General features: G+C 39.8%; 62 protein-coding genes, 1 pseudogene and 2 other annotated features (1 of these 65 running past the window's edge). Of the genes and pseudogenes, 46 read left to right on the top strand and 17 right to left on the bottom strand.

The window, feature by feature from the left end:
- From LQ203_RS09730 to LQ203_RS09710, 5 genes and pseudogenes are all read left to right on the top strand, one after another.
- On the top strand, positions 1 to 70 hold the final stretch of the coding sequence (locus LQ203_RS09730; RefSeq protein WP_230157535.1) for a LysR family transcriptional regulator. Its footprint begins 815 nt before the window's first position; only the last 70 of its 885 coding nucleotides appear in the window; its start codon lies beyond the left edge, outside the window; it ends in the stop codon at positions 68 to 70.
- 125 nt (positions 71 to 195) lie between these two features.
- Positions 196 to 906 carry a 2,3,4,5-tetrahydropyridine-2,6-dicarboxylate N-acetyltransferase gene (gene dapD, locus LQ203_RS09725; RefSeq protein ID WP_230157532.1) on the top strand — a complete coding sequence of 237 codons (711 nt, stop codon included), beginning with the start codon at positions 196 to 198 and terminating at the stop codon, positions 904 to 906.
- A gap of 74 nt (positions 907 to 980) precedes the next feature.
- A complete protein-coding gene (locus tag LQ203_RS09720; protein WP_230157866.1) occupies positions 981 to 2,105 on the top strand; it encodes an N-acetyldiaminopimelate deacetylase in 1,125 nt (374 codons plus the stop codon).
- A gap of 67 nt (positions 2,106 to 2,172) precedes the next feature.
- Positions 2,173 to 2,832, top strand: a complete 660-nt coding sequence (locus tag LQ203_RS09715; RefSeq protein ID WP_230157530.1) for a TrkA family potassium uptake protein — start codon at positions 2,173 to 2,175, stop codon at positions 2,830 to 2,832.
- Between the two features lie 315 nt (positions 2,833 to 3,147).
- A pseudogene (locus tag LQ203_RS09710) lies at positions 3,148 to 3,330 on the top strand (hypothetical protein); the annotation flags it as partial.
- Here LQ203_RS09710 and rnjA read toward each other — a convergent pair.
- Both rnjA and LQ203_RS09700 read right to left on the bottom strand, forming a co-directional pair.
- Positions 3,304 to 4,974, bottom strand: coding sequence for a ribonuclease J1 (gene rnjA, locus LQ203_RS09705; RefSeq protein ID WP_230157528.1), 1,671 nt, complete (start codon positions 4,972 to 4,974; stop codon positions 3,304 to 3,306). The pseudogene LQ203_RS09710 and the gene rnjA overlap by 27 nt on opposite strands.
- A 3-nt stretch (positions 4,975 to 4,977) precedes the next feature.
- Complete coding sequence (locus tag LQ203_RS09700; protein WP_230157526.1) at positions 4,978 to 5,187, bottom strand: DNA-dependent RNA polymerase auxiliary subunit epsilon family protein; 210 nt, start codon at positions 5,185 to 5,187, stop codon at positions 4,978 to 4,980.
- Positions 5,188 to 6,140: 953 nt separating this feature from the next.
- Between LQ203_RS09700 and LQ203_RS09695 the strand changes: the two genes are divergently transcribed.
- Positions 6,141 to 6,908 carry a Cof-type HAD-IIB family hydrolase gene (locus LQ203_RS09695; RefSeq protein WP_230157524.1) on the top strand — a complete coding sequence of 256 codons (768 nt, stop codon included), beginning with the start codon at positions 6,141 to 6,143 and terminating at the stop codon, positions 6,906 to 6,908.
- A 50-nt stretch (positions 6,909 to 6,958) separates the two neighbouring features.
- Here the strand turns inward: LQ203_RS09695 and def are convergent, their stop codons facing one another.
- Positions 6,959 to 7,513, bottom strand: coding sequence for a peptide deformylase (gene def, locus LQ203_RS09690; protein WP_230157521.1), 555 nt, complete (start codon positions 7,511 to 7,513; stop codon positions 6,959 to 6,961).
- Between the two features lie 239 nt (positions 7,514 to 7,752).
- Entirely contained in the window at positions 7,753 to 7,914 is a 162-nt protein-coding gene (locus tag LQ203_RS27495) for a YjcZ family sporulation protein (protein ID WP_290370557.1), read from the bottom strand.
- 216 nt (positions 7,915 to 8,130) lie between these two features.
- Here LQ203_RS27495 and LQ203_RS09680 point away from each other — a divergent pair, with 216 nt between their 5' ends.
- The 7 genes from LQ203_RS09680 to LQ203_RS09650 all read left to right on the top strand — a co-directional run bounded on the left by LQ203_RS09680 (position 8,131) and on the right by LQ203_RS09650 (position 15,824).
- A complete protein-coding gene (locus LQ203_RS09680) occupies positions 8,131 to 8,793 on the top strand; it encodes a YkyA family protein (RefSeq protein ID WP_230157519.1) in 663 nt (220 codons plus the stop codon).
- A 642-nt stretch (positions 8,794 to 9,435) separates the two neighbouring features.
- Complete coding sequence (pdhA, locus tag LQ203_RS09675) at positions 9,436 to 10,551, top strand: pyruvate dehydrogenase (acetyl-transferring) E1 component subunit alpha (RefSeq protein WP_230157517.1); 1,116 nt, start codon at positions 9,436 to 9,438, stop codon at positions 10,549 to 10,551.
- Between the two features lie 3 nt (positions 10,552 to 10,554).
- Positions 10,555 to 11,532, top strand: coding sequence for an alpha-ketoacid dehydrogenase subunit beta (locus LQ203_RS09670; RefSeq protein ID WP_061462266.1), 978 nt, complete (start codon positions 10,555 to 10,557; stop codon positions 11,530 to 11,532).
- Positions 11,533 to 11,653: 121 nt separating this feature from the next.
- A complete protein-coding gene (locus LQ203_RS09665) occupies positions 11,654 to 13,012 on the top strand; it encodes a dihydrolipoamide acetyltransferase family protein (RefSeq protein ID WP_230157515.1) in 1,359 nt (452 codons plus the stop codon).
- A 3-nt stretch (positions 13,013 to 13,015) separates the two neighbouring features.
- The gene (gene lpdA / locus LQ203_RS09660; protein WP_230157513.1) at positions 13,016 to 14,428 is read left to right on the top strand and encodes a dihydrolipoyl dehydrogenase; all 1,413 of its coding nucleotides are present in this window, start codon (positions 13,016 to 13,018) and stop codon (positions 14,426 to 14,428) included.
- 265 nt (positions 14,429 to 14,693) lie between these two features.
- Positions 14,694 to 14,951 carry a hypothetical protein gene (locus LQ203_RS09655; protein ID WP_356714203.1) on the top strand — a complete coding sequence of 86 codons (258 nt, stop codon included), beginning with the start codon at positions 14,694 to 14,696 and terminating at the stop codon, positions 14,949 to 14,951.
- 45 nt (positions 14,952 to 14,996) lie between these two features.
- On the top strand, positions 14,997 to 15,824 hold the full coding sequence (locus LQ203_RS09650) for a polysaccharide deacetylase family protein (RefSeq protein WP_230157509.1): 828 nt from the start codon (positions 14,997 to 14,999) through the stop codon (positions 15,822 to 15,824).
- Positions 15,825 to 15,851: 27 nt separating this feature from the next.
- Here LQ203_RS09650 and LQ203_RS09645 read toward each other — a convergent pair whose 3' ends face one another.
- The gene (locus tag LQ203_RS09645; RefSeq protein ID WP_230157508.1) at positions 15,852 to 16,286 is read right to left on the bottom strand and encodes a DUF1885 family protein; all 435 of its coding nucleotides are present in this window, start codon (positions 16,284 to 16,286) and stop codon (positions 15,852 to 15,854) included.
- A 375-nt stretch (positions 16,287 to 16,661) separates the two neighbouring features.
- Here LQ203_RS09645 and LQ203_RS09640 point away from each other — a divergent pair, with 375 nt between their 5' ends.
- Entirely contained in the window at positions 16,662 to 16,787 is a 126-nt protein-coding gene (locus tag LQ203_RS09640; RefSeq protein ID WP_072272684.1) for a GapA-binding peptide SR1P, read from the top strand.
- Between the two features lie 176 nt (positions 16,788 to 16,963).
- Here LQ203_RS09640 and LQ203_RS09635 read toward each other — a convergent pair whose 3' ends face one another.
- Positions 16,964 to 18,421 (bottom strand): aminotransferase class I/II-fold pyridoxal phosphate-dependent enzyme, encoded by a 1,458-nt coding sequence (locus tag LQ203_RS09635; protein ID WP_230157507.1) that lies wholly within the window; start codon positions 18,419 to 18,421, stop codon positions 16,964 to 16,966.
- Between the two features lie 425 nt (positions 18,422 to 18,846).
- Here LQ203_RS09635 and LQ203_RS09630 point away from each other — a divergent pair, with 425 nt between their 5' ends.
- From LQ203_RS09630 to trpA, 9 genes are all read left to right on the top strand, one after another.
- Positions 18,847 to 19,806: a nitronate monooxygenase family protein gene (locus LQ203_RS09630; protein ID WP_230157506.1), complete on the top strand. Its 960-nt coding sequence runs from the start codon at positions 18,847 to 18,849 to the stop codon at positions 19,804 to 19,806.
- A 55-nt stretch (positions 19,807 to 19,861) separates the two neighbouring features.
- Positions 19,862 to 20,134 carry a UPF0223 family protein gene (locus LQ203_RS09625; protein WP_230157505.1) on the top strand — a complete coding sequence of 91 codons (273 nt, stop codon included), beginning with the start codon at positions 19,862 to 19,864 and terminating at the stop codon, positions 20,132 to 20,134.
- 73 nt (positions 20,135 to 20,207) lie between these two features.
- Positions 20,208 to 20,444: a binding site (T-box leader), on the top strand.
- A 37-nt stretch (positions 20,445 to 20,481) separates the two neighbouring features.
- Positions 20,482 to 20,719 (top strand) — a binding site (T-box leader).
- Between the two features lie 147 nt (positions 20,720 to 20,866).
- Complete coding sequence (gene trpE / locus LQ203_RS09620; RefSeq protein ID WP_230157504.1) at positions 20,867 to 22,261, top strand: anthranilate synthase component I; 1,395 nt, start codon at positions 20,867 to 20,869, stop codon at positions 22,259 to 22,261.
- Positions 22,258 to 22,863 (top strand): aminodeoxychorismate/anthranilate synthase component II, encoded by a 606-nt coding sequence (locus LQ203_RS09615; protein WP_230157503.1) that lies wholly within the window; start codon positions 22,258 to 22,260, stop codon positions 22,861 to 22,863. Before trpE ends, LQ203_RS09615 begins: the two co-directional genes overlap by 4 nt.
- A gap of 28 nt (positions 22,864 to 22,891) precedes the next feature.
- Positions 22,892 to 23,914, top strand: coding sequence for an anthranilate phosphoribosyltransferase (gene trpD / locus LQ203_RS09610; RefSeq protein WP_230157501.1), 1,023 nt, complete (start codon positions 22,892 to 22,894; stop codon positions 23,912 to 23,914).
- The gene (gene trpC / locus LQ203_RS09605) at positions 23,915 to 24,691 is read left to right on the top strand and encodes an indole-3-glycerol phosphate synthase TrpC (protein ID WP_230157500.1); all 777 of its coding nucleotides are present in this window, start codon (positions 23,915 to 23,917) and stop codon (positions 24,689 to 24,691) included.
- Positions 24,692 to 24,701: 10 nt separating this feature from the next.
- Complete coding sequence (locus tag LQ203_RS09600; protein ID WP_230157499.1) at positions 24,702 to 25,316, top strand: phosphoribosylanthranilate isomerase; 615 nt, start codon at positions 24,702 to 24,704, stop codon at positions 25,314 to 25,316.
- A 4-nt stretch (positions 25,317 to 25,320) separates the two neighbouring features.
- On the top strand, positions 25,321 to 26,526 hold the full coding sequence (gene trpB / locus LQ203_RS09595) for a tryptophan synthase subunit beta (protein WP_230157498.1): 1,206 nt from the start codon (positions 25,321 to 25,323) through the stop codon (positions 26,524 to 26,526).
- On the top strand, positions 26,519 to 27,298 hold the full coding sequence (trpA, locus tag LQ203_RS09590; RefSeq protein ID WP_230157497.1) for a tryptophan synthase subunit alpha: 780 nt from the start codon (positions 26,519 to 26,521) through the stop codon (positions 27,296 to 27,298). Before trpB ends, trpA begins: the two co-directional genes overlap by 8 nt.
- A 598-nt stretch (positions 27,299 to 27,896) precedes the next feature.
- Here trpA and LQ203_RS09585 read toward each other — a convergent pair.
- Entirely contained in the window at positions 27,897 to 28,517 is a 621-nt protein-coding gene (locus tag LQ203_RS09585; RefSeq protein ID WP_230157496.1) for a DUF1054 domain-containing protein, read from the bottom strand.
- 200 nt (positions 28,518 to 28,717) lie between these two features.
- Between LQ203_RS09585 and LQ203_RS09580 the strand changes: the two genes are divergently transcribed.
- Together LQ203_RS09580 and LQ203_RS09575 are read left to right on the top strand one after the other, a co-directional pair.
- On the top strand, positions 28,718 to 28,915 hold the full coding sequence (locus tag LQ203_RS09580; protein WP_034314018.1) for a hypothetical protein: 198 nt from the start codon (positions 28,718 to 28,720) through the stop codon (positions 28,913 to 28,915).
- 411 nt (positions 28,916 to 29,326) lie between these two features.
- Positions 29,327 to 30,130, top strand: a complete 804-nt coding sequence (locus LQ203_RS09575) for an inositol monophosphatase family protein (protein ID WP_230157495.1) — start codon at positions 29,327 to 29,329, stop codon at positions 30,128 to 30,130.
- Positions 30,131 to 30,269: 139 nt separating this feature from the next.
- Here the strand turns inward: LQ203_RS09575 and LQ203_RS09570 are convergent, their stop codons facing one another.
- Positions 30,270 to 30,452 (bottom strand): YlaF family protein, encoded by a 183-nt coding sequence (locus LQ203_RS09570; RefSeq protein ID WP_230157494.1) that lies wholly within the window; start codon positions 30,450 to 30,452, stop codon positions 30,270 to 30,272.
- A gap of 124 nt (positions 30,453 to 30,576) precedes the next feature.
- On the opposite strand from LQ203_RS09570, the gene typA reads away from it, so the two are divergent.
- From typA to LQ203_RS09555, 3 genes are read left to right on the top strand one after another with little or no spacing between them, the layout of a single operon-like run.
- Complete coding sequence (gene typA / locus LQ203_RS09565; protein WP_230157492.1) at positions 30,577 to 32,424, top strand: translational GTPase TypA; 1,848 nt, start codon at positions 30,577 to 30,579, stop codon at positions 32,422 to 32,424.
- Positions 32,425 to 32,446: 22 nt separating this feature from the next.
- Positions 32,447 to 32,755, top strand: coding sequence for a YlaH-like family protein (locus LQ203_RS09560; RefSeq protein ID WP_230157490.1), 309 nt, complete (start codon positions 32,447 to 32,449; stop codon positions 32,753 to 32,755).
- Between the two features lie 4 nt (positions 32,756 to 32,759).
- The gene (locus LQ203_RS09555; RefSeq protein WP_230157865.1) at positions 32,760 to 33,044 is read left to right on the top strand and encodes a hypothetical protein; all 285 of its coding nucleotides are present in this window, start codon (positions 32,760 to 32,762) and stop codon (positions 33,042 to 33,044) included.
- 36 nt (positions 33,045 to 33,080) lie between these two features.
- On the opposite strand, the gene LQ203_RS09550 is transcribed toward LQ203_RS09555, so the two are convergent.
- From LQ203_RS09550 to LQ203_RS09540, 3 genes are all read right to left on the bottom strand, one after another.
- Positions 33,081 to 33,560 carry a hypothetical protein gene (locus tag LQ203_RS09550; protein WP_230157488.1) on the bottom strand — a complete coding sequence of 160 codons (480 nt, stop codon included), beginning with the start codon at positions 33,558 to 33,560 and terminating at the stop codon, positions 33,081 to 33,083.
- Positions 33,496 to 33,696, bottom strand: coding sequence for a YlaI family protein (locus tag LQ203_RS09545; RefSeq protein WP_230157486.1), 201 nt, complete (start codon positions 33,694 to 33,696; stop codon positions 33,496 to 33,498). Before LQ203_RS09545 ends, LQ203_RS09550 begins: the two co-directional genes overlap by 65 nt.
- A 159-nt stretch (positions 33,697 to 33,855) precedes the next feature.
- A complete protein-coding gene (locus tag LQ203_RS09540; RefSeq protein WP_230157484.1) occupies positions 33,856 to 34,455 on the bottom strand; it encodes a YhcN/YlaJ family sporulation lipoprotein in 600 nt (199 codons plus the stop codon).
- A 264-nt stretch (positions 34,456 to 34,719) separates the two neighbouring features.
- On the opposite strand from LQ203_RS09540, the gene LQ203_RS09535 reads away from it, so the two are divergent.
- The gene (locus tag LQ203_RS09535; protein WP_230157482.1) at positions 34,720 to 36,051 is read left to right on the top strand and encodes a PhoH family protein; all 1,332 of its coding nucleotides are present in this window, start codon (positions 34,720 to 34,722) and stop codon (positions 36,049 to 36,051) included.
- Between the two features lie 66 nt (positions 36,052 to 36,117).
- Here LQ203_RS09535 and LQ203_RS09530 read toward each other — a convergent pair whose 3' ends face one another.
- Entirely contained in the window at positions 36,118 to 36,630 is a 513-nt protein-coding gene (locus LQ203_RS09530) for a peptidyl-prolyl cis-trans isomerase (RefSeq protein WP_356714194.1), read from the bottom strand.
- 213 nt (positions 36,631 to 36,843) lie between these two features.
- Here LQ203_RS09530 and LQ203_RS09525 point away from each other — a divergent pair, with 213 nt between their 5' ends.
- Together LQ203_RS09525 and pyc are read left to right on the top strand one after the other, a co-directional pair.
- The gene (locus LQ203_RS09525; RefSeq protein WP_034313996.1) at positions 36,844 to 37,125 is read left to right on the top strand and encodes a YlaN family protein; all 282 of its coding nucleotides are present in this window, start codon (positions 36,844 to 36,846) and stop codon (positions 37,123 to 37,125) included.
- Positions 37,126 to 37,747: 622 nt separating this feature from the next.
- On the top strand, positions 37,748 to 41,185 hold the full coding sequence (pyc, locus tag LQ203_RS09520) for a pyruvate carboxylase (protein WP_230157479.1): 3,438 nt from the start codon (positions 37,748 to 37,750) through the stop codon (positions 41,183 to 41,185).
- A 200-nt stretch (positions 41,186 to 41,385) separates the two neighbouring features.
- Here the strand turns inward: pyc and LQ203_RS09515 are convergent, their stop codons facing one another.
- Positions 41,386 to 42,372: a heme A synthase gene (locus LQ203_RS09515; RefSeq protein ID WP_230157478.1), complete on the bottom strand. Its 987-nt coding sequence runs from the start codon at positions 42,370 to 42,372 to the stop codon at positions 41,386 to 41,388.
- A gap of 604 nt (positions 42,373 to 42,976) precedes the next feature.
- Between LQ203_RS09515 and cyoE the strand changes: the two genes are divergently transcribed.
- The 7 genes from cyoE to LQ203_RS09480 all read left to right on the top strand — a co-directional run bounded on the left by cyoE (position 42,977) and on the right by LQ203_RS09480 (position 49,857).
- Positions 42,977 to 43,915: a heme o synthase gene (gene cyoE / locus LQ203_RS09510; protein WP_230157477.1), complete on the top strand. Its 939-nt coding sequence runs from the start codon at positions 42,977 to 42,979 to the stop codon at positions 43,913 to 43,915.
- Positions 43,916 to 44,167: 252 nt separating this feature from the next.
- A complete protein-coding gene (coxB, locus tag LQ203_RS09505; RefSeq protein WP_230157476.1) occupies positions 44,168 to 45,250 on the top strand; it encodes a cytochrome c oxidase subunit II in 1,083 nt (360 codons plus the stop codon).
- A gap of 24 nt (positions 45,251 to 45,274) precedes the next feature.
- Positions 45,275 to 47,146: a cytochrome c oxidase subunit I gene (gene ctaD, locus LQ203_RS09500; protein ID WP_230157475.1), complete on the top strand. Its 1,872-nt coding sequence runs from the start codon at positions 45,275 to 45,277 to the stop codon at positions 47,144 to 47,146.
- A complete protein-coding gene (locus tag LQ203_RS09495; RefSeq protein WP_230157474.1) occupies positions 47,146 to 47,775 on the top strand; it encodes a cytochrome (ubi)quinol oxidase subunit III in 630 nt (209 codons plus the stop codon). The genes ctaD and LQ203_RS09495 overlap by 1 nt, the downstream gene beginning before the upstream one ends.
- 3 nt (positions 47,776 to 47,778) lie before the next feature.
- On the top strand, positions 47,779 to 48,114 hold the full coding sequence (gene ctaF / locus LQ203_RS09490) for a cytochrome c oxidase subunit IVB (RefSeq protein ID WP_230157472.1): 336 nt from the start codon (positions 47,779 to 47,781) through the stop codon (positions 48,112 to 48,114).
- Between the two features lie 143 nt (positions 48,115 to 48,257).
- The gene (gene ctaG / locus LQ203_RS09485) at positions 48,258 to 49,169 is read left to right on the top strand and encodes a cytochrome c oxidase assembly factor CtaG (RefSeq protein WP_356714264.1); all 912 of its coding nucleotides are present in this window, start codon (positions 48,258 to 48,260) and stop codon (positions 49,167 to 49,169) included.
- Positions 49,170 to 49,395: 226 nt separating this feature from the next.
- Positions 49,396 to 49,857, top strand: coding sequence for a DUF420 domain-containing protein (locus LQ203_RS09480; RefSeq protein WP_230157469.1), 462 nt, complete (start codon positions 49,396 to 49,398; stop codon positions 49,855 to 49,857).
- Positions 49,858 to 49,964: 107 nt separating this feature from the next.
- Here LQ203_RS09480 and LQ203_RS09475 read toward each other — a convergent pair whose 3' ends face one another.
- Positions 49,965 to 50,327: a YugN family protein gene (locus LQ203_RS09475; RefSeq protein WP_230157467.1), complete on the bottom strand. Its 363-nt coding sequence runs from the start codon at positions 50,325 to 50,327 to the stop codon at positions 49,965 to 49,967.
- Positions 50,328 to 50,672: 345 nt separating this feature from the next.
- Between LQ203_RS09475 and LQ203_RS09470 the strand changes: the two genes are divergently transcribed.
- The 5 genes from LQ203_RS09470 (at position 50,673) to LQ203_RS09450 (ending at position 53,760) form a co-directional block, all read left to right on the top strand.
- Positions 50,673 to 51,707 (top strand): CAP domain-containing protein, encoded by a 1,035-nt coding sequence (locus tag LQ203_RS09470; protein ID WP_230157465.1) that lies wholly within the window; start codon positions 50,673 to 50,675, stop codon positions 51,705 to 51,707.
- Between the two features lie 370 nt (positions 51,708 to 52,077).
- Positions 52,078 to 52,509 (top strand): YlbD family protein, encoded by a 432-nt coding sequence (locus LQ203_RS09465; protein WP_230157463.1) that lies wholly within the window; start codon positions 52,078 to 52,080, stop codon positions 52,507 to 52,509.
- 12 nt (positions 52,510 to 52,521) lie between these two features.
- Positions 52,522 to 52,764 (top strand): YlbE-like family protein, encoded by a 243-nt coding sequence (locus tag LQ203_RS09460; RefSeq protein ID WP_230157461.1) that lies wholly within the window; start codon positions 52,522 to 52,524, stop codon positions 52,762 to 52,764.
- Between the two features lie 60 nt (positions 52,765 to 52,824).
- Positions 52,825 to 53,250: a hypothetical protein gene (locus LQ203_RS09455; protein ID WP_230157459.1), complete on the top strand. Its 426-nt coding sequence runs from the start codon at positions 52,825 to 52,827 to the stop codon at positions 53,248 to 53,250.
- Positions 53,251 to 53,310: 60 nt separating this feature from the next.
- Positions 53,311 to 53,760 (top strand): YlbF family regulator, encoded by a 450-nt coding sequence (locus tag LQ203_RS09450; RefSeq protein WP_230157863.1) that lies wholly within the window; start codon positions 53,311 to 53,313, stop codon positions 53,758 to 53,760.
- A 214-nt stretch (positions 53,761 to 53,974) separates the two neighbouring features.
- On the opposite strand, the gene LQ203_RS09445 is transcribed toward LQ203_RS09450, so the two are convergent.
- Complete coding sequence (locus tag LQ203_RS09445; protein WP_230157457.1) at positions 53,975 to 54,298, bottom strand: hypothetical protein; 324 nt, start codon at positions 54,296 to 54,298, stop codon at positions 53,975 to 53,977.
- Positions 54,299 to 54,432: 134 nt separating this feature from the next.
- On the opposite strand from LQ203_RS09445, the gene LQ203_RS09440 reads away from it, so the two are divergent.
- The gene (locus LQ203_RS09440; protein WP_230157456.1) at positions 54,433 to 54,708 is read left to right on the top strand and encodes a YlbG family protein; all 276 of its coding nucleotides are present in this window, start codon (positions 54,433 to 54,435) and stop codon (positions 54,706 to 54,708) included.
- 44 nt (positions 54,709 to 54,752) lie between these two features.
- Here the strand turns inward: LQ203_RS09440 and LQ203_RS09435 are convergent, their stop codons facing one another.
- Positions 54,753 to 55,142 carry a methylthioribose kinase gene (locus tag LQ203_RS09435; RefSeq protein ID WP_230157454.1) on the bottom strand — a complete coding sequence of 130 codons (390 nt, stop codon included), beginning with the start codon at positions 55,140 to 55,142 and terminating at the stop codon, positions 54,753 to 54,755.
- Between the two features lie 458 nt (positions 55,143 to 55,600).
- Between LQ203_RS09435 and rsmD the strand changes: the two genes are divergently transcribed.
- Together rsmD and coaD are read left to right on the top strand one after the other, a co-directional pair.
- Positions 55,601 to 56,176, top strand: a complete 576-nt coding sequence (rsmD, locus tag LQ203_RS09430) for a 16S rRNA (guanine(966)-N(2))-methyltransferase RsmD (RefSeq protein ID WP_230157860.1) — start codon at positions 55,601 to 55,603, stop codon at positions 56,174 to 56,176.
- On the top strand, positions 56,177 to 56,668 hold the full coding sequence (gene coaD / locus LQ203_RS09425) for a pantetheine-phosphate adenylyltransferase (protein ID WP_230157451.1): 492 nt from the start codon (positions 56,177 to 56,179) through the stop codon (positions 56,666 to 56,668).
- Between the two features lie 41 nt (positions 56,669 to 56,709).
- On the opposite strand, the gene LQ203_RS09420 is transcribed toward coaD, so the two are convergent.
- Positions 56,710 to 57,671, bottom strand: a 962-nt coding sequence (locus LQ203_RS09420; RefSeq protein WP_230157449.1) for a sporulation integral membrane protein YlbJ, incomplete at its 5' end; no start/stop codon positions are given.

Here is a 57,671-nt window from a genome sequence, read left to right as displayed (position 1 = left end):
CCAGTTAAAACAAGTCCAAGCATTCACTGAAGTGGTGAAAGAACACATTCGCGACCAAGGAATGTTATAGGTCCGATGAAGCCAATGTCAATAGGGCAGAATAATATATTGTCGTGACATTCAGCTTGTCTTGCAGGCAGTTGTCTGTTAAATTTAAAACGAGTAATGATACATATTTAGGAGGTTTTACCCGGAATGAATAAAATGGATGCAAACGAGATTATTGCTTTTATCTCAAATAGTAAGAAATCGACACCAGTAAAGGTATATGTCAAAGGTGATTTAGAAGGCATGGATTTTGGTCCGGCTTCTAAAACTTTCATTACAGGGAATACAGGTGTGGTATTCGGTGAATGGTCTGATGTCGAAGAGGCAATCAAGGCTGCGGGAACTAAAATCGAGGATTATGTAGTAGAAAACGATCGCCGTAACTCTGCCATTCCTTTATTGGACCTAAAAGGCATCAAAGCTCGTATCGAGCCTGGCGCTATAATCCGTGACCAAGTATCGATTGGTGACAACGCAGTGATCATGATGGGTGCATCAATCAATATTGGCTCTGTCATTGGTGAAGGTACAATGATTGACATGAATGCAATACTTGGCGGACGTGCAACAGTAGGTAAAAACTGTCACGTAGGTGCTGGTGCAGTTTTAGCAGGTGTTATCGAACCTCCTTCCGCACAACCGGTCATCTTGGAAGACGATGTTTTGATCGGAGCTAATGCGGTCGTACTTGAAGGAGTGAAAATCGGTCAAGGTTCAGTTGTAGCGGCCGGTGCCGTTGTAACAAAAGATGTTCCTCCATTCTCTGTGGCTGCTGGTATCCCGGCAAAGGTCATTAAACAAATTGATGAAAAAACCAAGTCAAAAACAGAGATCATGCAAGAACTTCGTCAACTTTAATTCTTACGTGAATATTGTCAAAAGCGTGGATAATCTTATCCACGCTTTCTGTATAGGGAGGGAATAATGTGAAAATAAATCCATTTGCCGAGATCCGGCGTGATTTGCATCAAATTCCGGAGATAGGATTTAAGGAATTCAAGACTCAGCAATATCTATTGAATTACATAACGAATTTAGCCTCGGAGCGTATCGAGATAGAAACTTGGCGAACAGGGATATTCGTGAAAGTGAAGGGAAGGAACCCGCGGAAAACAATTGGCTACCGAGCTGATATAGATGGTCTGCCGATTAAAGAGGAAACCGGATTGCCTTTTGCATCCACCCATGAAGAATATATGCATGCCTGCGGTCATGATTTTCATATGAGCATCGGTCTGGGGTTATTAACCTATTTCACCGAGAACCCGATCGATGATGACTTATTATTCATTTTCCAGCCGGCCGAAGAAGGACCTGGCGGAGCTGAACCGATGCTGAAATCGGATACCATGAAAAAATGGAAACCGGATATGATTCTCGCCTTGCATATTGCTCCAGAGTATCCAGTTGGAACGATCGCCGTTAAAGAAGGGCTTTTATTTGCCAATACATCTGAATTATTCATCGATTTGAAAGGTAAAGGGGGGCATGCAGCTTACCCACATGAAACAAAGGATATGGTCATTGCTGCCTGTTCGCTTGTCGGGCAGCTCCAAACCATCGTTTCCCGGAATGTCAATCCACTTGATTCAGCTGTCATTACAGTTGGGAAGATTACTGGAGGAACCGTTCAAAATATTATTGCCGAGACAGCGAGGTTAGAGGGCACAGTACGCACGCTTAATCCAGAATCGATGGTAAAGGTCAAGTCGAGAATAAAAGCGCTTGTCGACGGCATACAAGTTGGCTATGAATGCCTGGCAGAAATCGACTATGGTGCGATGTACCACCAGGTGTATAATGAAGAACGGTTGACCCAGGAATTCATGGAGTTTACGGAGAAGTCATCTTCCGTTCATCTGCATCGCTGCACTGAAGCGATGACAGGTGAAGATTTTGGATATATGTTAAAGGAGATTCCGGGTTTCATGTTTTGGCTAGGTGTTTCATCAGAATATGGTTTGCACCATGCTAAGTTATGTCCGGATGAAGATGCCATTGAACTTGCGATTAATCATTTAACTAACTATATAACGTTTAAAGGAAACGAAGCTTAAATGTTTTTCCTTACTGGAATTTGAATAATGCTAAAAGGAAAGAACGAATGATGTTGGAGGGCTTGTTGTGAAAAAAGAATTTGCAGTGATTGGACTCGGCCGTTTTGGCGGCAGTATAGTCAGAACGTTAGCTGAAGAAGGATTAGGAGTTCTGGCTATCGATGCAGATGAAGATCGTGTCAATGAATTCGCCAGAATTGCTTCACATACCGTAGTAGGGGATACCACTGATGAAAATGTGCTGAGAAACATAGGAATTCGTAATTTCGATCACGTCATTGTTGCAATCGGTGAGAATATTCAGGCGAGTATTTTGACAACGCTTATACTTAAAGAATTGGGTGTCGGAAATGTTACGGTAAAAGCGCAGAATGATTATCATGAGAAGGTGCTTCGTAAAATCGGAGCTGATTTTGTCGTGCATCCCGAAAGAGACATGGGGAGAAGGATTGCGCATAAAATGGGCTCCAACAATATTCTTGATTATTTGGAGCTTTCTGATGAACATTCCATCGTTGAAATTGTCGCAAGCCAAAAGATGAATGGCAATTCTATATTTGATCTGGATATCCGCGCCCACTACGGGCTGAATATCGTCGCGATTAAAAGAGGGAATGAAATCAATGTTTCTCCTCAGGCAAACGATTTAATTCATAAAGGCGATATTTTAATCGTCATTGGAGCAGATTCCGACATCAATCGTTTCGAAAAAAAGATTGTAGGATAAGTAAGTGTCCTGCTAAAATCGAGCAGCGCTCACTTTAAAGGAAAATAAAAAGTCCAGCTATATGATGGCTGGGCTTATAGTCTGTAGACAAGCTCGATAATAATTGAGTTTGTCTACAGTTTTTTTTAGGTTGTATGACTTAAACGTTGATTTCCCCTTCAGGCACTCGCTTTCCACGGGCGGTCCGCCCTCGGCGCCTTTGCTCCTGAGGTGTCTCCCTTGGACGCGAATTCCCGCAGGAGTCTCGTGTACCCTCCGTTCCAATCAATGGTTTATTCATTTAGTACGTTCGTGAAAAATAATGAGCGTTTCAATCGTGTATTCGCAGATGCAAAAGAAAAGCATGGTATGCGTTGGATTAGTTTATTGGGACTTGAAAAATTGTCGATGCAGGCTATTCTCTATAACTGGTTCAAATCCAATATAAAATCAAAAAGGTTTCGGAATGAGATCATTCCGAAACCTTTTTTTTTATTGAACTTCCATGATGATCGGTAGGATCATTGGACGGCGTTTAGTTTTTTCATATAAGAATGGAGACAAAGTATCTGTAATTTCATTTTTAATTTCAGACCATTGTGTAGTTTTGCGATCCATCACTTTATTCAAATGCTTTGTGATCAAGGATTGAGCATCGCTAATTAGGTCTCCTGATTCCCTCATATAAACAAATCCACGTGAGATGATGTCAGGACCAGATGCAATTTTGAATTCCTTCATATTTATGCTGACAACGACAACGACAAGGCCTTCTTCAGAAAGAATCCGACGATCGCGTAAAACGATGTTACCGATATCCCCGATGCCGCTTCCATCGATATAAACCGAACCCGAAGGAATTTTACCAGCGATTTGTGCTGTGTTTTCACTTAAGGAAAGTACTTCACCATTATCCATGATAAAGCAATTTTCCTCAGGAACACCGCAATCGACTGCGTGTCGGGCATGAAGTTTTTGCATACGGTATTCTCCATGGATTGGCATGAAGAATTTTGGCTTGATCAAACGAAGCATTAGTTTTTGTTCTTGCTGACCGCCATGCCCAGATGTATGAATATCACTCAGTGGACCTGAAATGACGTCTGCTCCAGCGCGATACAATTGATTAATCGTTCTGGAAACACTGATTGTGTTACCAGGAATAGGTGAAGAAGAAAATACGACTGTATCACCAGGAATGATTTGAATTTGACGGTGAGTGCCATTTGCAATCCGCGAAAGAGCTGCCATTGGTTCACCTTGGCTGCCAGTACAAAGGATGGTTACTTTGTTCGCAGGCATACGATTTAATTGCTGTACATCAATGAATGTATCTTTTGGCGCTGTGATATAACCAAGGTCTTGGCCAATTGATATGGCAGAATCCATGCTACGCCCAAAAACAGCTATTTTACGTCCATTAGCTACGGCTGCTTCCACCACTTGTTGCAGACGATGGATGTTCGATGCGAATGTGGCAAAAATAATCCGGCCGTCCACCTTGCGGAAAATATCTTGAATGGTATCGCCGACACGGCTTTCTGACATAGTGAAATTCTGCACTTCACTATTTGTGCTATCCGAGAGTAAGCACAATACGCCTTCTTTTCCGATTTCAGCCATCTTGGTCAAGTTGGCTGGCTCGCCCACTGGAGTAAAATCAAATTTAAAATCACCAGTATGAACAATTTGTCCTGGTGGCGTTTTTACAACAATTCCATATGAATCGGGAATACTGTGAGTTGTACGGAAGAAAGAGACGGAAGTCTTCCGGAACTTAATCACTTCATCTTCACTGATCTCAATCATCGTCGTCTGGCGTAAAAGGCCGTGTTCTTCCAATTTATTACGAAGCAATCCAAGTGCTAGCTTTCCGCCGTATACTGGAACATTCACTTTTCTAAGTAAATAAGGAATCCCGCCAATATGGTCTTCATGGCCATGAGTGATGAAAACACCTTTAATTTTATCTACATTTTTCTCTAAATAGCTGTAGTCTGGAATCACATAATCAATACCTAGAAGTTCATCTTCCGGAAATTTAATTCCAGCATCAATGACGATGATCTCATCTTGAAACTGAACAGCATATGTGTTCTTACCGATTTCGCCTAAACCGCCCAGGGCGAATACAGCTGTTTGATCATTTTTTACAAATTTCATAAATTATAGCTCCAATACTTTGTAATCTTCATTTTGTTTTTCATATTCTAAATATGCTCCTGTTACAGGTAGTACAATTTCGACATTATAAGGTTCTTTTATTAATTTTAAACGGACGTCACGAACGGATTCACCTTCGACGAACATTGTTTTAGTATTCTCCCTGATGGGAACCTCTGCTATGGTTACTTGATAGTATACCTTAAAAACCATTTTAATCTCTCCTCACTTGTTTGCATTGCTTTTTTCATTATATATAAAAACAACAATTTTTTCATGTTTTTCAACATCATGTAAAAATAAACCCAGCTCCGCCATAAAAACGGAAGGGGTTTTGATGAACTCAATATACCAATGTCTTAAGTATATAAAAAATAGATGGCAATTTCGGGTATCAATCCAATTGCAGCTTCCTCTATCCTCTATCCTATCCGTTTTTACTATGTGTAAAACTTAAATCGACAAAGAAAGTTTCTAATTACTCGTTTTCGTTCGAAAATCAGTTTATCTCACTTTACCTTAATTAAACAAAATCATTTTTTTCGCAAACGATTTCTTTCATAATTAATATAGTACCACTGGGTACAGCGTTTCATGGAATGACAACGGCTCATATTCTAAATAGAAATATGTATTCACTTAGCCATTTACAAAGCCAAGGTAGAAAGAATGCTTAGCAAGAACTTTACAACAAGGAAGAAGCCCTCCGCAAGTTTTTGAAGGGCTGTCCGAAAAAAACTCGCATACGGATGACGGCCATGGCAGGATATGAATGGCAAATCATGCGATAGATTTTTTTCTTAAAAGATCTTTCCATTGTTTAACAAGCTTTTTACGAAGCTTTTTTAACATGGCGATCACGCTCCCTTAGTTATTATTGTATAGGATTATTCAATAATGTAAATATGTCTTTACAAGTACTTGGTCCATTTTTGAAAAAAAAGGCTCATTATTACTGGTAATGTGATTTTAGAGGCGAGAAGGAGGGGGAGGCATTAAATGAAGTCAAGGGTTACTACTATATAAGAGTAGTATATGCTCATTCGTGAATAAAAAACTAAACTTCGAGTGGAATTCGGTGGAGTTACTTGACTTATCTTGATGACAATTATTAAATGAGTACATATTAAAAAGGAAAAAATGAATGAATTGGAAGTGAATCGTTAGTGAAAATCGTATTTTTTGATATTGACGGAACATTGCTTGATCATGAAAAAAAGTTACCTGCCTCAACGAAAAAAGCAGTTAAGCAGCTACAGGATAACGGGGTTTTTGTAGCGATTGCCACTGGAAGGGCTCCGTTCATGTTCGAGTCTTTGAGGGCCGAGCTTGGCATAGATACATTCGTAAGTTTCAACGGACAATATGTTGTTTTTGAAGGAAAAGTCGTTTACAAAAATCCTTTGAACAAACTTGAGATAAAACGTCTTCATGAACATGCTGAAAATAATCAAATACCGATCGTTTTCATGAATGAGGAGACAATGAAATCCAGTGTGCCCCATCATAATCGAATCGAAGATGCATTAAGCAGTCTGAAGTTCCCCCACCCAGAACAAATGGCTGATTTTTATGAGGACCATGATATATACCAAGCCTTATTATTCTGCTCGGAAGATGAAGAAGGGAATTTTGTTGGGAACTATGATGACTTTCATTTTATTAGATGGCATACGTACTCTACGGATGTACTTCCATTCGGAGGTTCAAAAGCAGAAGGCATTAAAATATTAATGGAGAAAGTTGGGTTCGCTCTCGAGGACGTTTACGCCTTCGGAGATGGGTTGAATGATATTGAAATGTTAAAAGTAGCGGGATACGGCGTGGCAATGGGGAATGCCGGTCAACTATTGAAGCAAGAGGCAGACTTTGTTACGAAAGATGTCGATGACGATGGCATCCTTTTTGGATTGAAGGAACTTGAACTGATTTAAAAATAAAAACTCCCGTCAAACAATAGACGGGAGTTTTTAGATTATTACGCTCACCTTACTACCGCGATGGAATTTTCCGGAACGGTATAGGGGTCATCTTGATTGATATGATCATAAAACATGATTCCATTAAGATGATCGATTTCATGTTGAAAACAAATGGCTGCGGTGCCTTTGAGGCGGAGTTGAACCGACTTTCCTTCCAGGTCCGTTCCCACTACCGTTATTCGAGCATAACGTGGCACATAGCCAGAAACGGGCCGATTAACGGAAAGACAACCTTCTCCGGTTGTTAAGTATGCTTTTTCCACTGAATGACTGATGAGTTTAGGATTAAAAAGAGCATAGCTATACAGTTGATCATCTTTTTCTTTCAAATGAACCGCAATCATCCTTTTTGACACATTAACTTGTGGTGCAGCCAAGCCAATTCCTGCTCTTAACCCGTATATGGCAGCAATATCATGCAATTGGCTGTTTTGGACATATTCCATCAAGCTGGCTAAAATTCGCTTATCTTCATCTGATGCCGGAAGTGGGACTTCCAACGCGACTTTCCTTAAAATAGGATCGTCTTCCTTAACAAAATCATCCATAGTAAGCATAATTTTTCACCCCATAAAAATTATTATTATATGTATAGGGTTATTTTAACAAAAAATATGATGAAAGTTAATGGACTGGTCTAATTAATCAGAATGGGATAGGGATGGAATCAGTTGATCATTCCCTATCCCAGCCATTATTTTATTATCTTGTTGTACTTTATAAAAAAATACATCATTTTTTGTGAATCAGGGTAAATAGATATCATATTCGGGTATAGGTAATAAAAATTACCTGTTTAGCATAAGCAAGCTCCGACAATGATGAGCAGAATGAAAAGGACAATGATTATGGCGAAGCCGCTACCAAAGCCACAGCCTCCACCACCTTGTTCACCATAACCATAGCTGGGTGCAACGGAAACCGGATAACAACAATCCTGGGTGTAACCTCCATACATAATTTCATACCTCCGTTTTTGTATTGAAAATTTGTTGACCACTCTGATTTGAAACGGTCCCTACAGCCTATGCAGTATGATATAAAGGGTGTAGGCTTACGCCCAGTAATGAAAAATTCCTGTTCGGAATATGTTTTAGTACGAGTGTCTGCAGCTTAAACAGAAATTTTGAGAAATATAAATCTTAGAAGAACGATCAGAAGGAGAGAGCAGTCTATGTTGAAGCGTTTTGGTCCATATGTTATTTTACTTCTTTCTTTAGCGGTCATAACCGGTTGTTTTAATGGTTCACCTGAAGAGAAAATCCACAAGATCTTAGAGAAAACGGCAGAAAAGGAAGGTGACTTCAACGAGCATCAAGTGCCACTCAATGAATTGGAGAAAAAGGAAAAAGAACAGTATGAGAAAATCATTAAACTTGGAATGGATGAATACCAACAAATCATCGAGCTTTCAGATGAAGCGACCAAGAATATCGACGAACGCGAGGAAATAATTGAAAAGGAACAAAGTAGTATGCAATCGTCAAAAGAACAGTTCAATAAGATAGATGGACAAATTGGAAAAATAGAGGATGAAGAGATAAAAAAAGAAGCGACTGAAATGAAAAAAGTCATGAGTGAACGGTACAGCACGTACGACGACTTATACGATGCCTATCAACAAAGTCTGGCCTATGATCGTGAATTATATGAACTGTTTAAAAAAGAGGATTTGAAAATGGATGAATTACAAGGTCAAATCGAGAAAATTAATAACTCTTATACAAAAGTTTTGAAAGCGAATGACCAATTTAATTCATTAACGGAAAAAGCCAATCAAAAAAAGGAACGTTTTTATGATAGTTCTGGCATAGAAATGGCTGATTCAACGAAATAATAACTAATGATGGGCTGTGATCCTCACTCACAGCCCATTTTTGTGCATCCCGTTCATTTATCGACTGAAAAGTCCCGGAAAATATTTTTTGAGCAAACCGAAGATTTTAAAATTTTCAGTACCTGTACTAAAAAAAAACGAAAATAGAAATTCAAACAGCAGCCTGAAATGAAAGCGATTGAATATTTTTTTGGAATATTATCTTACTTGCCCAAATGCCCTTACTTAAAGCGGTTTTGGAATCGATGGGATTTGCGAAGGAAATGAAATATTGTCCTTCGTCCTCCCCAATATGAAAATTTAGGCCAATTTATTAGTACAGTTACAAAACCAAAACTAATACAGTGGAGAAGAATTAAGAATGGGAATTCAATTAAATCAAAAAAATAAGGAACTCCATGTGATTGACTTGAGGTTATTTCTTCTTGTAAACTTAAATTATAAAAAAATTCTTGTATCATATATCTTGATTTTTTTTATAGTACAGAATAAGATTGAGACATATTAAGCAGATCCACGTTTGAGGGATTGGTCTTAAGGGAAAAATAAAAGAATGCATTGTTGCAAAAACTAAAAAGCAAACTATTTTTGCTTTATAGAATAATAATAGCAAACCTTTTTAATGAAAGGATGAGGTGCCAAATGGCTCAAAAAACTAAGCAAGCTAAAATTAATATTCAGGATCAGCTTAAGAAAGTGGAAGAACAATTTGAAACTTTTCAAATTTTAAATGAAGAGGGAGAAGTCGTCAACGAAGCGGCAATGCCTGATTTAAGTGATGAACAACTGCAAGAATTAATGCGTCGTATGGTTTATACTCGCATCTTGGATCAACGTTCCATATCACTGAACCGTCAAGGTAGATTAGGGTTCTATGCACCGACTGCCGGTCAAGAAGCTTCTCAAATCGCTTCACAGTATGCTTTGGAGAAAGAGGATTTCATTCTACCTGGTTACCGTGATGTTCCGCAAATCGTTTGGCATGGTCTTCCGCTTTGGCAAGCATTCTTATTCTCCCGGGGACATTTTAAGGGAAATCAAATTCCTGAAGACGTCAATGTCATTTCCCCGCAAATCATTATCGGCGCTCAATATATCCAAGCTGCCGGAGTGGCTCTTGGAATGAAAAAACGCGGTAAAAAAGCTGTAGCGATCACATATACGGGTGACGGTGGAACCTCACAAGGTGACTTCTATGAGGGAATTAACTTTGCAGGTGCATTTAAAGCGCCAGCTATCTTCATCGTGCAAAATAACCGTTTCGCAATCTCGACTCCGGTTGATTTACAATCAGCTGCGAAAACATTAGCCCAAAAGGGTGTGGCTGCAGGTATTCCTGGAATCCAAGTTGATGGTATGGATGCGTTGGCCGTATATACAGCAACTAAAGAAGCACGCGAACGTGCAATTAATGGTGAAGGCCCAACATTGATTGAAACATTAACGTATCGTTATGGACCACATACGATGGCTGGGGATGACCCGACACGTTACCGTACTTCTGATATGGATAACGAGTGGGAACTGAAAGATCCATTGGTGCGTTTCCGCAAGTTCTTGGAAAACAAAAAACTTTGGAATGAAGAACTAGAGAACGAAACGATAGAAAAGGCAAAAGAAGATATTAAAGAAGCAATCAAATTGGCAGATGCAGAACCTAAGCAAAAGGTTACAGACCTTATTGAAAACATGTTTGAAGAAATGCCTTATAACTTAAAAGAACAATATGAAATTTATAAAGAGAAGGAGTCGAAGTAAGCCATGGCTCAATTGACGATGATTCAAGCAATTACAGAAGCATTACGTACAGAACTTAAAAATGACGAGAATGTACTCGTTTTTGGGGAAGATGTTGGTCTTAATGGAGGAGTTTTCCGTGCAACGGAAAATCTTCAAAAAGAATTCGGCGAAGATCGTGTATTCGATACACCTCTTGCTGAATCTGGAATCGGTGGATTAGCGGTCGGTCTTTCTTTACAAGGTTTCCGTCCTGTTCCTGAAATTCAATTCTTCGGATTTATATATGAAGTAATGGATTCCGTAAGCGGTCAGCTTGCTCGTATGCGCTACCGTTCAGGCGGACGTTACAGTGCGCCGGTTACAATTCGCTCACCTTTTGGCGGTGGAGTTCATACTCCGGAAATGCATGCTGATAGCTTAGAAGGTTTAATGGCACAGCAACCAGGGTTAAAAGTTGTTATCCCTTCCACTCCTTATGATGCAAAAGGTTTATTGATTTCAGCGATTCGTGATAATGACCCTGTCATTTTCCTTGAGCACATGAAATTGTATCGCTCTTTCCGTCAGGAAGTTCCTGAAGAAGAATATACAATTCCATTAGGTAAAGCGGATGTAAAAAGAGAAGGAACGGATTTATCCATTATTACTTATGGTGCGATGGTACAGGAATCCATTAAGGCAGCTGAGGAATTGGCTAAGGAAGGTCATTCCGTCGAAGTGGTCGACTTACGGACTGTATCTCCATTGGATATTGATACAATCATTGCTTCTGTAGAGAAAACTGGACGCGCTATCGTAGTTCAAGAAGCACAAAAGCAAGCTGGTATTGCAGCGAATGTTGTAGCGGAAATTAACGAACGTGCCATTTTGAGCTTGGATGCACCAGTGCTGCGAGTGGCGGCTGCTGATACGGTATTCGCGTTTTCACAAGCTGAAACAGTATGGTTACCTAATTATAAAGACATTATTGAAACGGCGACTAAAGTCTTGAAGTTTTAACAATCTTAAGTATTGGGAATGAATGTCCTGCATGGGAAAGTAATTTCGCATTATCGGTAATGCAAGATAAAGGACTTTATTCAAAGCACTAAGTATGATTTAATATAGGAGGTTGAACTCAGTGGCATTCCAATTTAGACTCCCTGATATCGGAGAAGGTATACACGAAGGTGAAATAGTGAAATGGTTTGTAAAACCAGGAGATAAGATTCAAGAAGATGACGTGCTTTGCGAGGTTCAAAACGACAAGGCTGTTGTTGAAATCCCATCACCGGTGGAAGGTACCGTTGAAGAAATCCTTGTTCAAGAAGGAACGGTTGCCGTTGTTGGCGATGTACTTGTAACATTCGATGCTCCAGGTTATGAAAATCTTCAGTTTAAAGGGGATCATGGAGAAGAAGCGAATGCAGAAGGCGAGAAGGATACGGAGTCCCAGGTTCAAGCAACTGCTGAAGCTGGACAGGAAGTCAAGAAAGAGGCTGCTCCGGTTCAAGAAAATAATGGAGTGACGGGCGCGGGATCACAACCACAGGTTGAGGTGGATCCTTCACGACGTATTATCGCCATGCCTTCTGTTAGAAAATATGCACGCGAACAAGGGGTAAATATTCGTGAGATTTCTGGTTCTGGGGATAATGGCCGCATCATGAAGGAAGACATCGATGCTTTCAAAAACGGCAAAACGGCTCCACAGCAACCAGCAGCTCAAAGTGAAGCTTCACAACAAAATGATACGGAAACAACCGAAAAACAAAAAGTGTCAATTCCAGAAGGGCAATATCCTGAAACTCGCGAGAAAATGAGCGGCATGAGAAAAGCGATCGCCAAAGCAATGGTTAAATCCAAACAGACAGCTCCACATGTAACATTAATGGATGAAGTCGATGTGACGCTACTTGTTGCTCACCGTAAGAAATTCAAGGGAATTGCTGCTGAAAAAGGAATCAAGCTTACATTCCTACCTTATGTTGTTAAAGCGTTAACAAGTGCATTGCGTGAATTCCCTATGCTTAACACATCATTTGATGATGAGGCTAGTGAGATTATCCATAAACACTATTACAATATCGGAATTGCGGCAGACACAGACAAAGGACTGCTCGTTCCAGTTGTAAAAGATGCAGATCGTAAATCAACTTTTGCTATTTCACAAGAAATTAATGAATTAGCGACGAAAGCTCGTGACGGCAAATTGGCTCCTAATGAAATGAAAGGTGCTTCTTGCTCCATTACGAATATCGGTTCCGCAGGCGGTCAATGGTTCACACCTGTAATCAATCATCCAGAAGTTGCCATTCTAGGGATTGGACGCATTGCCGAAAAAGCAATTGTACGCGACGGGGAAATTATCGCCGCTCCAGTTCTGGCATTATCACTGAGCTTTGATCACCGCATGATTGATGGAGCAACAGCTCAACATGCATTGAATCATATCAAAAAGTTATTGAACGACCCAGAATTATTGTTAATGGAGGCGTAAACAATGGTAGTAGGAGATTTTCCAATCGAAACAGATACTTTAGTGATCGGTTCAGGCCCAGGGGGATATGTTGCCGCAATTCGCGCAGCACAGCTTGGTCAGAAAGTAACGGTCGTTGAAAAAGGAACAATCGGCGGAGTTTGTTTGAATGTAGGCTGTATCCCATCGAAAGCGTTAATTTCAGCGGGACACCGTTTCCATGAAGCTCAGCATTCAGAAGACATGGGTATCTTTGCAGAAAAAGTTACTGTTGATTTTTCTAAAGTACAAGCTTGGAAAGGTACTGTTGTAAAAAAATTAACTGGCGGCGTAAGCAGCCTGTTAAAAGGTAATAATGTTGAGGTAGTAACAGGCGAAGCTTATTTCGTTGATGAAAACAGCATCCGTGTTATGAATGAAGACTCAGCCCAAACATATACATTTAAAAACGCAATCATCGCTACTGGTTCATCACCAATCGAGATTCCGTCATTTAAATATACGAAACGTGTACTTAATTCCACTGGTGCTCTTGCTTTGGAAGAAGTTCCAAGTTCGATCGTAGTAATCGGTGGAGGTTACATTGGTACTGAGCTTGGCGGAGCTTTCGCAAGTTTTGGCACTAAAGTAACTATTCTTGAAGGTACGGAAGAAATTCTTTCTGCAGGCTTTGAAAAACAAATGGCAGCACTTGTTAAACGCAACCTTAAAAATAAAGGTGCTGAAATTGTTACAAAAGCAAATGCTAAAGGCGTGGAAGAAACTGAAACAGGCGTAACCGTTACTTATGAAGTAAAAGGTGAAGAGAAAAAAGTCGAAGCTGATTACGTTTTAGTAACTGTGGGACGTCGCCCTAATACTTCGGAAATCGGTCTTGAACAAGTTGGAATCAAAATGACTGACCGTGGTCTTGTCGAAACTGATAAACAATGCCGTACTAGCGTGAAAAACATCTATGCTATCGGTGATATCGTTTCTGGACCTCAATTGGCTCATAAAGCTTCTTATGAAGGTAAAATTGCTGCAGAAGCCATTGCAGGACATTCATCTGAAATCGACTATCTTGCTATTCCGGCTGTTGTTTTCTCTGAACCGGAACTTGCTTCTGTCGGTTATAATGAAAAAGAAGCGAAGGAAGCTGGAATTGAAGCGCTTGCTTCTAAGTTCCCATTCGCTGCAAATGGACGAGCTCTTTCGTTAAACAATACGGACGGATTTGTGAAGCTTATCACTCGCAAAGAAGACGGATTGGTAATAGGAGCACAAATCGCAGGACCAAACGCATCTGATATGATTGCGGAGCTTGGTTTAGCTATCGAAGCAGGAATGACTGCCGAAGATATCGCGATGACAATCCATGCGCATCCAACTTTAGGGGAAATTACAATGGAAGCTGCTGAAGTGGCCCTTGGAACTCCTATTCACATCATTAAGTAATTGAACTATAGTAAGCGTGCTGCCTAGGCAGTACGCTTTTTTTAGTGGCCAGATCTTGATTGAATTCCCCCCGAATCAAGATTTTCTTTCTACTATTTAAATGAAAAGGACAAAAAGGGCATAAGCTATAAAAAGGACTTCTTACTTTTTTCCTTAAAAAGGTTTGAATTGGGTAAAAGAGGATAAAAAATAAGATGAGCGATGTGCTGAAAGAATAATTTTGTTAATACAAATAGTATGGCTGATTTAGTCATTTTAAAATGGGGTGGATCACTTGAAAAATTATCTGGTAATCCTCTTTCAACTAATCGTATGGAGCGGGTATACACTAGTTGAATGGCTATCTGTTAATGATCGGTTTGTTTTCAAAGTATTCATGTTTCTGGTCTTTTCTTATTTGGCCATTTACATTGGTAAAATGATTTTGAAATCCAATAAGCGAACCATGCTTGTTACGGTGATAAGTCTTTTGTGTTATGGAGTTTTGCAAATCCTATTGGAAACCCTAGTACCCGTTTATTGAATTTTTCGTAAGCCCGCAAACGACACATGAAACCACGGAGGAAACATGATTAACAAAGTGTTATTTTTATTTGCAATAGTAGTCCTTTTTTTAATCGGCTGCAGTGCTTCAGATTCTTATCGAACAGAAAAAGAGAATCATAAAAGTGTGGAAACGACCACATTCATCCATGATGAAAGCGAGCAAGAAAAAGAAGTGAAAGCAGAGACAGCTAAAACAAATACGGAGGCGAAAGTAAAGGCAGAATATCGGGTGGATAAAGAGAATTGGTCATTTAAACCGATAGGGGATGCAAATCCGAAGGTTGTCTTGTTGACATTTGATGATGCACCCGATAAATATTCGCTGGAAATTGCCAAAACGCTTAAAAGACTCGGGGTTCCTGCGATCTTTTTCGTAAATGGACACTTTCTTGAAAATGATAAAAATAAAGCGATGCTAAAAGAAATTCATGAAATGGGTTTTGCTATCGGCAATCATACATATTCACATGTAAATTTAAAAGAGTTGCCTGAAAAGGAACAAGAGAGAGAAATCATAAAATTAAATAATTTGGTTGAGGGCATCATAGGAGAACGCCCTAAGTTCTTCAGGGCGCCTTTTGGAGCGAATACCAATCATTCAAAAAAAGTTGCTGAGGAAGAAAAAATGTTGGTCATGAATTGGACGTATGGATACGACTGGGAAAAGGAGTATCAGGATAAAAAGGCATTAACAGAGATCATGTTGAACAGTCCTTATTTAGGAAATGGTGCGAACCTGCTGATGCATGATCGAAAATGGACGAGTGAAGCGATAGAGGATATTGTGAAAGGTTTTCAAAAGAAAGGATATAAGATTCTTGATCCAAAATTAATTGAAACGCCTGCATGAGCTGAAATTTCAGCTTGTGCAGGTTTTTTATTTCCTTGGATAGTAATACATCACGCGTTTATTAAAGAGATGGAGCTGTCCCCTTAATTTCTTAGCGAGGAACTTGCATAACTCATTCGCTTTTCCTTTATCACCGAAGGTTGCTGTTTCAGGGAGGGTGAATTGGATATAGGATTGAATTCGCTCTAGCCCATCCTCATCCTTCACGACTTCCTGGTCAACCCCTATCAATATCATGTGATAACGATCCTCTTTGGATTGAAGATAAATGGCCTTATCTTTCATTCTTTCAGGTTCTTTCATTTCATAAGGAAATGCTTTCTTATCATAATCCCAATCCAGTTGCTTTCCGGTTTTTGCTGTGATCATTTGGTAATAGGTCAGCAATTCTTTCACGTCATCGATGGTTACGGTCGATTTCACGGACTCAGGAACAAGCTTTATATAGGCATTTTCAGTCATCTGGATCCTCCTTAGATTCTATCGCATGTAAGAATATATTAACATTTTATGGTTGTAATATATACATATCTATATGTAAAATCATGGGCTAAATTCCTTTTTCCCCTTGCTTGGCTGAAAAAGGAGTGTGATGGATTATGTAAAAAGAGCCCCTAGAGCCCTTCGTTTTTAAAAAAATATTCGCACTTATTATAAAAAGAATCGGTATAAAGAACGATTGGAATCGTTTTCCCCCACATGAGGTTTCTATATATGGGTAAAAGTATATATGTTATACTTTTTAGCTTGAAATAATAAATGTGTTATATTATAATTCATTTAAAGCGGTTACATTATGTAATTGATGCATACAATATAGAGGAAGGGGTTGTAAAAATGGGAACTATCGTATGTCAAACTTGCAATAGCACGATTGAACATTTTGAAGATGAAAAAGTAAGTGTACTTTATACACACAATCACAACTGCCAAAGCTGTGATACAGCTGCCTCTGAAAAATAAATGGAAAAAGACTTTAAGATTAATAGAATTTAAGGGTGTTTCAGGATTGTAACCTGGAGCACCCTTTTTATAGGAGTTAATTTGAGGATATTCTGTGTTTCATCAGGAGCTCTTTGCTAAATGAAATGGGCAAAAGAAACCAGAGCAGGCGTCTGCTCTGGTTTGATGAGTCTCGTTCAATTTTTAATGATGCGTAAATATTTTATCTCTGGATCCTCTGGACCTTGTACTGGTAGACCAGCCTCGATGTTTTTCCGGATGTAATTGATATTATCTTCAGTAATCAGCTCGCCAGGTATAAAAATAGGGATTCCAGGCGGGTAAACCATGATGAATTCCGCACTGATTTTGCCGACGGAATCTTCGATGGGAACCACTTCGGTTTCTGCATAAAATGCCTCCCTTGGCGATAAAGCAAGCGGTGGTGTATCAGGAAGGAGGACTTCGATTTTCTCATGTTCAGCAGCCATTTCCTTAAACTCATCCGATAGGTCTCTAAGGGCGGCAATCAATAGGTCCGCTTCTGTTTTGGAATCTCCCGGTGTGATCAGGCAAAGTATGTTATACAAGTCAGAAAGTTCAACTTCGATATTATGCTTTTCGCGAAGCCATTTCTCAACGTCGTACCCGGTAATATTCAATTCCTTAATGGAAATGATCAGTTTTGTCGGATCATAACTAAAGGCAGCCTTACTGGCTAGAATTTCCTTGCCCACACAGTATAGATAAGGAATCTCATTCACGGCCTCACGGATATATCCAGCAAGATTGATGGCATCATCGATCATTTCCCTGCCCACTGTCGCAAGTTGTCTTCTGGCTGTATCCAGGGAAGCAAGAAGGATATAGGAGGTTGAGGTGGTAGTGAGCATGCTCAAAATTGCTTGAACCCGATTTGCGGAAACCAATCCATTCTTAACATTTAAAATGGAACTTCCTGTAAGTGAACCACCAAGTTTATGAACGCTCGTTGCGGCCATATCTGCTCCAGCTTGCATGGCTGACATAGGCAAGTCTTCATGGAAGTGAATATGGACACCATGTGCTTCATCTACGAGGACTGGGATTTGGTAGGAATGAGCAACTTCCACTATTTTTTGCAAATCAGCAGAAATGCCGAAATAGGTTGGGTTGATGACAAGCAAACCTTTGGCATCACTATGTTCCTTTAAAGTTTTTTCAACGGCATCCATGGTAATTCCGTGTGAGATGCCCAAATCTTTGTCTATTTCAGGATTGATGAAAATGGGAACAGCTCCGGAAAATACAATGGCAGACATTACGGATTTATGTACATTCCTCGGGACGATGATTTTGTCCCCAGGTCCGCAGACTGTCATGACCATCGTCATGATTGCTCCACTTGTTCCTTGAACGGAAAAGAATGTGTGATCGGCACCAAAGGCTTCAGCGGCAAGATCTTGAGCTTGTTTAATGATCCCCTTTGGCTGATGGAGATCATCGAGTGGGGCGATATTGATTAAATCTATGGATAATGCATTTTCTCCAATGAAATTACGGAAATCAGCGTCCATTCCTTTTCCTTTTTTATGACCGGGAATATGAAATTGAACGGGATTTTTTTTTGCATGCTGCAATAAGGCAGTGTATAAGGGTGTTTCATTCTGTGACAATTCTTTGTGGCCCCTTTTCAATATAATAGGTACGAATATTGGGGAGAAGATACTCCCTTTCTATTAACGATAAGTATGTTTGTCCGATTCCGTAAACATCCAAATGGTTAGTGAGCTTATGGAAGGACATAAAACATATGAATTATAGCACGTCTTATAATAAATGCCTAGCGTGACTTTTATGTCCTTACATAAATAATGCCTAAAAGAAGTGGATGTTAAGGGAATCAATAAAATATAACAGCCGGTTATAATTGTCTATATACCTAGTATTAACAGGATTGACTCAAGAATTCTTTTTTTATAAACATTAAAAACTATGAGTTTAAAAATTGAACGGGAAAACAATATTTGCCATAATGAAGTTATGATATAGAAAATTTTAATATATAACTACATTTTAAATGAAAAGGGAGATGAGGAGTTTGAAGTGGAATACGCGTGTGACCGATTTGTTAGGAATTCAATATCCAATCGTACAAGGGGGATTGGCCCATTTAGCCTATGCAGAATTGGCTGCGGCCGTTTCGAATGCAGGAGGGCTTGGACAGGTAACGGCCATGTCTTTGGACACCCCAGAACAATTGATAGATGAAATAAGGAAAACTAAATCATTGACGGATAAACCGTTTGGCGTGAATTTTGCGATTGGTCAGCATGGAAGACCTTATGAACACATGCTTGAAGCAGCCCTGAAGGAGGAAATTGCAGCTGTTTCCGTAACGGGCGGTAACCCAGCACCATTCCTTGATTTCGTTAAAGGAACTGGGGTGAAGAAACTTGTGCTTGTTGCTGCAAGAAGGCAGGCAGTGAAGGCCGAACAGCTGGGCGCAGACGCGGTGATGGTGGTTGGTCAGGAGGGTGGTGGACATTTAGGACGTGATGATATTGGAACTTCTGTATTGATTCCTCAAGTCGTGGATTCCGTTAAAATTCCGGTCATCGCCTCGGGTGGCTTTGGAGATGGGCGCGGTCTGATGGCGGCATTGGCCCTTGGAGCCGAAGGAATCGAGATGGGAACCAGATTCATTGCAGTCAAGGAGTGTGTTCATGCACACGAATTATATAAAAATGCCTTGGTTTCCGGCACAGAAAATGATACCGTTGTCATTAAGCGGTCCATTGGTGCACCTGCAAGGGTAATTGCTAATAGCTGGACCGATAAAATTCTTGCAATAGAAAAAGAAAATGGTGGATATGAGCAACTGAAGGAATACATAAGTGGGCAAGCGAACCAGCGGTATATCCAAGACGGTGTTGAAAGAGAAGGTTTTGCCTGGGCTGGACAAGTAATGGGGCTGATTCATGATGTACCATCGACGGCTGAACTATTCAGTCGGATTATCAACCAGGCAGAGGCAATCCGTTCAAAATGGGCAGACTGATGGTAAATGGTTCCCAGAACAACATGAAAACCAACTAGAAGGAGCGTGTTTAGATATGGATTATCAATATCCAATGGATCTTGATTGGTCAACTGAAGAAATCGTCGATGTTATTAAATTCTTTGAAGCGGTCGAAAAGGCTTATGAAAATAAAATACAAAAGGAAGAATTTATGATTACCTACCGCAGATTCAAGCAAATAGTCCCTGGTAAAGCGGATGAAAAAAAATATACGGATGAGTTTGAGTCAGTCAGCACTTATTCCGCATATCTTGTCATCAAGAAGGCAAAAGGGATAGAAGACGGCGAATGGATCAGAATGAAATAAATTAAAATAAAATTTTTAGAAAACTTCATTGACTTACTGAAAAGTTTGTTTTAACATAATAATCAAGAAAAAGATAAAGGCAGTGACGAAGAAGAGTACCTTAATGCCGTTCTGTAGAGAGCCAGTGGTTGCTGAAAACTGGTGGACGAATTTAAGCGAATGGACTTCCGAGCCCCAAACCGAAACGGATGGACGGAGTAGGCTTTGGCGATTATCTCATCGTTAATGGAGATAGGCATGTAATGATTCATGCCGTAAAGTGAGCTAATTTAGCTAATTAAGGTGGTACCACGGGTTCCTCGTCCTTTGGATGAGGGCCCTTTTTGCGTTTTTTTATGATAATGATAATTAAATCTATGAATAAGAGTAGTAATCTTTTTAGATGCGTAACAGAGAACCGGGATTGGTGGAAACCGGTACGATATAAGAAGATGAATGGACTTATGAGTGGTTTCTTGAAATAAGTAGGGAAACTCGGTAGCCTCCGTTAAAGGGTTTTGGTAAGAAATTTTGATTTCTTGCTTAAGAGGGAAAAATGATACGTTTTTCCAACTTGAGGTGGCACCGCGGTATTCCGTCCTCTGCAGACACATATTTGTGTTTGCAGGGGATTTTTTTATGGATTTTCAATACCTTTTAGTGAAAACGCAGTATTAACAAATTAATGGATGCTATTAGGGTACGGCTACCGGCAGTTTACATGACCATAATAAGTATCAGGAGGTAATTTTGATGAACAATTTGGATGAAAAAAAAATACTCCGCTTCAAAATGGAAACCATTGAAGGAGATATTCACACACCGATCGCCATATTTCAGAAATTAGATGATGAACAGAAATTTTTATTGGAAAGTTCAAATTCGCATCATGACAATGGTCGCTACTCTTATCTAGGTTCAAACCCATATCTGGAGGTAACATCATTTGCTGAACAAGTATATGTAAAAGATCCAAAAACAGGTGACCAAATCGTAAAGAACATCAACATCATTGAGTTTCTAAAAAATGAATTGTTAGTGGAGATAGGAGATGCCCCCGTACATCTTCCGCCATTTAATGGGGGAGCAATCGGATATATGGGCTACGATATCATTCGCCTATATGAAAATATTGGTTCTGTGCCCTCAGATTCACTACAAATGCCTGATGCTCATTTTCTTTTTTTTAAGGAACTGTATATATTCGATCATGTGCTGCAGAAGATTCATCTTTTGACTGCGGAAGAAGATAGTGAAAAAAGCTTATTGGGGATGAAGGAAAAAATCAACCAGCCAAGTAAACCTTCGAAGGAAATATCGTCGGAATATTTGGAATTCAAGTCGAATTTCAGTCAAGAAGAATTCGAGAAATTGGTTCTTGAAGTTAAAGCAGCGATTGTTGCTGGTGAAGTGTTCCAGGTTGTTTTATCACAAAGATTTAAAGCGGACTTCGATGGGGAGCCTTTCGATGCTTACCGTCGTCTGAGGTTAGCCAACCCATCTCCTTATATGTTTTATATTGAATTTGGTGACTATACCATTTTAGGCTCGTCTCCAGAAAGTTTGATCAGTGTTTCTTCAGGAATGGTTCATGTTAATCCCATTGCAGGTACACGGCCGAGGGGGAAAACGGACGAAGAAGATAAGGGCTTGGAAAAGAGTTTACTGATGGATGAAAAGGAACTTGCTGAACATAGGATGCTTGTTGATTTGGGAAGAAATGATCTTGGGAGGGTTTGCGAAATAGGTTCTATCCACCTTACTGAGGAAATGGAAATTCAAAGATATCAGCATGTCATGCATATTGCTTCGAAGGTTAGTGGAAAGCTTAGGGAAGGTTTCACGAGTTTAGATGCTTTGACTGTCTGCCTTCCTGCTGGAACCGTTTCAGGAGCCCCTAAAATCAGGGCAATGCAAATCATCAATGAACTTGAAAATTGCAAACGAGGGATGTATTCCGGCTCAATAGGATTCATAGGTTTCGGAGGGGATCTGGATATGGCTTTAGCCATTCGGACGATGATCATTAAAGATGGCAAGGCCTATGTGCAGGCAGGGGCAGGAATTGTATATGATTCAGATCCAAAAACGGAGTATGAGGAAACACAAAATAAAGCACGCGCTCTAATGGAGGTTCACACAAAATGATTTTATTAATTGATAACTATGACTCGTTCACTTTCAACCTTTATCAATATTTAGGGGAAGTGGAAAAAGATATCATCGTAAAAAGAAATGATGAAATCACCATTGCTGAAATCAAGGAAATGAATCCAATGGCTATCGTCATTTCCCCGGGTCCCGGCCGTCCGGAAGATGCTGGTATCAGTATGGATATCATCGGTAATTTTTATGAGAAGGTTCCGCTTTTAGGGATATGTCTGGGGCATCAGGCCATTGGTGCAGTTTTTGGAGCGAACGTGGTTGGGGCAAAACAGATCATGCACGGGAAAACATCGATTATCGAGCATGATGGAAAAGGGGTATTTGCCAATCAGGAATTACAATTCCCAGTGATGCGTTACCATTCACTTGTAGTCGAAAGGGGTAGTTTGCCAAATGAACTAACCGAGACGGCAGTAGCACTGGATGATGGGGAAATCATGGCCCTGAAACATCAAGATTTCCCGCTATACGGTTTACAGTTCCACCCTGAATCAATCGGGACTAAAATCGGCAAGGAATTATTACATCAATTTTATAAGATTGCCGAAACCTTTCAATCAGAGAAGAAACAATCCATTTTATAAATAAAAAAAACGACTGGGGGAGTTAGCGGTGAAGGAGTATTTAGCAAAGTTAGCAGAGCGTCAAACATTGACGGAAGATGAGATGAGCAGAGCAGCCCAAGCGTTATTTTCTAAAGATATCACTGAAAGCGAGATGGCAGCTTTCATCATTGCCCTAAAATCCAAAGGAGAAACGGCAGGAGAAATAGCAAGCCTTGTCCGAGTCATGAGAAAAGAAGCAAGAAGTGTGAAAACAAGCTCCCTTAATGTAATGGATAATTGCGGAACGGGTGGAGATGGATCACAAAGCTTTAATATAAGTACCGCATCAGCCTTCGTGCTGGCTGGGGCAGGTGTCAAGGTTGCCAAACATGGAAACCGAAGCATATCAAGTAAAACTGGCAGTGCAGATGTATTGGAAGAGTTAGGCGTTAATTTGTACTTGGAGCCTGACGTGTTAAAAGAGCAGTTGGAGGAAAATGGGATCACTTTCTTATTTGCCCCATCCGTCCATCCTAATATTGCACGGATCATGAAAGTGAGGAAAGAATTGAAGATTCCGACCATTTTTAATCTAATAGGTCCTTTGACGAATCCCGTCCAACTCGACACGCAATTAATGGGAATTAATAGGCGCGATATGCTAGAGCTATTCGCAGAAGTCCTACATAAATTAGGCAGGGCACGTGCAGTCGTGATCAATGGTGCCGGTTTTATGGATGAAGCAAGCCTGCAGGGAGAGAATTCACTTGTGTTATTGGAACAAGGAGATATTATCCCGTTTACGCTGCATCCTGAAGAAGTGGGTCTGCCGATATACGGAAATGATGCGATTCGTGGCGGCGACGCCAAACAAAATGCCGATATTATGCTTCGCCTTCTAAAAGGGGAAAAAGGAGCCTATCGTGATACGGTTTTATTGAATGCGGGGTTGGGGTTATACGCACATGGAACGGCAGACACGATTAAAAAAGGAATCTCCATGGCCAAAGAAAGCCTGGATAGTGGTTTGGCTTTAACAAAATTAGAAAATCTAATTGCTTATGGCAAAAGAAATAAGGTGGTCATGTAAATGGAAAATATCTTAACGAAAATCATCGAACAGAAAAAGGTCGAGGTCGCAAAATTAAAGGAATTGAAATTAGATGATTCCATAATGATCGACATAGTCAGACCATCTCTTATAGAAAGTTTGAAAACGGCGAAATCGATGGCGGTCATCGCGGAAATAAAACGGGCTTCCCCTTCGAAAGGGGACATTAAAATGGATGTCAATCCGATCGAGCAGGCTCTTTCATATGAAAAGGGCGGGGCGTCAGCGATATCCGTTTTGACGGATGAGGTTTTTTTTAAAGGCTCCATTGACGATTTGAAATCCGTAAGTGAGGCCATACAAATTCCAAGGTTGTGCAAAGATTTCATCATCGATGAAATCCAAATCGATCGTGCCTCACAAGCGGGTGCAACCATCATTCTATTAATTGTCGCGGCACTTTCTAAAAAACGTCTTCATGAATTATATGAATATGCAAAAAATAAAGGGCTTGAAGTCTTAACGGAAGTCCATGATGAAGCAGAATTAGAACAAGCACTCGAACTAAATGCAGAGCTCATAGGGATTAACAATCGGAATTTAAAGACATTCAAAGTGGATTTGTCTGTCACGGAACGACTGGCGAAGTTACTTGATCCAAAACGCCACATCATTATCAGTGAAAGTGGAATCAAGACAAAAGAAGACGTTTTTCGTGTGAAGGAAGCTGGTGCTAAGGGAATTCTAGTGGGAGAGACATTGATGACTTCACCAAATCTTCCATATACGATGGCCGAATTGCAAATGAGTATTTAAGGAGATTAATATGTTAGTGAAAATTTGCGGAATAAAAACATTGGCTGCAGCACAAGAAGCTGTTAAATCCGGGGCCGATTTCATTGGATTCATTTTTGCCGAGAGCAGCAGGAAAGTCGAACCTGAATTGGTAGCAGAAGTGGGAGTGAATCTACCTGGACATGTTAAAAAAGTCGGAGTGTTTGCCAATCAAACGGAGCAAGAAGTAATAAGATGTGCTGAAATTGCAGGATTGGATTATATTCAGCTGCATGGTAACGAGTCTGCCAGCTTTGCTCGCAGAATGCCCCTCCCGGTGATCAAGGCCTTTTCTATCCAGTCAAAGAAAGATCTTGAAAACCTTCATGAGTACCCAGCTGATTTGCTTTTAGTAGATCTTCCTAAAGGTTCTTCCGGCAAGGGTCTGACTTTGGATTGGGATATGATCCGCCAAGCGGATCTGCCCCGGGGGAAGGTAATTCTTGCAGGAGGGCTGACTCCGGAAAATGTGGGAAAAGCGATTAGTGCTGTTTCACCATTCGGTGTTGACGTAGCTAGTGGTGTTGAAACAAACGGATTGAAAGATGCTGTAAAAATAAAAGCATTTATTAATGAGGCGAAATATACAGCCGGAAAAGAGGAATGAATTGATGAGTACTTATACACAGCCTGACAAAACTGGACATTTTGGAGCATATGGAGGCCGTTTTGTTCCGGAAACTTTAATGGCGGCGATTACGGAGCTAGAAGAAGTGTATGATCAATCTAAAAAAGATCCGGAATTCCAAGAGCAGCTGAGTTATTACCTGAAACAATATATCGGTCGGGAGACACCTCTTTATTTTGCTGAGAACCTAACGAAACTAGCTGGTGGTGCCGATATTTATCTGAAGCGTGAGGACTTGAATCATACAGGAGCCCACAAAATCAATAATACGATCGGTCAGGCTTTGCTGACTCAGAAAATGGGCAAGAAAAAGGTGATTGCCGAAACGGGTGCAGGACAGCATGGAGTAGCTACCGCAACAGTGTGTGCTTTGCTGAAGTTGGAATGCATCATTTTTATGGGTGAGGAAGATATCAGGAGACAAAAATTGAATGTGTTCCGGATGGAGCTTTTGGGAGCAAAGGTCATATCAGTATCACAAGGAAGCGGGACATTAAAGGATGCAGTAAATGAGGCGTTACGATATTGGGTAGCTAATGTGGATGACACTCATTATATAATGGGATCCGTTCTTGGGCCGCATCCATTCCCAGTCATTGTACGGGATTTTCAAAGCGTGATAGGCAAAGAAACAAAGCGGCAGTATACCGAGGCGGTCCATTCCCTTCCGGATGCAGTAGTCGCATGCATAGGAGGGGGAAGCAATGCAATGGGGATGTTTTATCCCTTCATTGAGGATGAAACGGTTAAATTATATGGAGTGGAAGCGGCAGGTCATGGATTGGATACACATTTGCATGCTTCAAGTTTGACAAAGGGCAAACCTGGGGTGCTTCATGGGGCATTCATGTATGTATTGCAGAATGAAGATGGACAGATCCAGGAAGCACATTCAATTTCAGCTGGGTTGGACTATCCAGGGGTCGGACCTGAACATAGTTACTTAAAAGATACCAATCGGGTGGAATATACTTCAGTTACCGATGATGAAGCATTGGAAGCTTTAGTGATGCTCTCAAGGGAGGAAGGGATCATCCCTGCATTGGAAAGTTCACATGCCATTTCCTACGGTTTAAAACTTGCCAAAGAAATGGGAAAAGGAACTGGGTTGGTGATTTGCCTATCTGGCCGGGGAGATAAGGATGTAGAAACGGTCCAATCATTAATAGGGGGTAGCGAGCATGAATAAATTAACAAAAGCGCTTGAAGACTGTCAGACTAATCAGGAAAAAGCATTCATTCCTTATATCATGGCAGGTGATGGAGGTCTTGACAGGTTAAAAAGCCAGCTTCTTTTCCTGGAAAAGAGCGGGGCAACAGCTGTTGAACTAGGTATACCATTCTCTGACCCTGTTGCTGATGGACCGGTTATCCAACAGGCTGGCATCCGTTCTTTAAAGAATGGTACAACTTTAAAGGATGTCCTGAAAAAAGTGATGGAAATCAAAAATGATGTAAACATTCCAATCATTTTGATGGGTTATTCAAATTCTATCATGGCCTATGGTCTTAAAGAGTTTACGGAAGATTGTCTACAAGCTGGAATTTCCGGGTGCATCATCCCCGATTTACCGATTGAAGAAGAAGCGATCTTTTCATCGATAAAAACTGCTGGAATCTTGCTTATCCGACTTGTGACACTCACGTCTTCCCAAGAGCGTATCACAGAGATTACAGCAGGGGCAGAGGGCTTTATCTACGCAGTTACAGTCAAAGGCATTACTGGTACCCGTGACGTGTTTGGAGGAGAACTCGGAGGCTATCTAAAGAAGGTAAAAGACCTAAGTCCCGTTCCCGTTCTTGCTGGGTTTGGCATTTCGACGCCAGACCATGTCCGTGATGCGATACAATCCTGTGATGGTGTCATAGTCGGCAGCAAGATCATTGAATGCTTTGAAACAGGGAAAGAAAATCAAATCAGTGAATTGATCCAAGCTAGTAAAGGTTTAGTGCGAAAATAAGAAAAGGGGAGCCACGGAGGCTCCCCTTTCAGTTTGTAGACAAAAAGGTTTTGGAATGGTCTTTGGAGACGATCTTGATTGGATCGCATTTCTTTTTGAACTATTTTCTTTTCAAATTTCCTCTTATCCGCATTAGATTTCATATGTGAGGATTCAACGAAAATGTGGTCTTAACTTATTAGCTTTTTCTCCGTAGCAGTCTTTAATATGCGATAGAAAATCTGTTCAATACAAGTCAGTATCTTAATGCGTTCCTCATAGTTTTCCCGAACGTAGAGAAGTTCTATCTGACGGTTAAAACTAAGTTGATTGGAACGGAAGGTGCGAGACTCCTGCGGGAATATGCTTCCAAGGGAGACCCGCAAAGCGCCAAGGAGGCTCCCGGACCGCTCGCGGAAAGCGAGTGCCTGGAGGGAAAGTTTAAATCGTAAAATCTATAAAAAAACTGCAGACAAACTCAATTTTTATCGAGTTTGCATGCAGTCTGAAGGGGAGCCATGGAGGCTCCCCTTTACTTAACCAGTTTTAAGGATGAAATGAATCATCATCCCGTAATTCTTGTCCCGTAATTCTTGTCGAATGCGAATGGATAATGTGTTTAAGTTAATTTATATAAGGGTAAAAGATGTTCAAACGCATCTTGAATGGTTTTAATGAAATCATCATCATTTAACTGAATGGCATCATCACGGGAAATTTGTATACCACAAAGGATTTCTGCTTTCTTAACAGTTTGCAAACGATGGAACATTACATTCAAATCCTCGACACCAAGAGACTCATGAGGGATGACTTCAGGTTTTGTATGATCCATTGACCAAACATAATGGGAGGGAATGCTTTTTACTAAACGGTCCGCCTGTTGTTCCAGACTCTTTCCGATTTCCATTTTATTAGGAGCCTCATAAATGACAGCGTACCAAATGAACATATGCGTTTCCCACAACCCAATTTGAAAATGCGGCATCATTTTGTAGCCTCGGCTGTTTGCAGCGAAAGCGACCCATGTATCCTTAGGAGGATTCACTGTCCTTCGAGCATGCTTTGCAACATGGGGGAACATTTCATCCCCCGTCATTACCGACAGCCGTTGTGAAAAGTGCTCTCCGAGAGCTTGCAATTTAGGTTGGATCCGTTCTTTTAAAGCATCCATACGTGGTTCCAATCCATCAATTTTAAAAACGTTAAAATCATCAGCTGTAAAACTTGCTATATTCATTATCATCTCTCCTACCGTAATATCTGCACATATTGTAGCATAAGTAAAAATAAAATTTAAAAAATACGATTTGGATTGGCGCAGCAAAATTCCTTATGGGTTACAACACAAATTAGTTGCTATTTGTGTAAGGAAGACATATGATAAAATATAAATAAATTCAGAAAATTACGTTAATTGATGAAGGGAGAATGTTAATTATGAAACAAGTCATGAACCAAGCATTAAAGGCTAAAGAAGTTGAAAGACATAGAGCTGCAGTGTTAAGAATGGAAATGGACTATGAATTAGCAACCCTTTTTGAAGCAATTGGTGAAGAGAATGACCAAAAGAGGTCACAATGCAAGCAAAGGCTTGAGCGCATTAGGTTGGAATTATTGAAACTGAAAGCCTTGTAAAATGTCTGGCTGCAGAGATCGTGAAGGAGAATGACTGAAAGAAATGAATCAATTTCAATACAAAGAATTTCATTATAGATGAACGGACACTTATTTTATAAAAAATAATGTGTCCGTTTTTCATTAAATGTCCAATATATATAAGATGGTCTTATTATCAAACATCATCGTGTTTCATCCTAATAATAAGGAAGGGGGACGTCCGAGAAGTGGCAATGGTTGAAAGGTGTGTATGTCGACTTTCCCTTAAAGGGGTAAATGGCTAGGTAATATTACCTTCATTAATCAATAGGTTTTTAAAAATGGAAAATTTAAGATGTTAAAAACTTGAAGACAAGTTATATTTGCTTTAATCTTTATAAGAGGATCATTTTTTATGCAGTTTCTGATCATAAAGGACGGGGATATATAATGGCATCGGTTAAGGAAATGGATACATATGCAAAATTATGGATGAAAGAAGCGGGATCGAGGCTAAGGGCGTCATTTACAACCATATTGAATATTGAAATGAAATCGAATCCTAATGATTTGGTTACAAATATGGATAAGGGAATAGAGAAGTTTTTTTGCGATAAAATTGGCGAAGTCTTTCCTGAACACCGGATTTTTGGGGAAGAGGGAATGGGCCATGATATTAAAGAGCTAAAAGGAACGGTATGGATCATCGATCCGATTGATGGAACATTGAACTTCATTCATCAACAGCGGAATTTTGCCATTTCTCTTGGTGTTTATGAGGATGGTGTCGGGAAAATTGGCATGGTCTATGATGTTGTTAGTGATGAATTATATCATGTGATTAAGGGGCAGGGGGCCTACATGAATGATCAAAGGCTCCCTTCTCTTGAAGAGGCGTCTGTTAGTAAATCCATCATTTCCATAAATGCAAGCTGGGTAACGGAAAACCGAAGGATTGACCCAAGTCTGCTAGCACCACTTGTCCGTGATGCACGAGGGACACGTTCATATGGCTCGGCAGCATTGGAGCTCGCATTCGTGGCAGCTGGCAGGATTGATGCGTATATAACCATGAGGCTCAAGCCTTGGGACTTTGCCGGAGGAGTTCTGCTTGTTGAGGAAGTGGGCGGGGAAGTAAGTAATATTAAAGGCAACAAATTGGATTTTCTAGAAGGTGACTCCCTTTTCGTTTCTAAACCGGGGCTGCACAAGGAAGTGTTCGACAAATACTTATCAGGTACTTCCGGACCTTAATACCCTTGCCTACGTTCTTGGGGCAAGAAGGACAGAATAGATAAGCATACCTAGACCAATTTCTTGTAAATGTGGAATAAAATACTCATTTTGAAATAATTAACAAAAAAACTCGCTGCCGGACAGCGAGTTTTTTATATTAAAGCTTTCCTGCTTCGCGTAATTTCTTCTTTTGAGTGAAACCAAATCCCATAATTCCGCAAAGTACAACGATTGCAGCTAATATTCCAAGTAAGCTTTTTTCAGCAATGAAGATGCCAATGGAGCCAATACTGCATGCTGCCAATATCGCTAATATTAAGAAATTCCATTTAATATTCATTAATATCACCCCTAATATATCTATTGTACATAATTTCTGTATTTGTTTCTAGTATGTTTGTGATATAATATGTAAGTTAATACTAGTGATACGTTATACACAAACTTTTTTAGGAGTGAATTTTTTGAAATTAAGAGAAAATATTCGTAATATAGCCATCATTGCCCACGTTGACCATGGTAAAACAACGTTAGTGGATCAGTTGCTTAAGCAATCTGGTACTTTCCGTGAGAATGAACATGTGGAAGAACGTGCGATGGATTCTAATGCGATTGAAAAAGAACGCGGAATTACGATTCTTGCGAAAAATACAGCAGTTCAATATCAAGATACAAGAATTAACATTTTGGATACACCTGGTCATGCCGACTTTGGTGGCGAAGTGGAACGGATCATGAAAATGGTTGATGGTGTTCTTCTTGTTGTTGATGCATATGAAGGATGTATGCCGCAAACTCGTTTCGTGTTGAAAAAAGCATTGGAGCAAAAGATCACGCCAATCGTTGTCGTGAACAAAATCGATAAAGATTCTGCACGTCCTGATGAAGTAGTCGACGAAGTAATTGATTTATTCATCGAACTAGGAGCTGAAGAAGAGCAGTTGGACTTCCCTGTTGTCTTCACTTCAGGTATTGCTGGTACTGCAAGCTTGGATTCAGATCCTGCTAAACAAGAAAAAGACATGACCCCACTATTCGAAACAATCGTCGAAACGATCCCTGCTCCAATTGATAACTCAGATGAACCACTTCAATTCCAAGTGGCTTTACTTGACTACAATGATTATGTAGGACGTATTGGTGTTGGCCGTGTATTCCGCGGTAAAATGCATGTAGGTCAACAAGTTTCATTAATGAAACTTGATGGATCGGTCAAGCAATTCCGTGTAACGAAAATCTTTGGTTATATTGGCCTTAAGAAAGTTGAAATCCAAGAAGCTGTTGCCGGTGATTTAATTGCCGTTTCTGGTATGGAAGATATTAACGTAGGGGAAACGGTTTGTCCGATTGAAAATCCTGATGCCCTTCCAATTCTACGTATCGATGAGCCGACATTACAAATGACTTTCCTTGTAAATAACAGCCCATTCGCAGGCCGTGAAGGTAAATTCGTCACAGCTCGTAAAATTGAAGAGCGTTTGAAAAATCAATTGCAAACGGATGTCAGCTTAAGAGTCGAAAATACTGATTCTCCGGATGTCTGGATTGTTTCAGGTCGTGGGGAGCTTCACCTTTCCATCCTGATCGAAAACATGAGACGTGAAGGTTATGAACTGCAAGTTTCTAAACCGGAAGTTATCGTTCGTTTGATTGACGGTGTCCGTTGTGAGCCGGTTGAACGTGTACAAATCGACGTACCTGAGGAGCACACTGGTTCGATCATGGAATCAATGGGAGCCCGTAAAGGTGAATTGTTGGATATGATCAATAGCGGAAGCGGTCAAGTTCGTTTATTGTTCACGATCCCAGCTCGCGGACTTATTGGCTATTCAACTGAGTTCTTAACGATTACACGTGGATATGGTATCATGAACCATTCATTTGACAGCTACCAACCAATGGCCCAAGGTCAAGTCGGCGGAAGACGTCAAGGTGTTCTTGTATCCATGGAATCAGGAAAAACTACACAATATGGTATTATGCAAGTAGAAGATCGCGGTGTTATTTTCATTGAGCCAGGTATTGATATTTATGAAGGCATGATCGTCGGGGAACATAACCGTGATAGCGATTTGACTGTTAATATCGTTAAAGCAAAACAAATGACAAATATGCGTTCAGCAAATAAAGACCAAACTTCTTCCATGAAAAAACCAAGAATCATGTCCCTTGAAGAAGCGCTAGAATATTTGAACGATGATGAGTACTGTGAAGTGACTCCGGATTCCATCCGTCTTCGTAAAAAAATTCTTGATAAAAACGAGCGTGAAAGAGCAGCTAAAAGAAAAAAAGTGGCTGTTGAAGAAAAATAAGTAGCAAGAGGAGGAGAAAAGATTGGATATCCAAGAGCGATTATCATTTTTTGCAGCATTGTACAAAGTGGATGAAAATCCTGAAGCGGGAATGTGGTATTTGTATTTGACGATCTTTGGATTATGCATCCTTGTCTATCAGTTAGGTTTTTCCAAAAAGTTACCTTTGCTAAAAAATGTGGTCATTTATGCGGTAATGGCACTTGGATGTACCCTTCTTTCTTTCTTTGCGGTGTTTCTTCCTATGGGGGAAGCATTAGTCATCGCTTCACTTGTTCTTGGGATCTATAGATTCCGTCTTCATAATTCGAGAAAAGAAGAACAGGCTTAAGATGATGAAATCATTACAGGATGCTTTATACAATTGGTTGACGATCAAAGTTGTCTGTGATGCAAGACCTGATGATACAGCTGCGCGTGATACAGAAGAGTTTTTCATGCAGATGTTGAAAGACGATCATCAAGTAACCATTGATTCGATTTCAAAAACAGAACCTTTTTATTTCGTTGAGTATCTATTGGGAGATGAAATGAAAAAGCAGCGTTTTCCGATTGAATTGATTGATATCATGTTAGATCAAATTGAGCTAGAGCCAGATAAGTATAAAAATGTCGAGTAATGATAAAAAGAACCGTGCGAAATCGCACGGTTCTTTTTATATTGCCTTAGGGAGGAAGAGTGCGTAAATAACGTGTAAGATTGACCATAATAAGAAAGCTGTCAAATCAGAAGGAAGGACAACTTCTGACTTTGACAGCGCGGATAATGGAAAGTAAAGCATGATGGCAGGAATAATCGTTAAAACAGCAAGTGCGTATTTGTTCCATCCCCTGAAAATTTCCCGAGGAATTAGGAAAAATACGTAAATGAAAGTAATGGCCAGTGAGAAGAGAAGATGGAAAAAGAACAAGGTCGCCTCACTCCAAGAAACAGATCCGAATACTGGAAGGAAATCGACATTCAATAAAAGCGTATACACTTGTTTTCCAGAAAACATTTCTACCCACTTCATTATCAATCCAAGCATGATTCCATTGATGAGACCAATTAGGCAAGCTTTATAAAATGTTTTACCATTCATCTTCATTTTTGATTGTGCGGTAGAGACGGAAGTTTCCAGTTGCAATCCGTTCATTCGTACGATCTTCTATGCGTTGATTGCACGTATTGCACATATAGGTATGTATAGGACGGTTACGAAGTTTCTTCGCCTCTGGGCTATCGTCAGGGATGGATTCAATTTGATCGCATATTACACATTTAACCTTCATATTATTTGAACCTCACTTCAATTTGAATATGCTTTTAAGTATACCAATATTTTTATGGTAAAACGAGGATAAAGTGAAAACTACATTTGCTCGATTAACGTTATTCGGTTTATGGCGGATATGGAAAAAACCCGAAGATTCACTTCGGGTTAGGAACATTCATTCTTTATGGTGATTGGATTGATCATTTTGCTCTTTATCAAGCAGGTTCCTTTCCTTATTATCATCGAGTTTATTCTTTTCATCATCAATTGCTTTTGATGGCGTCGGGGTCAAAATATCACCTGGAACCTCAGGAATGACCCGACTTGTGATGTCAGCCAGTTCATTTAGTATCCCTCTTACCGGTTTACCGTCTTTAATATCCTTGGCGACCTCCCTGATCCGTTCATTTAAATCCGGATCAGCGACAATCATGGCATTTGCACCGTTGGGATCGTGTTTTAAAGCTTCTCCAACGGAGTATTTAATCGTTCCCACCTGTGAACGCTCAATATCTTGGTCAATATCTATTCCGACTATGGCGTATTTGCCTAGTACAACTGCGGTGGCATCGTTCACCTCGGGAATGGATTTGGCTAGTCCAGTAAGTCTTGTTGCTGTCTGCTGCCCTGTATTTCTGTCGGCTTCCTTAATGGTCGAGTTATTGACTTTCGTTATATTGTTTTTAGCATTATCTTCAGCCACTTCATTTTTATTATTCATTGAGCAACCTGTCATCAACAGAATAGCAGTTAGTGACAATATAATTTTTTGCAATGTACAACCTCCTTAATGTCTCATTAGTTACAGCCTGTCCACACCAACTAAGTCTGATGCATATAAGTCTGAAATGCCGTTAAACATGGTGTGATTCATGTTAAATATAGATTTCTTTTCTGGAAGTTTTCTTTATAGTCTGTAAATGTTCTTCTATCTTTATTCAAAGGAACATATATTTTATCAACAGTCTCGTCCGCTACATAACTGCTGAGTGTAGTAAATGGTAAGGCATATCCTAAAGAGCAGGCAGGAGGCGTCATATTGGGGAAAAAAATATATGTTTTAGATACGAATGTCCTTTTGCAGGATCCGTATTCAATTTATTCATTCGAAGATAATGAAGTGGTCATTCCGGCAGTTGTATTAGAAGAATTGGATTCAAAAAAAAGATATATGGATGAAATCGGAAGAAACGCCCGACAAGTATCAAAATTGATCGATGGCTTTCGTGAAAAAGGGAAACTTCATCAAAGCATTCCGCTTCATAATGGTGGCAGTATAAGAATCGAACTCAATCACCGGTCATTTCATAAGCTTCAGGAAATTTTTGTGGAGAAAACGAATGATAACCGGATATTGGCAGTTGCGAAAAATCTATCTTTGGAAGAAGAGACTAAGGAAGATGGAAAGACGGTCATTTTGGTTAGCAAAGACACTCTTGTCAGAGTGAAAGCTGACGCAATCGGTCTTGAGGCAGAGGACTTTTTAAATGATCGTGTCGTCGAAATGGATCATATATACGGTGGACATAAAGAGGTATTTGTTTCGATTGATAATTTGAATAAGTTTTACGAAAAAAGTTTTCTGGCACTTGAAGAACTGACAAAAGATTCTTATTATCCAAATCAGTTCCTGTTGATGAAGGACACGCTTGGCAGTTCTGCTTCTGCGATTGGGATAGTGGATGAGAATTGCAGGTTCGTTAAGAAATTGTTGTATGAAGGGGAACATATTTGGGGGATCAAGCCTAGAAACGTCCAGCAGACGATGGCCCTTGATTTGTTGCTCCGTTCGGATATTCAGCTTGTGACGCTTATTGGGAAGGCAGGTACAGGTAAGACATTATTGGCATTGGCTACAGGATTAATGCAAACAGAGGATTTGTCTCAATATAAGAAACTTCTGGTTGCAAGGCCCATTGTGCCGGTCGGTAAAGATATTGGTTACCTGCCAGGGGAAAAAGAAGAAAAATTAAGACCTTGGATGCAGCCCATTTTTGATAATCTGCAATATTTGTTCAATACGAAAAAACCGGGGGAATTGGACGCGATTTTAGCAGGCATGAGTTCAATTGAAGTGGAAGCCCTGACCTATATCAGGGGAAGGAGCATCCCGGATCAGTTCATCATCATCGATGAAGCGCAGAATTTAACAAAACATGAGGTAAAGACCATCTTGACGAGAGTCGGGGAGCGAAGCAAAATTGTATTAATGGGAGATCCGGAGCAAATAGATCATCCTTATTTGGATGAATACAATAATGGCTTGACATATGTGGTGGAAAAATTCAAGACCGAGCGTATTGCCGGCCATGTTAAATTGATAAAAGGGGAAAGGTCGGGATTAGCGCAACTCGCCGCTACGCTTTTATAAGGCAAGCGGCAAGGGGAACCCCCTTGCCGCTTGCATTAGTGCTTTATGATCATCATGGGTTCATTCTTATTTAACAGTGAAAGACCTTACATTTTTAATTGGATCATTGATGTTGGAAGCATCTCCGAAATAAATTTCCATAGGCCCGCCTTCGTCTATTTTAAGTGGTTTTCCATCTTTGGAAAATCCAAGGAAGAATTTAAGTGCCACTTCCAATGAAAATGTAATCTCTTTATCATCGGTTGTAACAATGACTTCCGTTACCCCATTTTCAGGTTCTGCATTTTTTAAAAAAGGTTCAAAAGGGATGCCAAAAGTCCCTTCCATTAATCTTTGCTTCTCGAACTTTCGCTCCGTTTTTATTGTAGGGGGCATGATTGCGCCCTCTTGTATTTCCTTTTGCCAATGTTTGGAGGCGGCAATCGTATACTCCTCCAATTCATTGACCTGGACTTTTTCTGCATGGAAATATGTATCAATTTCAACTTTACGGTCATCAAAAATCCAGACTCCAGGATCTAGTGTAATTGGATATTTCACTTTTCCATTAATAAACACGATCGGTTCCAAATATCTCATTCCTTTCTGTTGCTCTGTAATAATTATAATCAATATTAATTGAATTGTCACATCATCACGACGGGTGAATAAATTTCCATGGCGGGCTAATCTAGCGGTAAGGTGATTGTGCTACCTCAATGGGAAATTGTTTGTCAATGTCCTTGCTTTTTCACAAAACTAAAGGTAGAATTTAAAGATAAGATTTAATCGCTCTGAGCGGGGGGATTTAACATGGCATCTGATATGCTTGTCAATCATCGAGAAAAAGCTTATGCTTTATTAAAAGCAGATGCTGACAAGATTCTAAAACTGATAAAAGTTCAAATGGAGAATCTCACTATGCCTCAATGTCCTTTATACGAAGAGGTACTTGATACGCAAATGTTCGGCCTATCACGAGAAATTGATTTTGCCGTACGTTTAGGTTTGGTAGAGGAAACCGAGGGTAAATCCCTTTTGGAAACTCTCGAACAGGAATTGTCAGTTTTGCATGAAGCATCATTAAAAAAATAATAGATAAAACATACTAACTCAAACAAATCTCGATGATTGTTTGAGTTTTTTATTTGTGTACAATATTAGATAAAAAGGTTATACTATATCCAATAGTGTTATACTAATTGAACGCGCAATAGAAGCTAAATGGAGCTTTTTTAAATAATTGAATGTTCAAAGCTAAAATTATAGGGGTCTCCGACACTTCCATCTATTTAAAACTTTGGTATTTTAATGGGAATTTAATTATCCGATAGGATACCATTGCTGAACTAGACGGGGGAATTCCTTGTGTTTGTATATGAATATACGTAATTTTTTATTTTTTTATTGTATTCAGTTTATTTTAGTATTATGGTTATATTAATCGTTTTTTAAATCCAACAGGACCATATTATAATATATTATAATAACTAAATATTCTTATTTAACTGATATTGTTTATTTTTTATGTAGTTAGGATACATGAAAAGATAAATGTGAAAATATATCAAAATAATTACAACAACGATAAAATGGACCTTATAAGATCGGTATCCTTTGTTGGGGAAATAAACTTGTGAATAAAAAGTGGTGTAACCATCACGCTTTTTTTCTAAATATTTAATAAATAAAATACATATTGATGAGGGTGGTAGCAATGGGGAAACGTATAGAAAAAGTACTTGCGGCTAATCGTGGAGAAATAGCGATACGGATTTTTCGTGCATGTACAGAATTAGATATTCATACAGTTGCAATCTATTCAAAAGAAGATTATGGCTCTTATCACCGATATAAAGCGGATGAAGCATATCTCGTTGGGGAAGGCAAAAAGCCGATTGATGCCTATCTGGATATTGAAGGTATAATTGCGATTGCCAAAATGAGCGGAGTCGATGCAATTCATCCTGGTTATGGTTTCCTTTCAGAAAATATTGATTTTGCGAAACGTTGTGAAGAAGAAGGAATAATCTTCATCGGGCCAGAATCAAGACACCTAGATATGTTTGGTGACAAAGTAAAAGCAAGAACACAAGCTGAACTAGCTGATATCCCGGTCATACCTGGTAGCGATGGACCAGTGACCAGTGTAAATGAGGTCAAGGAATTTGGTGAACAATACGGTTTTCCAATTATTATAAAAGCCTCTTTAGGCGGCGGCGGACGTGGAATGCGGATTGTCGAAAAAATTGAAGAAGTTGAAGAAGCTTATGATCGGGCAAAATCCGAAGCAAAAGCAGCCTTTGGTAATGATGAAGTCTATGTTGAGAGATTCATACAAAATCCAAAGCATATCGAAGTTCAGATATTGGCTGATACTCATGGGAATATCGTCCATCTATATGAACGTGACTGTTCCGTACAGAGACGGCACCAAAAAGTTGTGGAAGTTGCACCTTCCGTTTCCCTTACGGAGGATTTAAGGGAAAGAATTTGTGAAGCAGCAGTCAAGTTGGCGGAAAATATCGACTATGTCAATGCTGGTACGGTCGAGTTCCTCGTAGCAAATGGCGAATTTTACTTTATTGAAGTCAATCCAAGGGTACAGGTTGAACATACCATTACTGAAATGATTACTGGCATTGATATCGTTCAATCCCAAATCATGGTTGCAGAAGGGCATGAGCTTCATGGCAAAAAGATAGGAATTCCAGAACAAGCAGGAATTAAAACACATGGGTATGCCATTCAATCACGGGTGACGACTGAGGACCCATTGAATAATTTCATGCCCGATACCGGGAAAATGATGGTATACCGTTCCGGTGGGGGATTTGGTGTCCGTCTGGACGCTGGGAACGGGTTCCAAGGTGCGGTGATCACACCTTATTATGATTCCCTTCTCGTTAAACTTTCCACTCATGCGCTTTCATTTGAGCAAGCAGCTTCTAAAATGGTTCGTAATCTTAAGGAATTCAGGATCCGTGGGATTAAAACAAATATCCCCTTCCTTGAAAATGTTGTTAAACATGAAAAATTCATCAATGGAGAATATGATACATCCTTCATTGATTCAACACCGGAATTGTTTAACTTCCCGGTCAGGAAAGACCGTGGGACAAAAATGCTCTCCTATATCGGAAATGTTACGGTAAATGGTTTCCCGGGTGTTGAGAAAAAGAAAAAACCTGTCTTCGATCCTGCTCCAATTCCGAATGTTGGTGGCCTGCCGCTTATTTCGGGTACAAAAAATATTCTGGAACAAAAAGGTGCAGAAGGACTTGTTAATTGGATTAAAGAGCAAAAAGAGGTATTGATCACAGATACGACTTTCCGTGATGCACATCAATCTTTATTGGCGACGAGAATTAGATCGAAAGATATCCTTGATATCGCTGAGCCTACAGCAAAACTTCTTCCTGATTTATTTTCAATGGAAATGTGGGGCGGGGCGACTTTTGATGTAGCTTATCGCTTCTTGAAGGAAGATCCATGGGACAGGCTGTTAAGTTTCAGGAAAAAAGCACCGAACGTCCTTTTACAAATGCTTTTAAGGGCTTCAAATGCAGTTGGCTATAAAAATTACCCTGATAATGTCATTCGTGAATTCGTAGAGAAATCAGCGGATGCAGGTATTGATGTTTACCGTATTTTCGATAGTTTAAACTGGGTTAAAGGGATGGAAGTCGCTATAGATGCTGTCCGTCAATCTGGAAAAATTGCCGAAGCGGCCATTTGTTATACTGGGGATTTGAATGATCCATCACGCAGCAAATATAATATCGACTACTATAAAAACATGGCGAAGGAATTGGAACATGCCGGTGCCCATATTTTAGCGATCAAAGATATGGCTGGTCTCCTGAAACCGGATGCCGCTTACCGTCTTGTGTCGGAATTGAAAGAAACGACATCCCTTCCAATCCATCTGCATACTCATGATACAAGCGGGAACGGGATTTACATGTATTCAAAAGCGATTGAAGCTGGTGTGGATATCGTTGATACGGCAATTGGGTCTTTAGCCGGGCTAACTTCACAGCCAAGTGTACAAACCTTGCATTATGCACTGGAAGGGTCAAGCAGACAGCCTAAATTGGAAGTCGATTCACTAGAGCGCTTAGGAGAGTATTGGGGAGAGGTCAGGAAATTATACCATGACTTCGAAAGCGGCATGAATGCACCTCATACCGAAGTATACAAACACGAAATGCCTGGCGGTCAATATAGCAATCTGCAGCAACAGGCTAAAGCTGTGGGGCTGGGGGAACGCTGGCATGAAGTGAAAGAGATGTATCAGCGTGTCAATGCAATGTTCGGTGATATCGTTAAAGTAACACCTTCTTCCAAAGTCGTTGGGGACATGGCGTTATTCATGGTTCAAAATAACTTAACTGAAGAAGATGTTCTGACAAAAGGCAAAACCATCGATTTCCCTGATTCAGTAATAGAATTATTCGAAGGCTACCTCGGTCAGCCGGTTGGTGGATTCCCGAAAGAGCTACAGGAAGTTATCCTAAAGGGGAAAAAACCGATAACAGTAAGACCGGGTGAATTATTGGAAGAAGTGGACTTTGGTGCGCTTAAAGAAGAATTATTCAAGGAATCGGGACGGGCTGTCACGGATTTCGATGTACTTGCATATGCCCTATATCCAAAAGTATTCTTGGATTACAATAAAACCATTGATCTGTTTGGCGATGTTTCCAACCTTGATACCGCTACTTTCTTATATGGAATGAGACTAGGGGAAGAAATTGAAGTTGAAATCGAAAAGGGTAAAACGCTCATCGTTAAATTAGTATCAATCGGAGAACCGTTGGCTGATGGGACAAGGGTTGTGTATTTTGATTTGAATGGACAATCACGAGAAGTGATCATCAAAGATGAAAACATTAAATCTTCTGTTATATCAAAAATTAAAGCTGATCCAAAAAATAAAGAACAAATCGGTGCGACAATGCCAGGTACGGTAATTCGTGTGGTCGTCGAGAAAGGCGATCAGGTCAAACAGGGTGATCACTTGATCATTACAGAAGCGATGAAAATGGAAACTACCGTGCAAGCACCTTATTCCGGTACCATTAAAGACATTTATGTTAAAGATGGAGAAGCAATTAGTACCGGTGATTTATTGATTGAATTAACTAAGTAATATCGATGCTTGGGGCGTTCTGGATGATTTGGGTCATATTGGGTTGGCTTGAAGTTTCAAGCTGCCCTATGCCCTCCTTTAGGCAATGTGTTGCCATATGGAATGTCTTCTTAAGGTAAAGAAAGAACCACCATTCTCGGGAATGGTGGTTTTTGTTTTATCTTATTATCTTATTATCTTATTGATTGAACAATCAGACATTAACGAGCGGGGATCGTTGGCGTTATATCCTGTTCGTCCTGTCCGTTGACAATATGGGGGGAGCTTCCTTTTTGCATGGCTAGGGCATTTTTTTTGCTTCTTGAAGTCAATAGCATCAAGTAACTCATTACTCCAAAAAAGCAGGCAATGAACAATGCGTGTGCCAAAGCGATATATAAATTCAGCCTTGAGACAATGATAAAGGCTCCAGCGGTAACTTGTAAAAAAACGAGAATGAATGCAGTAATCCAACCGCCATATAATACTTTTTGATTTTTGTAATATTTATGAGCAATATAAGTCACATAAGATACCCAAATGAAAATCATGCCAGCAATTGCACGGTGCCCCATTTGAACCCATTCATAAAGGTTGGAGGGGAGCGCAAGGCTGTCATTCACACATAGAGGCCAATCCTTACAGATTAAACTAGATTCTGTATGCCTCACAAGGGCACCCGTATATACCACTACTAGACTGAAAATCAATACGCCGATAATATGGAATTTCATTCGTTTATCAACTATAAGTTTTTCTGCTTCGAACTTCTTGTCCACTTCAAAAATCAATAGTGTTAGTAAAAGGACGGAAGCAAAGGAAATGAGTGATATGCCAAAATGCAGGGCCAGAATGAAATCGGATTGTGACCAAAGGACGGCTGCTGCTCCAATCAGCCCTTGTAATAACAGAAAACTAAAAGAAAGAACGGATAAGAAGCGTGCTTCGCGAATATGGCCAATTTTTCGCCAAGATAAATACGATAAAATTAAAACCAGGAATCCTCCTGTACCTGAAACGAGTCGATGGGAAAGCTCAATGATCAATTCAAGCGTGATTTTGTCAGGGATCAATTGACCATTGCACAATGGCCAGGACCTGCCGCATCCCATGCCGGAATCCGTCTTCGTGACTAAAGCTCCACCCAGTAAGATGAAAAGCATTACAATCGTAGTTAAAACAGCAAACCATTTAAGAGACGATTTCACTAGTAGTCCCACCTTTTTCTCTGTAGACAAGTTAGTTTATTCCATACAATTCATAATAGCATAAGATTTTACATAATATTTGTCGAACTTCCTCGATATTACACAAAATAGAATGATTTTACAAGTTCAGTTAATATTATGGCCATTAATTAAAATGCCCGAAATGGTTGAAAGTTGCAAAAGACTTTGATAGAAATAAAGGGAGTGTAAACCTTCAAGTAGGTGCAAAATAGAGATAGACCTAGGGGATGATCATAATAACGTACGATTCGTGTTCTTGATGACAAACTTATCATGTGCAGTGAAATTATCGAGACACAAATTGGTCAAAAATATACAAAAAATTTTCACAAAAGCTTCCAAAAATATGCTTTAATATATTGAAGAAATGATTTTACTAAATTTTACTGTTTTTAAGCATGATATTAAGAATAGTAGCTATTGATGGATTCCATTGGTAACGGTCATTGGTAAATAATTTACTTTTTGTTTACGCTTCTTTGGTTACAAATATCAAAAAGTATGAAATAATGTTCTATAGCATATGTAAGTATTTTTTTTTACATTTGCGTCTTTGCTGAATGGATTTAAAGGAGGAAAACAAATGTCAGAAACAAGGGGTTTGTCGGAAGCTGTCATGAAGGACAGTAAAGCCGCCCTTCAATCGGATATACCGGAAACAACTGCTTGGAAGGATTTTCTCGCACTGATAAAAGTGGGGATTGTCAATTCAAATATAATTACAGCCTTTACCGGCGTATGGTTAGCCCTTCATTTTTCGGGGCTTAGCTTCTTAAGTAATCTGGATGTAGTGTTTTATACACTTGCAGGCTCGGCACTTATTATGGCGGGATCATGCAGTTTCAATAATTATTATGACCGTGATATCGATCATTTAATGGAAAGAACGAAAAACAGGCCAACGGTAACTGGGAAAGTACAACCTTCAAAGGTATTGGCGTTAAGCTTTGGTTTAATTGCCGCCGGGCTGATTTTACTCGCATTGACAAATATGACAACTGCCATCCTTGGTGCACTTGGCGTCTTCGCCTATGTTGTCTTATATACCATGGTTTTTAAACGCAGATTTGTTTCAAATACGATTATAGGCAGCATATCTGGAGCGGTACCTCCACTAATCGGGTGGGCTGCCGTTGACCCTAACCTTGATATGATTGCTTGGGTTCTGTTTGCAATCATGTTCTTGTGGCAGCCGCCTCATTTTTATGCACTTGCAATGAGGCGTGTCGAAGAATATCGTGCAGCGGGGGTACCGATGCTTCCGGTTGTAAAAGGGTTCAAGGCTGCTAAAAGATCAATTATGTTATGGATCATTTGTTTAATGTTCATTCCTTTCTTCTTAACTCCATTAGGAACTCCACTGGTAGTTCTTGCTGCTTTATTGAGCACAGGTTGGCTTATTTTGGGGATTAAAGGGTACAAAAAGAAAGATGATGTTAAATGGGCAACATCCATGTTTGTATATTCTTTAAATTATATGACCATTTTATTTGTAGCGATGGTTATTGTTACACTTATCTAGTTTTGGTTAAATTAAACTGAAGCCTGTTCTTGTACAGGCTTCAGCTTACCAATAAATAATGCACTAACCGCCATTTCATACATATTAACGGAGTCAACAGGTCATTCATAAGAGCGGTTACATGAATCTTAGTAGTAATTCCTTAGATTAGGGATTCTTTCTTTTTAGAAATTGACATAGAGAGAATATTCGCAATTGCGCCCATTTTTATTTTTGTGAGAAAATTTTGACGAAAGAGGGGTTTCTGAAGCTATGAAAAAAAGGCTGCACAAATGGCGCCTAATTGCTTTGCTGGGTATTGTAGGACTTGTCCTTTCGGGCTGCGGCGAACCATTTCTATCCGCACTGAAGCCAGCTGGCGATGTTGCGCAATCTCAGTATGACTTACTGATATTGAGTACACTAATCATGGTACTGGTTATTATTGTTGTGATTATTTTGTTCGTTGTAGTTTTACTGCGCTTCCGTCGGAAGAAAGGCGACGAAACAATACCGAAACAAATTGAAGGAAGTCATAAACTCGAAATTATCTGGACTGTTATCCCTATCCTTCTTTTAATTGTTCTGGCTGTTCCAACTGTCGTCACGACTTTCGACTTAGCTGACACAAAGGCAATGGATAAGAAAGATAAGGATGGAAAAACGAAGGATGCTCTTGTCGTGAATGTTAGGGCGAACCTTTATTGGTGGGAGTTTGAATATCCAGACCTTGGCGTTATCACAAGTCAGGATTTGGTTGTGCCAACCGACCAAAAAGTCTATTTCAATCTTACTGCTTCAGATGTCAAGCATTCATTTTGGATACCGGCTGCCGGAGGAAAGATGGATACAAATACAGAGGGAGTCAATAAGTTTTACTTAGAATTCGATAGTAAAAAGGCAGAAGATTCGAACAACTTATTTTACGGGAAATGTGCTGAACTTTGCGGTCCTTCCCATGCCTTGATGGATTTTAAGGTCGTACCGAAGTCTAAAAGTGACTTTGAAGCTTGGGCTAAAGATATGAAAGCCACGAAAGAGCCTGTCGTGGAAGGTGATGTAGCCAAGCAGGGTGAAGCTGTGTTTAATAAAAGTTGTATAGGTTGTCATGCGGTGACACCAAATGACAGCAGGCCTGAGGCTGCTCGTCAGGCACCGAATCTGTCTACCTTCGGTGAGCGTCAAAAAATTGCTGGCGTATTGGATCACACTGAAGAAAATGTGAAAAATTGGATCAAGGATCCTGAGAAGTATAAACCGGGTAACACGATGACAGGTACTTACGGTGAACTTTCAGATTCAGATATTAATGCACTGGCAGCTTATCTTTTAGAGCTTAAAGTGGAAGAAAAATAGAACATTAATTAAGGAGGTTAAATCGTGAGTACGTACGCTAATAAAAAAGGATTTGGCGCTACGATTTGGGATTATCTGACGACGGTAGACCATAAGAAAATCGCCATTTTATATCTTATCTCTGGCGGGTTATTCTTTGTAATCGGCGGTTTGGAAGCGATGTTTATCCGTATCCAGCTTGCAATTCCAAATAATGACTTCGTAAGTGCCGGATTTTATAATGAAATATTGACCATGCACGGTACGACAATGATATTTCTGGCGGCCATGCCATTAGTATTCGCTGTAATGAATGCGGTCGTACCCTTACAAATAGGGGCACGTGATGTTGCGTTTCCATTTTTAAACTCGTTAGGTTTTTGGTTATTTTTCTTCGGAGGAGTCTTTTTGAATCTTTCGTGGTTTTTAGGGGGGGCTCCTGATGCAGGCTGGACATCATATGCATCACTTTCCCTGCACTCCGCTGGCCATGGCATAGATTTTTATGTCCTTGGACTACAATTATCAGGGTTTGGAACACTAATGGCAGGGATCAATTTCCTTGTTACCATTATTAATATGCGTACGCCGGGCATGACCTATATGCGTATGCCGCTGTTTACATGGTCAACTTTCGTCGTTTCTGCATTGATATTATTCGCTTTTCCTCCGCTTACCGTAGGATTGGTGCTAATGATGTTCGATCGGATGTTTGGTGCGAATTTCTTCGATGTAGCAGCAGGGGGAAATACGATCATTTGGGAGCATTTATTCTGGATATTCGGTCACCCGGAAGTGTATATCCTGATTCTTCCTGCATTTGGTATTTTTTCTGAAATTTTTGCTACATTCTCGAGAAAAAGATTGTTCGGTTATTCCTCGATGGTATTCGCAACCGTCTTAATCGGTTTCTTAGGTTTCATGGTATGGGCCCACCATATGTTTACAACAGGTTTGGGACCTATCGCAAATGCGATTTTTGCTGTAGCTACCATGGCAATCGCGGTACCAACAGGTATTAAGATATTCAACTGGATTTTTACGATGTGGGGTGGAAGTGTCAAGTTCACGGTTCCGATGCTTTATGCCGTTGCCTTTATTCCTACATTTACGATGGGTGGCGTGACAGGTATCATGCTTGCATCAGCACCTGCTGATTATCAATACCATGATAGTTATTTCGTTGTTGCCCATTTCCATTATGTAATTGTCGGTGGGGTTGTATTGGGATTACTGGCTGGAATCAATTTCTATTGGCCGAAGATGTTTGGAACGATGTTAAGTGAAAAATTGGGGCAAATCACATTTTGGACGTTCTTGATTGGTTTCCATTTAACATTCTTCATTCAACATTTCTTAGGTCTGATGGGTATGCCTCGTCGCGTATTTACGTTCTTGGACAATCAAGGTTTCAATGCAGGTAATATGATAAGTACCGTTGGAGCCTTCTTAATGGCATTTGGTGTCTTGGTTATGGTCATCAATATAATCATTACATCTGTAAAAAATGAAAAAGTCGGCAATGATCCATGGGGAGATGGCCGTACGCTTGAGTGGGCCATTGCATCACCACCGCCGTTTTATAATTTTAAACAACTTCCGCTGGTCCGCGGTTTAGATCCTTACTGGGTTGAGAAAATGGAAGGTAAAAAGGAAATGACTCCTGCAGAACCACTTGGGGATATCCATATGCCGAATTCATCCATTCTGCCTGTAACGATTGCTTTGGGTTTATTTGTAGCCGCATTCGGTGCTTTATATCATATGGATGACAAGTCATGGACACTGCCTATCATCATCGTTGGGCTTTTGATCACATTCGGATCGATGTTAATCCGTTCCGTTAAAGATGATCATGGTTTCCATATCCATAAAGAGGAATTAATGGACGATAAAGACAAGGGAGGGAAGGCATAATGCAAACAGATGAAAAATTCACGGATGCCACTTGGCCTGCTGCTCCCGAAAAAGCAACTCTGGAAGGGAAAAATAAGTATTTGGGATTTTGGTTGTTTCTTGGTGGAGAAACAGTACTATTTGCCTCCCTATTTGCAACTTACCTTGCCTTAAAGGATAAAGTACCAAATGGTGAAGCAGCCCTAGCAAAAGATTTATTCGAATTACCGCTTACTTTTGTTGCGACCATGCTGTTATTGACCAGTTCATTAACAAGCGTATATGCGGTATACCATATGAAAAATAACCACTTTAAACAAATGCAAGCCTGGTTTGTCATTACGATTGCTCTTGGCTTTGGTTTCCTAGGCCTTGAGATTTATGAATTTAATCACTATGTTCATGAATATCATCATACATTTACAAGTAGTGCATTCGGCTCCGCTTTCTATACGTTAGTCGGTTTTCACGGTGGACACGTTGCCTTTGGTTTAATGTGGTTCATTTCTCTGATGGTGCGCAATGCAAGAAGGGGTTTGAATTTATACAATGCCCCTAAATTTTATATCGCGAGTCTTTATTGGCATTTCATTGACGTAGTCTGGGTGTTTATCTTTACAGTCGTATACTTAATGGGAATGGTGGGATAACTGATGGCGAATGAACAGTCAAATTCAGCGAACCCGAATGTCGATTTAAAATATCGCCGTAAGAAAAATGCTGAAGAGATGAAACATCAAGTGATAACATTTGTGCTAATGATTTTCTTTACATTACTATCTTTTGCTGCAGTAGGAATTGAAGGTTTTTCACATTGGTTCATTAAACCGGTCATTTTGCTGCTGGCAGTTATACAAGTGATTTTCCAACTGTATTATTTTATGCATATGAAGCATAAAGGGCATGGTACCATTGCATTGTTTTTATTTTCTGGCCTTGCAGTCGGCTTGATAACTGTCCTTGTATTCACAACGATCGTTTGGTTATAAACCATAAAGAAAATCGGCTATTGAATGATAGCCGGTTTTCTTTATGTATGTGTTGATTTCCAGAAAAGGAATCCAAGTTTATCTATATTTGTTACTAAGTTTTAATTTAGGTATAATAAAGTAAGAAAAAGTTTATGAACGAGGTGATTTTTTTGTCTATTGATATTTTCGGATTTCGAGCTTTATGGAGTCCTTACTATTTTGCCGTCCTCGTACTTATAACCGTTGGCTATTTTTGGCTGGTGACAAAAAAAAGGGAAGAGTTTTCGGGCAGTTCATCCCCTTTCGTTAAACAGACAACTTATTTTTTAATTGCTATGATCCTACTTTATATAGTAAAAGGATCGCCACTGGACTTGTTGAGCCATATCATGTTCAGTGCCCATATGTTTCAAATGGCCTTGCTCTATCTGGTGATTCCGCCTTTATTTATTATTGCGATACCAGATTGGGTTTGGAGATCTTTCATAAATTCAAGGGGAGTGAATGCGTTTTTTCATTTTTTCACGAGGCCCCTTGTCGCCCTTTTACTATTTAATGTCCTATTCTCGTTGTACCATATCCCGCTAGTGTTCGACTTTATCAAAACGGGGATGTGGATTCATGCCGGATACACGGTGCTCTTATTTACGACTGCAGTTCTGATGTGGTTCCCACTTGTTAATCAACTGCCAGAACACGAAAGCCTATCGGGTGTAAAAAAGGTGGCTTATATTTTCGGAAGTGGCATATTAATGACTCCAGCTTGTGCTTTAATCATTTTTGCTAATGCCCCAATGTATGATACATTTACGAATGCTGAATCTTGGGCGAGTGCCATGGAACTTTGCGTACCTGCTTCAGCACTGTCAAATTTAACGCTCAGTGGTCCGGAAATGTTCAATGGATTGCCATTGCTTGAGGATCAACAGCTTGGTGGGGTGTTGATGAAGGTGATTCAAGAAATCGTATTAGGCTATGTATTAGGTGTCATTTTCTTTGCTTGGTTCAAACAGGAGAATGGCGGGCAAAATGATATCGATCCGGTTCCTTCGGATTTTCAGACTGTAAAATAGGTGAACCGCAAAAGACTTGTCTAGGCCGGACAAGTTTTTTGTATGTCATTGCTGCTAAGTATTGCTGGGGAATGGATATCAATTGAAAAGCAAATAGCTAGTGATTTGTCTTGGCTTTTCTATAAAAGTGAGCATTCTGTTAATAATACTTGATTTTATTGTATTTTATGATTACCTCTTATAAAATGGTAGTTGATTAATAAATATAGAGAGGACTACAATTCATATGTCTTTACCAATCCTTCCAACGATAAGTACAGCTTTTATTGTATTAAGTGCCATCACTGTTGCAATAGGCTGGTATCAAATTAAACAACGCAAGATCGAGACCCATAAAAAAACCATGATGGTAGCTGCTGTTTTTGCGGTAATCTTTTTCGCTATATATCTTTCTCGTACGGTCTTTATTGGCAGTACGTCATTTGGTGGACCCGCTGACATTAAAATTTATTATACGATTTTTTTGATCTTCCACATAACGCTTGCTACAACTGGAGCTGTTTTGGGAATCATCATGCTTACCACTGGGTTTAAAGGGAAATTTGCCATTCATAAAAAAATCGGGCCTACGACAAGTATCATTTGGTTTTTCACTGGGATTACTGGAGTAGCCGTTTACATTCTGCTTTATGTCATTTATCATGGCGGAGAAACAACCTCTTTAATAAAGGCGATCCTAGGATTTTAAATAATGAAAAAGCCTGGTGCAAAAAGCATCAGGCTTTTGTAATGGATGCAAAAAAGAGAGCATCAAATATGATACCCTCTTTTGTACCGCATTTGTACTAACGGCTTTTACAGGCCATTGAATTGAGTAAGTTCTTCTTTGATCTGAGCGAGGTTTTTTTCGCATTGTTTAACTAGTGATGCAGGGAAGTCCTCTCCTTCGCCATATTCAACTCCATGTGGATAATAGTGTTTCCCTAATAGAGGAACCATTAGTTTGATGACGGCCCTGTGAGCGCCTACATCACCTTCTGTAGCATAGCCAAGTATTCGCAGGTAAAACGTGCCTTCTTTTAATTCGAATTTACGATCGTAACTGACTCTTTCATAATCCCATTGTTCTGCACGTATTAAACCGTACTGCGGCATTAGGTCATCTAATCGGTTTAAGTCGGCTGTGATGTTTTCGATTCCAAAGCTTTCAAATTTCACGAGTAGTACCTCCTATGTTTACTTTTGAGAATTAAAATGACATACCGGGAAAATATTATGTACATGAATATATTAAAAATCTCCAAGTATGTTTATAATATACCATTTTATCCTATATTTTATAATAGTATGAAATGGTGGAAGTTGCAATGAACTAAAACCATGGTATTTTAATCATTCGCAAAAGTTCCACTTTTAAATAAATTTAATGAAGCGGCAGTCTAACGTAAATTAGAAAAATATGATTGAACAATGATATAATCAGGAAAGAAAGGTTTTTGCATTGGATACATAAATTAGATAGAGAGAGGGTGTGTTCCTCTGCGCAGTTTAGGTAAGGTGTTGGTGTTAATCGTTATTTTTTTCGTAATCGGTATTTATCTTAATATCGGTGATGAAGATAAAGGAAACCTTCTTATTGATGGTAACAATGGTATTAACCCCAATGAACATATAAATGAAAAGAGTACTTCTTCCCAAAAAGAAGTGGCGACTAAAGCGACAGAAGGTCTGGCAGTAACAATCGGGAAACATGCAAAAGAGATAGAAAAGGAATACGGTGAGCCTGATCGAATTGATATGTCCGCCTATGGATATGAATGGTGGATTTATAAAAAGGACTATAACAATTATTTTCAATTAGCCATAGAAAATGAAAAAGTGGTATCCGCTTATGGAATCGGTGATAAGGTAAATGTGGCTCCTTTTAAAATTGGACAATCCATTGATGCCATCTATTCCAGCTTATATGTGGAACCTACTGTTGATATTGAGGTTGACGACAGTTCCTATCGTTTTGAATTGTCAGAGGAAGATATGAACATGAGGCCTTTGGTTCAGCTAGGCGACATACATGTTCAGCTGTATTTGGATAAATTCACAGGAACTGTTTCAAGTATTCGGTTTCTGGATGATTCCGCCCTTTTAAAGCAGCAGCCTTATGAGTTGACCTATCATGGAAAACTTTTGACAGTTGAGGACCTTTCTAAAGAAGACTTGGTGAAGGTGGAAGATGGAAATGAGCAGCAGATTTTCGATATTACGAATATCATGCGCCGCAGATTTGATTTGAAGCCTTTAGAGTGGGATGGTCCTGCAGCGGAGGTTGCTTACCTTCATAGCCGGGAAATGACGGACACTCCTGAAGGAACCCATGTTTCTGAAGCAAATGGGGACTTGGAAAAACGTCTTGATGCAGGTCATGTTAAATACAAAGCAGCAGGTGAAAATATTGCGGCTAAGTATGTGGACGCAGCGGAAGTGATGGAAGGCTGGCTAAATAGTAAAGGGCATCGGGATGCGATGCTTAACGAGGAATTTACAGGACTGGGTGTTGGGGTTTATAAAAAGTACTACACCCAGAATTTTATAAAAAAATAAAAAAAACGGATCCAATTTGGGTCCGTTTTTTTGTTATGGCTCCTTTCATTATCAAGATGAAAAAGTTCCCTGTCAATACAGCACGAAGTTCACACTCATCATGGTAGACCTTCCCCTCAATGAAAATTCTATGTATAAATTGGCACGTACACGTTAATTCATCCCCTGTTTGCCTACATCCTTATGTAATTGAACAAGCATGAAATATATCAATATTTTCCTTTTGCTTTAATCCAACATGTTTATACCTCCTTTTCACTGGTATTACACGATAAGGAAATTCGATTGCATTTTCAAAGGAATGGATGCACTTTTTATTTCACTGTAGCATATGGTGGAATAGGCGATGTCTATGTGTGAGGTGAGAGTAATGGCAAAAAAAAAGCGCCCATCCGTCGATGGATTTCGGGAGTTTGTCAAGAAGCATCCTTATTTAGTGAACGAAGTGAGAAACAAGCAAGCAACATGGCAGGAACTTTTTGAAGAATGGTATTTACTCGGGGAAGATCATCCACGCTGGCAGGCTGACGGCAGTGTGAAAGATTCCTTGGTGAATTCAGAAACCCCGTCACAGCCGGAAGATAAGGGAGAACAGGGTACAGAGTTGATCGGTTCGTTAATGAGTGCAGTTAAAAATATGGATATGGGCCAGATTCAACAATATATTACCAATGCCAATCAGGCCATTGGAGCAATCCAAGGAGTTCTATCTGCTTTCCAAGGGAATAAATCAGGTGAGTCCAGTTCTCCACCAAAAGAAAAAGAGCAGAGAGCTAACCCTTTTATATTCACCAAAGATTAAGGAGGGCATTTCATGCGTCAAAATATATATGAATTCATTCAAACAAACGAAGATATGCGAAATTACTTGAGAGTACAACCTGGGTGGTATAAAAGACTAATGCGTAATCCCCATGAAGTGGATGTTTTTGAAACCGAAGCGAAATATTATTTTGAGAAGTCGATTCCCCATCGGGTTTCTAAATTTTCGGAAAGCGTTCAGGTTGCCTCCATGATGCTCCATATGTTCCAGGCAATGAACGCTCCAGGTGAATGAAGAAAAAAAGAGTAAAATACTCCTTTTGGCGAACAATAAAGGCAAAAGGGGGACGATGGTATGAGAAAGTTGATTTTGGTTCTAACAGTGTTGATGGCAGCTGCAGGTTGTGGAAAGAAAATACCGGAACCTGAGAATTCAGGAGCAGCTATAAAAGATGTATCTACCCTAAAAGCTGCCACCACTGTATCAAGCGTCCGAGATTCAGATGAAGATTTTCGGGTAAATACCTTTGTGAAAGGCAACTCTGTATACGTAGAGTGCTACTTGAAAAACTATGGTTTTTCTGAAGCGAATTCCGATCAATTGGCAACTGTGTCCGTATTTATTGATAATCAAAAGAAAGTCGATATGAGAACGGCAGCATTTATCTTAAAGGATATCCCGAATGGCATGCATAAAATAAGGCTGGAGATCTTAAATGATTCAGGTGAAAAAACAGGGTTGCAAAAAGAGTTTAAGGTACATATCACTTCATCGATTTAATCAAACCATTAGCATCTGAAAGAGAGAAATGGTAAAATGATGATGGAGGTGAGCTTGTTCATGCTTGCTACTATGGAAATCATCGACATTTTACAACAGGCTGACGGATTGGCTGATATGATCCTTCATTCTGATATAGGGGAAGAATATCTCCTTAGTTTATATAAATTACAGAGCGACAAAGAGGCACAGCGGAAGATTTCGAAGTTTACTTCATTAAAGGATCATTTTGAAGATGTTCAGAGGTTCGGTAAGTATCATCCGGATTATAAACGCATCAATTTAGAGACAAGAGAAGCTAAACGAGATATGGATATGCATCCTGCCGTTGCTGAGTTTAAAAGGGCGGAGACCGAATTGCAATCCGTTCTTGATGAGATAAGCGGAAGAATAGGCCGTGCGGTTTCCGAACAGGTCAAAACCCCTGCAGGAAATCCATTTTTTGTATCTTCCGGTGGATGTTCATCGGGAAGCTGCGGAACTGGTGGAAGTTGTGGGTGCTCCGCTTAGCAATCATAACGAATGCCTACGAATTGGGATTCATGCAATGACATAAGGCCATCGAAATTCGGTATTGCTTTCGGATTTCGGTGGCTGTGTCATGTAAGAAAACCGCCATCGGGGCAGTGGGATATAATCAACCGAGGCATGCTTAACTTGAACCTCATCCCATACGAAGCTTTAGGGCTTCATTTACCAGTTGCAATCAACGAACGCTGAACGTTTAACTGCGAAATAGGATACAGTCGGGACAAAGGTTGCCGCAGCAAAACATCTTTTGTTGCGGCACAAAAAAACGATGGCGGAATACATATACATGTTCTTCCTGCCGTACAAAAATGGTTTCACAATGGAGCTGCTTGCCGCGCATTGAAAGGCTTGCGGCTTTTTTTATTAAGAAAAAAAGCTTACTTTTATCATTTTGTGCCAAATGATAATGGATATATATAAATGGTATGCCGGTGAACTTCCTGAACGAAGCTTGTGTAATTTCTTCATTATCTAACAGATGATCAATAAATTGATGCCAAATTTGATCTAAATCCATTGATTTGTTGGCTCCCTTCATATATATATTCATAATAGTAAGAGAATTTCGTTTATAATCTTTTTTCTTGGTTGAAAGTAAAGATTCTGCTATGCTACACTTAGTTAAAACCTTTATAAAAGGGAGTTATTGATATGCTTGGAGCGAGACAAGGAATCATCGTCTATTTACATACATTAAAACAAGCCAAAATGCTTAGGAAGTTTGGAAATATCCATTATGTTTCAAAAAAGTTGAAATATGTAGTCCTCTATACGAATATGGACGAAGTGGAACCACTGGTGGAGAAATTGAATAATTATTCGTTCGTAAAAAAAGTGGACCTTTCTTATAAGCCTTTTTTGAAGTTGGAATTTGAAAACTCCAAACCGGATAAAGCGAAAGAATATGATTATAAAATGGGAATTTGAAAAAAGCTGACTCATGCGGAGTCAGCTTTTTTCAATTCAGAGCATCAGCCTAATGGAGGTAGGTACCTATTCATTCGCAAAATGCCGATTAAGTGCTGGTAGTATAACTCGATTTCTGCAAAGAGAAACGAAGATTTCACATCGATTTCAATAATGGGTTTATCTAGTTCCTCCGACAAGTTCTCAAAAAGCTCATACCGTTTGTTTTTGGTGACATGAGGGTTTGGTATTCCTTCACGGCAAATATAAAGCGGTTGGAATTTCCCTGGGTCTGTAGGCGACATGACGATCACCAATGAGGTTACCTTTTTATCATGCATTGTAGTATGCAGGGCCAATAGCCTTGCAACTCGATGCTTCTGATTGCGTCCTACTTCAAGCAGTTCATATATATCGGAATATCCTTGTCCAAGTTCAATAAAACGTTGAATCAATTAAACCTCTCCTAACTAACTTATTATTCATTACTTTATCATTTTCCCTCATAAAAGAGAAGGACTACTTCATTGACAAAGAACACTAGACATCAGAGGTTTACAAAAAAAAAGCCCTGCAAAAATTTGCAGGGTCCTTCTATGTCTATTTAAGGACCAGAAGGCAAAGGGAGAGGAGAAACCGGAGGAAGAACTTATGGGGAAACGTAAGCCTTCTCCGCGGTTGGCAACAACACCTAAAAAGGAATGTTGTTATTCACATTATTGCCAAAAACGACTTTATTATTCAAAATGAAAGAGATTTATAAAAAGAATGATTGTCTACTATACAATGTAAAAAATTCATAAGTGGATGTTTATCTTGGAATGAAGGAATTGGCTTTTATTATTGGCTAGTTTTTTCTAATATGTTAGGATAGGAAAGTAACAGAAATTTGTCATAAAATGTGGTGAGAATGATGAGGGTCGTTTCCGGAACTTGTAAAGGAAGACCACTTAAGGCTGTACCGGGTACAGGAACCCGGCCGACTACGGATAAAGTCAAGGAATCCATTTTTAATATGATTGGACCTTATTTCGAAGGTGGGCTAGTCCTTGATTTGTTTGCTGGTAGCGGTGGACTGGGAATTGAAGCGTTAAGCAGGGGCATGGATAAAGCCATATTTGTCGACCGGGATTTCAAAGCAAATCAAACGGTTAAGACCAATTTGGAACTATGCAAGTTTTCAGACCGTGCAGAAGTTTATAAAAATGATTCAGAGCGTGCTTTAAAAGCATTGGTGAAAAGGGAAATGACTTTTGAGTTAATTTTTCTTGATCCGCCTTATAAGAAACAGAAGCTTGTGGATATTCTTGAAGAAATACATAAATACCGATTGCTGAACGATATGGGATATATTGTTTGTGAGCATGGCCATGATGTTACATTGCCTGAAACAGTTGGCGACTTTACCATTAAGAGAAAAGAAGTTTATGGCATGATTGCTGTTACGATTTATCAATGGGGAAACGTAGACGAACAGGGGGAACTATGAATGTCCAAAATAGCGATTTGTCCGGGGAGTTTTGATCCAATAACGTTTGGTCATCTTGATATCATTCAAAGAGGAGCGAATGTCTTTGATGAAGTATATGTGGTCATCGTGAATAATTCAGCGAAAAATTCCCTTTTTACAGTGGAAGAGAGGCTGGAATTGATTACTGAAGCGACGGCCCATATGCCAAATGTTAAAGTGGATTTCTATCAAGGATTGACGGTCGACTATGCTGAAAGCGTTTCCGCCAATGCCATTATCAGGGGATTAAGGGCAACTTCCGACTTTGAATATGAAATGCAGGGAACTTCAATGAACCGATTTCTTAACAGTAAGATAGAGTCATTCTTTATCATGACGAAAAATCAATATTCTTTCTTGAGTTCAAGTATCGTCAAAGAGGTTGCCAAATATGGAGGGGATATCTCCGAACTTGTGCCTCCTGTTGTCCAGAAAGCTCTTGCCAAAAAGTACGAGCAACAGAAAGAATAGAAAAAAGAGCATTGCCAACCGCGCAATGCTCTTTTTTCGGTTTAAGAAAGTTCTTTGAACAGCCTTTTTGTAAATATGATGATGTAAAGGGCAAGAAACCCGATTGTAAGAATAGGACCGAAATCAAGCATATTTTGGTAAAGAGAACTCGCATGTTCACCGGATACACTGACTGGTAAGGCGTGTATCGGGTTGACGCTATACTTATCGCCTTTATAGAGCGGTTCCCAAAGCAAGATGGTAATGATGGATGCCAGAAAGCCATGCGCTATCCTTGCAAGAAAAAATGGAGTGAAACGGATGTCCGTTGCGGCTATAATGCTGGCAACTTGCGCTTGAATGCTGAACCCGTTGAAAGCTAAGATGAAGCTTGTCATCACCGTCATTTGAAAGAGACTTGCATTTTCGACCGCACTGGTTAATTTTGAACCAAGAGTCATTTCAAACATGCCTGAGATGAACGGGAGGCTTAAGGAATCCGGGAAATTGAAAATATGTAAAATCCCTCCGATCCACGATCCGAGCAGTACGGTAATATTCATGTGAAATAGAAGCTTGTTGACTACTGAAAAAAGAATGATGAATCCCCCGATCATTAATAGGGTTTGAATGGATGAGAGAACCGCATCTCCAAGCAAACTGCCAAATGGTCTTGTTTCTTTTAAGCGGGTTCGATGCATCTGGCTAAAGGCCTGTCTAATGGACGGGAGCTTGGTCATTGCTTTTGTATAGGATTTCTCTTCTTTCTGCCGGTAAAAACGCATGATGATGCCTACACAAAAATTTCCTAGGTAATGAGAAAGTGCAAGGATGATCCCCAATTGAGGATTATGGAAAAAACCAACCGCGACGGCTACGAACAAAAACAATGGATTGGATGAATTAGTAAAGCAAACGAGTCTTTCGGCTTCAATGCGGGTCAATTGTTCCTCCTGACGAAGCCTTACCGTGAATTTTGCTCCAGCTGGAAACCCGGATGCAAGTCCCATCGCCCAGACAAACC

Origin of the sequence: Peribacillus sp. Bi96, from assembly GCF_918698115.1 — a bacterium.
Lineage (GTDB): Bacteria > Bacillota > Bacilli > Bacillales > DSM-1321 > Peribacillus.
This window is presented reverse-complemented; position numbering and strand designations above follow the sequence as displayed.

Bases quoted from the DNA above. Each gene is read 5' to 3' on its own strand.
- def (WP_230157521.1), bottom strand. From the start codon at position 7,513: ATGCTTACTATGGATGATTTTGTTAAGGAAGACGATCCTATTTTAAGG.
- LQ203_RS09700 (WP_230157526.1), bottom strand. From the start codon at position 5,187: ATGGTTTTTAAGGTATACTATCAAGTAACCATAGCAGAGGTTCCCATC.
- trpB (WP_230157498.1), top strand. From the start codon at position 25,321: ATGAGTACTTATACACAGCCTGACAAAACTGGACATTTTGGAGCATAT.
- LQ203_RS09530 (WP_356714194.1), bottom strand. From the start codon at position 36,630: ATGAGATATTTGGAACCGATCGTGTTTATTAATGGAAAAGTGAAATAT.
- dapD (WP_230157532.1), top strand. From the start codon at position 196: ATGAATAAAATGGATGCAAACGAGATTATTGCTTTTATCTCAAATAGT.
- LQ203_RS09450 (WP_230157863.1), top strand. From the start codon at position 53,311: ATGCTTGCTACTATGGAAATCATCGACATTTTACAACAGGCTGACGGA.
- LQ203_RS09545 (WP_230157486.1), bottom strand. From the start codon at position 33,696: ATGAAGGTTAAATGTGTAATATGCGATCAAATTGAATCCATCCCTGAC.
- trpE (WP_230157504.1), top strand. From the start codon at position 20,867: ATGAACAATTTGGATGAAAAAAAAATACTCCGCTTCAAAATGGAAACC.
- LQ203_RS09555 (WP_230157865.1), top strand. From the start codon at position 32,760: ATGAAATCATTACAGGATGCTTTATACAATTGGTTGACGATCAAAGTT.
- LQ203_RS09570 (WP_230157494.1), bottom strand. From the start codon at position 30,452: ATGAATATTAAATGGAATTTCTTAATATTAGCGATATTGGCAGCATGC.
- pyc (WP_230157479.1), top strand. From the start codon at position 37,748: ATGGGGAAACGTATAGAAAAAGTACTTGCGGCTAATCGTGGAGAAATA.
- LQ203_RS09670 (WP_061462266.1), top strand. From the start codon at position 10,555: ATGGCTCAATTGACGATGATTCAAGCAATTACAGAAGCATTACGTACA.
- LQ203_RS09580 (WP_034314018.1), top strand. From the start codon at position 28,718: ATGAAACAAGTCATGAACCAAGCATTAAAGGCTAAAGAAGTTGAAAGA.
- LQ203_RS09525 (WP_034313996.1), top strand. From the start codon at position 36,844: ATGGCATCTGATATGCTTGTCAATCATCGAGAAAAAGCTTATGCTTTA.
- coxB (WP_230157476.1), top strand. From the start codon at position 44,168: ATGAAAAAAAGGCTGCACAAATGGCGCCTAATTGCTTTGCTGGGTATT.
- LQ203_RS09600 (WP_230157499.1), top strand. From the start codon at position 24,702: ATGTTAGTGAAAATTTGCGGAATAAAAACATTGGCTGCAGCACAAGAA.
- LQ203_RS09680 (WP_230157519.1), top strand. From the start codon at position 8,131: ATGTTGAAGCGTTTTGGTCCATATGTTATTTTACTTCTTTCTTTAGCG.
- LQ203_RS09550 (WP_230157488.1), bottom strand. From the start codon at position 33,560: ATGAACGGATTGCAACTGGAAACTTCCGTCTCTACCGCACAATCAAAA.
- ctaF (WP_230157472.1), top strand. From the start codon at position 47,779: ATGGCGAATGAACAGTCAAATTCAGCGAACCCGAATGTCGATTTAAAA.
- LQ203_RS09465 (WP_230157463.1), top strand. From the start codon at position 52,078: ATGGCAAAAAAAAAGCGCCCATCCGTCGATGGATTTCGGGAGTTTGTC.
- LQ203_RS09585 (WP_230157496.1), bottom strand. From the start codon at position 28,517: ATGAATATAGCAAGTTTTACAGCTGATGATTTTAACGTTTTTAAAATT.
- LQ203_RS09575 (WP_230157495.1), top strand. From the start codon at position 29,327: ATGGCATCGGTTAAGGAAATGGATACATATGCAAAATTATGGATGAAA.
- LQ203_RS27495 (WP_290370557.1), bottom strand. From the start codon at position 7,914: ATGTATGGAGGTTACACCCAGGATTGTTGTTATCCGGTTTCCGTTGCA.
- LQ203_RS09650 (WP_230157509.1), top strand. From the start codon at position 14,997: ATGATTAACAAAGTGTTATTTTTATTTGCAATAGTAGTCCTTTTTTTA.
- lpdA (WP_230157513.1), top strand. From the start codon at position 13,016: ATGGTAGTAGGAGATTTTCCAATCGAAACAGATACTTTAGTGATCGGT.
- rsmD (WP_230157860.1), top strand. From the start codon at position 55,601: ATGAGGGTCGTTTCCGGAACTTGTAAAGGAAGACCACTTAAGGCTGTA.
- LQ203_RS09625 (WP_230157505.1), top strand. From the start codon at position 19,862: ATGGATTATCAATATCCAATGGATCTTGATTGGTCAACTGAAGAAATC.
- cyoE (WP_230157477.1), top strand. From the start codon at position 42,977: ATGTCAGAAACAAGGGGTTTGTCGGAAGCTGTCATGAAGGACAGTAAA.
- LQ203_RS09480 (WP_230157469.1), top strand. From the start codon at position 49,396: ATGTCTTTACCAATCCTTCCAACGATAAGTACAGCTTTTATTGTATTA.
- trpA (WP_230157497.1), top strand. From the start codon at position 26,519: ATGAATAAATTAACAAAAGCGCTTGAAGACTGTCAGACTAATCAGGAA.
- LQ203_RS09440 (WP_230157456.1), top strand. From the start codon at position 54,433: ATGCTTGGAGCGAGACAAGGAATCATCGTCTATTTACATACATTAAAA.
- LQ203_RS09640 (WP_072272684.1), top strand. From the start codon at position 16,662: ATGGGAACTATCGTATGTCAAACTTGCAATAGCACGATTGAACATTTT.
- LQ203_RS09460 (WP_230157461.1), top strand. From the start codon at position 52,522: ATGCGTCAAAATATATATGAATTCATTCAAACAAACGAAGATATGCGA.
- LQ203_RS09645 (WP_230157508.1), bottom strand. From the start codon at position 16,286: ATGACTGAAAATGCCTATATAAAGCTTGTTCCTGAGTCCGTGAAATCG.
- LQ203_RS09445 (WP_230157457.1), bottom strand. From the start codon at position 54,298: ATGGATTTAGATCAAATTTGGCATCAATTTATTGATCATCTGTTAGAT.
- LQ203_RS09455 (WP_230157459.1), top strand. From the start codon at position 52,825: ATGAGAAAGTTGATTTTGGTTCTAACAGTGTTGATGGCAGCTGCAGGT.
- LQ203_RS09495 (WP_230157474.1), top strand. From the start codon at position 47,146: ATGCAAACAGATGAAAAATTCACGGATGCCACTTGGCCTGCTGCTCCC.
- trpC (WP_230157500.1), top strand. From the start codon at position 23,915: ATGGAAAATATCTTAACGAAAATCATCGAACAGAAAAAGGTCGAGGTC.
- pdhA (WP_230157517.1), top strand. From the start codon at position 9,436: ATGGCTCAAAAAACTAAGCAAGCTAAAATTAATATTCAGGATCAGCTT.
- coaD (WP_230157451.1), top strand. From the start codon at position 56,177: ATGTCCAAAATAGCGATTTGTCCGGGGAGTTTTGATCCAATAACGTTT.
- LQ203_RS09615 (WP_230157503.1), top strand. From the start codon at position 22,258: ATGATTTTATTAATTGATAACTATGACTCGTTCACTTTCAACCTTTAT.
- rnjA (WP_230157528.1), bottom strand. From the start codon at position 4,974: ATGAAATTTGTAAAAAATGATCAAACAGCTGTATTCGCCCTGGGCGGT.